Consider the following 56,694-nt stretch of genomic DNA (forward strand, 5'->3'; position numbering starts at 1 on the left):
TGAGCACCACGATTCAGCACCGTCACCACCGAGGCACGCATCGACGCATCCGCACGAGCATTCAACCCCGTCGTGGTCCGATACGTCCCCGCCACAGACGAGCCAGACGACCCAGAATCCGACCCAGTGGTGGAGCCGCTGTCCCCGGCTGACACGTTCGGCTGCGTGGGAGTGATGTGCGGGTGGGCGACCCAACCGCTGCGCCCGTTGACCTGTACGCGCACCATGCCGTTGCTCATGTCCCCAGGCACGGAGGTCATCTCGGTTCCGCGGGGAAGCTGGGCGATCATCTGCGCCCCGGAGCTCGCCGCAGCACGCAGCTGCGTGTCCTGCGCCGTGTAGTACGTGCAGGAACTCGGGGTCGTCAGGTTCAGCACACGCTGGGCGTTCCCCCGCAGGTCAACGCCGCGCTGAGCCAACCACGTGGTGGGATTGTGCGAGGTCCCGGTGAGCCAGGCGCCCTCCCAGATCTCCAAGTGGAGGTGGGGCGCCGTGGACGGGCCGGAGTTTCCGACGAGCGCGATGGTCTGGCCGGCGTTGACAGTCTGCCCGACCCGCACATGGGTGTTGGCATTCCACATGTGGTAGTAGGCGCTGTGGAACGTCTTGCCGTCGATCTGGTGCTGAAGCACCACGTAGCCGGAGTTGTAGCGGTTGCCGCTGAAGGTGCGCACCACCGTGCCCTGAGCCACGGCATAGATGGGACTCCCCTCCGACGCCCCGAGATCCTGTCCCAGGTGATTCGTGGAACCGCCCTGGATGGGGATGCACCGAGGCCCGTACTCCGAGGAGTACCGGTAGGAGCCGGATGCCAGCGGCATGCGGAAGTCAGTGGCGCTGCGGTTGGTGGTGAGGTCGACGCCGTCGAGCGCGCCGACCATCCCGGTGGCTGGCAGCGCAGCGCCGCCCCCGGGCACCGAAGGACTCAGAGGGGCCATCGGAGCGGCTGTCGCCACTCCGGTATGGAGGGGCAGTGTCAGGCCGACGGCAAGAGTGCCGACAATGGCCGTCGATATCTTCTTCGGCACAGCTTTTTCCTCACTAGACGTTCACGCAGAACCGTCCCCTTGAAGCTGTGAAGGCACCACGATCGCACTGCCGCCTCGCTCACGGAACTCCGCCCGGTGATGGGAGCACCGGGCGCCGTGGGCACGACGCATCAGCACGCCGTCCTTCGAAGTGAAGAGCCTTCGCTTCGCGGGCTGACATGCGACCTGGGGAAGTGACAGGCCCGAAAAGAACACGATGGGAAACGTCTCAGGCGGGCCCGCCGGAAGTCGGCACCACTGTACCCCGGCATACACGGCAGAAGGCAAGAGCTGATCAGGAAAGCTTCGACCCCAACTTCAACCATTCTGTGATGGCACTGTGGCCCAACAGTGACCTCACTCGGGGCCTCAGCGGGAACAGGGGATCGAGACGGGGCACTCACCGCCGACCACGCGTGGCTCTTGCGCGGCCCCTCTCCCGGCTCGCGGCGAAGACAACACTCTGGGAAGGGGCAGTTCTTCGTCGGGCAGACGAGAAGGGCAGCACGACGAATCGAGTGCCACTACCGCAGGACAATCGTCAGTGTCGTCGCACTGCCCTCTCGGTGATCCACTATTCCATTCTCCGAGCCACGGAGAGGAACCGGACAGCGGCCTCAGGTGACATCGTAATGAGAACGTGACCCACAACCGGCGGAGCGTGCCAGACTGATCACATGGACTTCGAGATTCTCCCCCGGAAGAGGCGCACAGCAGCAGCTGTCCTGCTGGCGGCCCCGTTGCTGCTGGCAGGCTGCGTGGCCGACGACCCGAACTCGGAGGAGACCGCAGACACCGCTCCCTCGCCCCAGGAGTCCGAGCCTGAGGACGCCGACGACGCCACCGGTGGTTCCGATGATGAGGCGGAGGAGGCGGCCGACCCTGAGGAGCAGGAGGAGGAGTCCGGAGCAGACGACGCCGAGGAAGAGATCGTCCGGGACGGCCTCCCCGACCCGGATACCGAGCTCGAGGCTGAACGTACCGAGGAGCTGGGCGCCTTCTTCTCCGAGGAGGAGGCGTGTATGACGGTGGGATCCACGGTAGACGGCCTGCGAGCCGACATGGAGGAAGGCCTGGAATCCCCGGAGGATGCCGACGGCGCCTACGCGGCGGTGGAGCAGACATACCTGTTGGTGCCGGAGGACCTGCGCGGCCCGCTGGAGACCATCGCCGGGTATCTGGAAGCGGATCACGGTGCCATCGACGCCCCCGCCGTGCTGGCCGAGCTGGAGCCCCTGGAGGACTGGATGCTGGAGACCTGCGACGGCCAGTATCACCAGCAGGACCTCCCCGAAGACCAGGGTGACGCCGACTCCGACCCCGAGACCGATCAGGAGACCGAGGGGTGACGGGCTGGCCTCTCAGAGATTCAGGAGATTCCCAGGAAACACCCATTGAGCGTTCAAGGTGGATTCGTATCGTAGGGAACACCTCTTCAAGGTGCGAGTGATTCGGCAGGCTCCGTGTCGGGCAGCAGCGTCCCCTCTACGCTCCCGACACGGGGCCTGCTTCTCTCTGCGGTCCTCTCCGATCCCGCCACCTGCGCCCAGGACGCTCGCTCACCGAGCTCGGCACCGTAGACTGGCCCCATGCCTGAGAACGCTCCGACATCTCCGGTCCGCGTGGACGCGTGGCTCTGGTCGGTGCGCATCTTCAAGACCCGCTCGGCGGCCACCACAGCCTGCCGGGCCGGTCATGTGAAGATCGACGGCGATCCGGTCAAGGCTTCACTGAAGATCTCCCCCGGAACCGTGGTGCGCGTCCGACGCCCTGGCCACGAGCTGGTCCTGGAGGTCGTGCACACCCCGTCAAAGCGCGTCGGCGCCCCTGTTGCCCAGAAGGCCTACCGCGACCACTCCGAGGAGCGCGTCCGCCCCCGCGACGTGGGCCTGCCCGTCCGCCCGCGCGGAGCCGGCCGCCCCACCAAACGAGAGCGCCGCCAGCTCGAACGACTACGCGGCCACTGAGCCGGCGTCGAGCGCTCCCCTGGGCGTACCTCGTCATCTGTGACCAGCCGGCCCCTGAGAGAATGGCCCTGCACATCACTGAGGTGGCGACCCGCCGGTCGCGACCCGCACCCTTCCGAAAGGCAGTTCTGATGACCCAGCCCCCCGACGTCGACCACACACGCTTCCCCCTGGACCTCGGTCCCGTCGACTCCCTCGAGGAGGGCGAAGTGATGCGGGTGGCCGCTGAGGACTCCGGTTGCGAGGCCGACATCGCCGTGGTGCACGCCGAGGACGGCGGTTTCTACGCCCTGGACGACGAATGCAGTCACGAGCAGGTCTCACTCTCCGACGGATTCGTGGAGGACGACACCCTGGAGTGCCCGATGCACGCGTCGGCCTTCTGCCTCCGCACCGGAGTCCCGGAGACCCCGCCGGCGATGACCCCGGTGAAGACCCACCTGGTCACCGTGGAGAACGGTCACATCATGCTTCACCCGGGCACTCCACGCCCCGAGGCGGAGCAGTCCTGACAGCCTGCGGACGAAATCCTGTGGGTGACGTCACTCCGCCGCCGTCACCCCTCGGCCTATCCAGCTGACCTGGGACGATCACACCGTCGAGGTGATCAGCACCCTCAGCTCACCAGCTGCTCACCGATTTTCAGGATACTCCCAGGAAATATCAGGGAAACCATCAAAGTAGGTCCCTAGAGTAACTATCACCTCATCAAGGTGCGAGTGATTCGAGAACCCCGAGCTGACCGCTCATATGCGTCCCCCTCACGCTGGTCAGCTCGGGGTTCTCTCACACCCGGAACCTCCGGCCCGCCGTCACGGCGTCGCGCGACGGATCATCGCGTAGCTGCCGGCCGCCAGCGCGACGATCGGCAGGACCAGCCATGCCGTCCAGCTCAGCGCGGTCTGCTGGCCCACCCACTGCCACACAGTGCCCCACGCCTCAGCCTGGGTGACCAGCATCGCCCCCACGGCAAGCACCGCCGCCAGGCCGACGAGGAGGATCCACAGTACGGTCACGCTGAACCGCTTGTAGAACATCACCGAGGCGAAGCCGAGCAGCATCAGCACCAAGGCGACCGAGGTGGCCAGCAGGGAGCCCACCCAGACGCTGTCTCCGACCAGGTAGGGCAGGGCGAAGTTGTAGAGATGGGCGCCATACCCGTCGGTCATCAGCTCGAGGGCGGCAGCCAGGCCGAAGGCGAGACCGAAGCCGACTGAGACGGCTAGGAAGGCCAGGAAGGTCCCGACGACGTAGACGCGCCGGCTGTAGCTCAGCGCCAGCGAGAACGGGAAGGTGTGCGTCCCGGAGTACGCCGCCATGAACAGCAGACACCACAGGGCGGCCTGCGCAGCCCCGGTGTAGATCGGCTCCTGCGCCGCAATGCGCTCCTCGGCGAGCGCGTCGACCCAGAACCCGATCCCCACGGCGATCACCCAGGAGGCCAGGAGCACCAGCGCGGGCACCCAGATGAGCGTCGGGACGATGAACTGCAGGCGGAAGGCCGCCGGGATCCGGGCGTAGCTGGAGCGCGACGTCGACACCTCCTCACGCGCGTCAGCGATGGGGGTTCGACCCCTGTCGCCACTCGCCTCCGCCTGCATCCTCTGCCCCGTGATCTCCAGACTCATCGCACGACCTCCTTCTGCTCCCGTTCGGTGAGCCGGACGACCAGCTGCTGCAGCGAGACCGGCACGACGTCGAGGTCCAGTTCGTCGAGCCGACGTCGCTCGCCACCGTCGAGCGCTCCCAGCACCGTGGTGCGGGCCATGCGCCCCATGGTCTCCTCGTACAGGATCTCTCGACTGGCGGCGATCTCCGCGACGGCCTCGGAGCGACCGACCAGCGTCACCGCCCGATCACGGAGGTCCTCGACCGGTTCGTCGAGGATGACCCTCCCCTGGTCGATGAGCACCACGTTCTCGATCAGATGGGCGATCTCGTCGATGAGATGGGAGGAGAGCACGATCGTGCGGGGATGCTGAGCGTAGTCCTCGAGCAGCCGGTCATAGAAGAGCTGGCGCGCCACGGCGTCGAGACCCATATACGGCTCGTCGAAGAAGGTCACCTCGGCCCGGCTGGCCAGCCCGATGATGACGCCGACCGCGGAGCGCTGCCCACGGGACATCTTCTTGATCCGCGTCTTCTCCGGAACCCTGAAGTCCTGGACCAGGCGGTCGCAGAGCTCCTGGTCCCAGTGCGGGAAGGACATCGCCGCCGCACGGAAGGCATGCTGAGCCCGGGCGTCGTCGAAGTACTGCTGCTCCTCGCGGACGAAGCAGATGCGCGGCAGGATCTGCTCGTTCTCATGAGGGACCTGACCGAAGACTCGGACCTCTCCGGCGGTGGGCCAGTCCTGCGCGGTGATCAGTGACATCAGGGTGGTCTTGCCGGCGCCGTTGCGGCCCAGCAGTCCGTGGATCGTGTCTCGGGCGAAGGTGACGGACACCTGATCCAGCGCCGTCGTGCTCCTGTAGCGTCTCGTGACCCCGCGGACTTCGATGGCGGTGCTCATGGACGCCTCCTCTCCTGTGTGGATGCCGATCGGCGATCCGCGCGACTGCGGATCATCTCGATGACGGCCTCAGTGGTCAGCCCGACGGCGCGGGCCTCGGTGAGCATCGGGGTGAGGTAGTGATCGGCGAACTGCTGGCGCCGCTCGGCTCGCAGCACCTCGAAGGCGCCCTCGGCGACGAACATGCCCAGCCCCCGGCGCTTGACGAGGATGCCCCGGTCCACCAGCAGGTTGATCCCCTTGGCGGCGGTCGCCGGGTTGATGCGATGGAACGCCGCGAGCTCGTTCGTCGACGGCGCGCGCTCACCTTCGGCGAGAGTGCCGTCGAGGACAGATGCCTCGATCTGCTCGGCGATCTGCACAAAGAGCGCGCGACCTTCTTCCACTGCCTCACCTTCCTTCGGGAGCGCACTCAGCCTAGTCGAGTTCACTACCTCTGTGGTTTATTACTTCACCAATGAACCATGATGGCTCGTGTCTCGTCAAGGGCGCCCGCCCCGTCCCACCCGGCGAATCGGCCCCCACCACCGGGAACGTGAGCCACGTCCTGGGCAGGGGGTCGGGGACTGCATAGGATGAGGCCATGAACGGTGACTCTGTGGAATGCTGGCTGACCGATATGGACGGCGTGCTCGTCCGTGAGCACGAGGCCCTCCCGGGGGCGGCCGAGCTGCTGGAGCAGTGGCGCCGCCAGGACCTCCCCTACCTGGTGCTGACCAACAACTCGATCTTCACCGCACGCGATCTCAGCGCCCGCCTGCGCCACTCCGGACTGGTGGTCCCCGAGGATCGGATCTGGACCTCCGCGCTGGCCACGTCCACATTCCTCGCCAACCAGATCTCCCCGGAGTCGAACGCCCAGGGCAGCTGCTATGTGGTCGGCGAGGCGGGCCTGACCACCGCCCTGCATGAGGCCGGGTTCATCATGACCGAGACCAATCCGGACTATGTGGTCGTCGGCGAGACACGGAACTACTCCTTCGAGGCGATCACCAAGGCGGTCCGGCTGATCAACGACGGCGCCCGGTTCATCGTCACCAACCCGGACGCCACCGGCCCCAGCTCAGAGGGCGTGCTGCCGGCCACCGGTGCGATCGCCTCCCTGATCACCAAGGCCACCGGGCGCGACCCCTACGTGGTCGGCAAGCCCAACCCGATGATGTTCCGCTCCGCCCTGAACCACCTGGGCGCCCACTCCATGCAGACAGCCATGATCGGTGACCGCATGGACACCGACATCGTCGCCGGCATGGAGGCCGGCATGCACACGATCCTGGTGCTCTCCGGGCTCTCCAGCCGGGCAGACGTCGCGGACTTCCCCTTCCGGCCGAACCGGATCATCGACGGAGTCTTCGAACTGCTGGACGAGCCCCTGTCCGGCGACGACGACGTCGACGTCCGCGGCTCCGCCTGAGCGGCCCCTGGTCACGACATCCAGTGGCCGAGAATCCCGTCATCTGACCTGTCGACACGGCGTGTCACCGGGGCGATGAGGTGATTCTCGGCCAGTCGCTGCGTGGGGGCGGGGCAGGGCCTCAGCGCCCGGCGTCGGCGGTCTCCTGGACCCGCGAGGAGTCCCGCTCCGCACCGTCGGCGGAACCGGCCGCGCCGCTCCACTCCTCGACCTCCAGCACCTGACGCTCCAAGGCGGAGCCCTCGACGTCGACATCGGGCAGGATCCGATCCAGCCACCTCGGCAGCCACCAGGCAGCAGGGCCGGCCAGGTGCAACAGGGCCGGCACCAGCACCAGCCGGACCACGAAGGCATCAAGCAGCACGCCCAGCGCCAGGGCGAGACCGATCGAGGTGACCATGGGGTCATCGGTGAAGATGAACCCGGCGAACACCGAGCCCATGATGAGCGCGGCGGCAGTGACCACCGAGCGACCGGCATGGAGTCCCTTGCGCACCGCCAGCCGGGCGGAGTCCCCGTGGGCGTAGGCCTCGCGCATTCCGGAGCCGGTGAAGAGCTGATAGTCCATAGCCAGCCCGAACAGGATCCCGACCATGATGATCGGCAGGAACGTCAGGATCGGCCCGGGCTCACTGATGCCGAACAGCTCCCCCAGCCAGCCCCATTGGAACACCGCGACGACGCCTCCGAGTCCGGCCGCGAAGGAGCCGACGAAGCCCAGCGTGGCCACCACCGGCAGCAGGATGGAGCGGAAGACCATGATCATCAGCAGCAGGGAGAGCCCCACGACGACCACCAGGTACAGCGGCAGGGCGTCGGCGATGGCCTCGGAGATGTCGATGTTGGCCGCCGTCATGCCGGCCACCGAGAGCTCCACGCCCTCGACGGCCTCCCCGCTCAGCGCCGCGGTGCCGCGCAGGTCGTGGACCAGCTGCTCCACGGACTCGGAGGCCGGCCCCTCCTCGGGGATGAGTTGGAGCACGGCGACGTCGTGATCCTCGTTGAGCGCCGCGGGGACCACGGCGGCGACATCGTCGCGGGCGTCGAGTGCCTGGGCGACCTCGATCTGCAGGTCCTGGGCCTCGGCCTCTCCGAGCCCGCCAGGGAGGTCGGCCACCAGCAGCAGCGGCCCGTTCTGGCCTGCGCCGAACGCCTCCTCGGTGGCCTGGTAGGCCTGATAGGAGGAGGAGTCAGCCGGCTCCGAACTGGCGTCCGGCAGGCCGAGACGCAGAGAGAACGTGGGGATGGCCAGCACCGAGAGTCCGATGATCGCCAGTCCGGCGAGCCCCAGGGCGCGTGGAGTCTTCATCGGCTCGGTGATGCGACGGGACCGACGCAGCCCGATGTAGCGGCGCTCCCGCCGGGCGAGGATGCGCCGGCCGGTCAGCGACAAGGTCGCCGGGGTCATGGTGACGGCCATGAGCACGGCGATGAACACGCAGGCCGCGGCGATGGAGCCCATCAGCCCCAGGAACCCGATGCCGGTGACGTTGAGCGCCAGCAGCGCGATGATCACCGTCGCCCCGGCGAAGACGACGGCGTTGCCGGCGGTGCCGTTGGCCAGCGCGATGGAGTCGCGCAGCGCCATGCCGTCCTTCATCTGGGTGCGGTGACGGTGGAGGATGAACAGGGCGTAGTCGATGCCGACGGCGAGCCCGAGCATGAGCCCGAGGATGGGAGTCACGCTCATCATGTCCACAATGCCGGACAGGGACATGGCCCCGGCCACTCCGATCCCGACGCCGACGAGGGCGTTGAGCAGCGGCAGTCCGGCTCCGATGAGGGTGCCGAGCATGACCAGCAGCACGACGGCGGCGATCATCAGCCCGATCGCCTCGGCCGTGCTGAACAGGTGGGGCATCTCGAAGGTCAACTCGCTGGAGGGCAGGATCTCGACGCCGTCGATCTGCGCCTCGGCCAGCGTATCCGAGACCAGCGTGAGGCTGTCGGCGCCGACCGCCTGCAGCTCCTCCGGAAAGGTGACGGTCAGGATGGCGACGTCGTCGTCCGCTGAGACGGTCTGTACGGCTTCGGTGAGCTCGAGCATCTGCTCGCCGCGCTCCAGTTCGGCCTCCCCGTCGGCGAGCTCGGCCTCCCCGTCGGCGAGCTCTTCGCGGGCGTCGTCCAGCTCGGCGCGGCTGTCGTCGAGCTCGGCCCGCTGAGCGTCAAGCTGGGCCTGCTGGGCGTCGAGCTCCCCTTGGACGGCCTCGTAGTAGCCGCTCTCCTGGGCCTCGGCGACGGCGACGTCCAGCTGCTCCTGGGCGTCGTCGAGCTGAGCCTGGCCGGCCTCAAGCTGCTCCTCGCCCGCCTCCAGCTCCTCCTGACCGGCGTCGAGCTCCTCCCGGCCGGCATCGAGCTCCTCCCGGGCGTCCTGGAGCTCGGCCTCACCGTCGGCGCGCTCGGCGGCGGCCACGAAAGGATCGGTGACGCTGTCCACCGGCTCGAGCGCCTCTAGCTCCTCGCTGAGCGCGGCGACCTCGTCGATCTGCCCGTCGGTGAAGGGTTCGCCGTCTACGGTCTGCAGCACGGCGGTCGCGCTGCCGCCGCCGACGTCGGGGATCTCCTCGGCGAGCCGGTCGGCCACCCGCGTGGTCTCCAGATCGGGCAGCGTGATCTGATCGGTCAGCTGCCCTCCGAAGGACAGGAAGGACGTCACGGCGATCGCCAGCACGGCGAACCAGGCGGCGATCACCGTCCTCGCTCGGCGGGCGGCGAAGTATCCGAGGCGGTGGAGGAGTCTGGCCATGGGCGGGGTTCCGTCTCCGTCGAGGGTGGTTGGCAGGACAGACGCGATGACGCGCTTCAGTTCCACGAGGAGTGAGAAGCGTCCCAGACGGCAGGCCTGGCGCGCCATTCCCAGCATAAACAGGACGCGGCGTCTCAGAAATTCCTCGCAGTGACATCAGGCCCTGCTGTGGGGAATCTCACAGCAGGGCGTCAGCGATGGTGCGCCTGATCAGCCGAGAGCGCCAGTGCCTGCCCAGAGGACTGTTCAGCGCGGGCTCTTCAGCGCCGACTCTTCAGCGCCGACTCTTCAGCGCGGGCTCTTCAGCGCAGGCGGGCGCCGTCGAGGACCGTGTCGACCAGGGCGTGCGCCCATCCCGTGTCCGGACGACCACTGGTGATCAGACGCAGCACCAGCGGCCCGGCGATGGCCGCGGCCGCCGCACTGGCGTCGAGCGTCATGCTCACCCGCCCCGCCTGCTGCTCCCGGCGCAGCCGATCCGCCACCGGGGAGTCCTCCCAGATGCGGGTGACCGCCTGCAGACCCTCCGCCGGCGCTCCTCCGGTGATCAGTGCCGAGATCAGACTGCGCGCCATGGACCGATGGCCCTCGGTGAAGGCCTCCTCGAGGGTCTGATCCACCCAGCGGCGCAGGTCGGAGCGCAGGTCGCCGGTGTCCGAAACCTCCGCGAAGTCGAGCTGCAGGTGTCCGGCCAGCACCGACTCCAGAACCACGGCGGCCTTATGCGGCCACCAGCGGTAGATCGTCTGCTTGCCCACCCCTGCCTCAGCAGCGATGCCTTCGACGGTGAGGTCGTCATATTCGAGGTCTCCGCAGGTCAGCAACCGGGCGGTGGCGGCGAGCACCGCCTGGTGCGCGGCGGCGCTGCGCGGTCGCCCGCGACGGTTCTCCGCAGTGGGGGCTTGCTCTGTCACGCCCGTCATCGTATCGGGTGCCCAGTAGACTGGGGTCCATGCCCGCCGACCCTTCGCGCCGACGCTCCGCCCGGGAGCCCGACCGGACCGTGCAGACCAGCCGCCTGTCCTGGTTCACCCTGATCGCCGGTGGTTGCATCGCCGCGACCGGCGCCTATTTCCTGTGGATCGGGCACAGCGCCACGTGGCTGTCCGTCCTCCAGGTCGGCGTGGGGGTCTGGATGATCGGCGACGGCGGGCACCACCTGCTGCGACGCCGTCGCCTCCTCGGCGGGGACGGCTGAGTCCTCTCCATGGCTGAGCCTCATCGCCTCGCCACCGAGGACCTTCCCCCGGTGCGGTGTCACCGGCTGGCGGCCCACCGACTTCCTGAGGACGCCGCGATCCTGCTCTTCGAGCGCCTGTCTGCCACCATGCCCACGGCTCCGGCGGCCTTGCTGGACTCCAGCGACCACGCCCGCACCACGGCCCCGGCGCGCAGCCGACGCAGCATCCTGGCCTTCTCCGCCGGACCACATGCTCTGGAGGTCCATCACCGCGACGGCATGACGGTGGAGCACCACCCGGACCATCCCGAGGTGCCGCGGCATCGCCTGCCCGGAGGATTCTTCGCCTGGCTGCGCGAGGCCTGGCCCCACACAGGGTCGCCTCCGGCCGACGAGACCCCGCACGACGACGTCCATCACCCGGGGCCCTTCCAGCTCGGGTGGGTCGGATGGCTCGGCTACGAGCTGCGCCGTGAGGTCGGCTCCCCGGACCATGGGCCGACCAAGACCGAGGCCGACCACCGCGGCGCCCCCGCCTCGACCGGAGCGGCCGGCTCGCCCGAGCACGATGACGCCCACCTCTTCCGTGCCACCCACGCAGTGGTGATCGACCATCTCAGCGACCATGTGGAGATCCAGTCCCTGGGTGAGGATCCGGCGTGGCAGGGGCTGGTCGGCCGGGCTCTGCAGGAGTGCACCGCGGGCCGTCCCGCAGACTCCGCCCCTACTGACGCCCCAGCCACCGATTCCCGCACCGATTCCCCCGCCGCCTCCCGCGCCGACGCCCCTCCGCCCCTCCAGGGCCTGCAGGTCCGGGACGGCCGGCAGGCGCATCTGGCCGCCATCGCCGAGGCGCAGCGGGAGATCTACGAGGGGAACACCTATGAGGTCTGCCTGACCACCGCGGTCACCGGCCGTGCGGCGGTCTCCGCCGTGGACCCGGTCGCCCTGTTCCGCCGGCTGCGGGCCGCCAACCGTGCTCCCTTCACCCAGCTGCTCCGCCTGGGCCCCATCGGCCGGGGCCCGACCCCGGCGGAAGACCGCGGACACGACGGGGCAGGTCCTCGGCGAGGCGTCGACATCGTCTCCACCTCCCCGGAGCGCTACCTGAGCATCGACGTCGCCGGCACCGTCCGCTCGGAGCCCATCAAGGGCACCAGGCCGCGCGGCGGCGACCCACGGACTGACCGAGCGCTGCGAGAGGATCTGGCCGCACACCCGAAGGACCGGGCGGAGAACGTGATGATCACCGACCTGGTGCGCAATGACCTCTCCATCCACGCAGTGCCCGGCACGCTGCGCACCGAACGACTGTGCGCAGTGGAGACCTATCCGACAGTCCACCAGATGGTCTCCACGGTCAGCGCCCGGATCAGCCCCGAGGTGCCGCGGGCCGACGTCGTCGCCGCCGCCTTCCCGCCGGGCTCCATGACGGGGGCGCCGAAGATCTCCACCATGGACATCCTCCATCGGCTGGAGACGGGACCGCGCGGCCCCTACTCCGGAGTGGCCGGGTACTTCAGCAGCACCGGAGCCGCGGACCTGTCCGTGCTGATCCGGACGCTGGTGATCTCCGCGCAGGGCGACGACGTCGCCGGCCTCCACCTGGGACTGGGCGGGGCGATCGTGGCCGACTCCGACCCGGAGGCCGAATGGGAGGAAGTGGTCACCAAGTCTGCGGGGGTGCTCGGTGCGCTGGGGGCGGAGTTCCCACACCCTGAACAGCCCTGACCGAGGAAGCTGACCGTGGGCCCCGGCCACGCCAGCTCCTCCACAGCCGAGTCAGTCCAGTCAGCCGAGGTCGAGGTCGAGTCGCTCGTCGATCTTCCTCGACTGTGCCTCGACGACCTCTTCGAAGGTGGCCGCGTCAATGTTGACCGCGCTGATCATCATGAGGTTGCTGCCGAGGTCACGGGTGGCGGAGAAACCCTCCATCTCGACGGAGTCGTCCTCGGCGCCCACTCCCATCTCCATGGTGAGCCCGCGGAAACCGCCTGCGGCGAAGGCCTCGAAATCGATGACGTCCGCGCCGTCCTCCAGTCGATGCCCCGCACAGGCGTCCAGCACGTCATCCCAGATCTGGGCGCTGTCGACCGGCTCCTGGTAGCTGAGCATCCACAGGTAGAGGCGCTCCTGGCCGCCCTCCACGTCACGGACCACCTGCCGGATCACCCCGTCCTGGGGTGCCTCACCGACCAGTCGCTCGTTGACGGAGTCCATCTGCCGGGCACATTCGTCCTCGCCGAAGGCGCGCACATAGGTGTCGCCGACGACCCCGATGTGCTCCTGGAAGTAGTCGGCCCCGGCCTCCTCCACGAGGGAGTCCGGGGCGAGCGGGAGCTCCTCCTCATCGAGCAGCAGTGCGGCGATCTCCTCCTCCTCCAGCGGCGGGACCGCGGAGGGGTCCCTTCCGGCGGAGGCGTCGCCCGCAGCGGTGGACTCTCCGGTGTCAGCGTCCTGCGCGTTCTCAGGGGCGACGCCGCCCTGGCCCGTCTCCCCAGGGTCGCCGGAGTCATCGGAGGAGACGGCGGCGAGGGTGTCCCGAGCGCCGGAATCCTCGGCAGACCCCGCTCCACAGCCGGTGAGCGCGAGCAGGCCGACCAGCGCACCGGCAGGCAGCGGTGATCGCCGGACGCCGGGGGTGACCCCGGACCGGACCGTGCGATCTCGGCTCATCGCCCCTCCATGGGTGGCCTCGTCGGATGGCATGTCGATGATCAGCGCAGGTGAGGCACTGGGCCAACTCACCGGGGCGCAGACAACCTCCGACAGTACCTCATCCGGCCAGAGACCGCGATGGCCTCATTGCAGCGCGGCGGTGAGCCGGAAGACGTTGTCCAGATAGCGCACATGCCAGGGACGCTGCCGCCACTGCTCCAGATGCAGCTCCGAGGAGATCGCCATGTAGTCGGCGAAGACCTCCTCCACCTCTCGGACCTTCTGCTCATCGACCACCATCAGAGTGACCTCCAGATTCAGCGAGAAGGATCGCATATCCATGTTGGAGGAGCCGATGACGATCACGTCGTCGTCGATGATCATGAACTTCGCATGGAGCACGTCCGGGTCCGGGTAGCGGAAGATCCGCACCCCGGCGGCGAGCAGCGCCTCGTAGTAGGACTGCTGGGCATGCTGGACAGTGAACTGGTCGGCCTTCTTGGAGACCAGCAGGATGACCTCCACATTGCGGTGGGCGGCATTGGTGACCGCATAGAGCAGAGAATCGTCGGGCACCAGGTACGGGGTGCAGATGACCAGACGCTCGGTGGCCTGGTAGATGAGATCGTTGAACAGCCGCAGGTTGTTCTCGTCCGGAAAGCCCGGCCCGGACGGCACCACCTGGGCCAGCGCGCCTCCCGCGGCCGCCTCGTCGGCCTCGGTGTCCACCAGCAGCTGCTCCCCCAGGTTCTCTCCGGTCTCGGCGTACCAGTCGGAGGCGAAGACGATGTCCAGGCCGGTGACCGCAGGGCCGGTGAGCACCGCGTTCAGCTCCACCCAACGGCGTCCCATCCGCGCCGCCGAGGGCCGCTGGTAGTGGGGCTCGATGAGGTTGGTGGAGCCGGTCAGTGCCTTCACCCCATCCACGACGACGATCTTGCGGTGATTGCGCAGATCCAGTCGGGAGAACCGGCGACGCAGCGGCCGGACCGGCAGCACCCGGTGCCATTCGATGCTGGAGCGCTTGAGCCGGCGTTTCAGCCGGGGGTAGCCCCGCACGCGCATGGTGCCGAGGTGGTCGTAGAGGAACCGCACCTGGACCCCTCGGCCGGCGGCCCGCTCCATGGCGTCCAGGACGGGACCGGCGTACCCGGGGTCGTCGCCGACGATGTAGAACAGCACGTGGACGTAGTCCTCCGCCTCGTCGATGGCGTCGACCATCCACTCGAAGGAGGCCCTGTAGTCGGAGATCAGCTCGATGCTGTTGCCCTCCTGGATGGGGAAGGCGCCGAGCTTGCGGTTCAGGGCCGCCGTGGCGCCGAGCTGCTCGTCCTTGTCCCGCAGCTGGTCAGAGAGGTCCATATGGCTGGTGGCCTCCAGCAGCGACTCGTTGATGCTGCGCTGACGCTCCTGCCGGCGGGCGGAGAGCTTGTTGCGGCCGATCAGCAGGAACAGCGGCAGGGCGATGATGGGGATGAAGAAGATCGCCAGCAGCCAGGCCATCGCCGTGTTGGGCCGCCGATTGTCCGGGATGATGCCCAGCACGGCCAGGCGCACGCCGACTTCGAGCACGAGGATGATCAGCAGGATCCACTCGGGGAGTCCCTCGATCCCCAGCCCGCTCAGTGGCCACAGCATCGTCCGCTCCGCCTGTCCGTCGTCGTCGCTCCGCCCTGATCAGGGCCGCATACGCCTCACCATCCTACGGTGTCAGGTGTTTCCCCGGCCCGGTGCGCGGCCTATGCTGAGGGGCATGGCTGAGCACTTCCACGAGGACTCCGTCGCCGCCGTCGCCGTGCGGATCGACGTCGAGCACCCTGACGGTCTGATCTTCGACCCGCACCAGCCGCAGCTGCGGGTCACCGATCTCGGTGCCGTACGCGGCGATGGCGTCTTCGAGACCATGTACGCGATCCAGGGACGGGTGCGCAAGATCGACGCCCACCTGGAACGACTGGCCCGCTCCGCGGCCATCCTGGACATCGGCATCCCGCCGGCGAAGAGCTGGCAGGCCGCCGTCGAGCTCGGCTTCGACGAGTACCGCACCCGCGGCTCGCTGCCGGAGGAGCTGACCATCAAACTGGTGGCCACCCGCGGCGTGGAGGGCGAACCCGCCTCCGACGACCCCGCCTTCGCCGGCACCTACTGGGCCCTGCTGAGCCCGGTGACCGAGGCGATGCGCGCCACCCGAGGCCAGCCCGTGACGGCCACCCTGCTGGACCGCGGCTACGACTCCACCGCCGCCGAGCGCGCCCCCTGGCTGCTGCTGGGAGCCAAATCGCTCAGCTACGCCGTGAACATGGCATCGCTGCGCTGGGCGAAGGAACACGGGTTCGACGACGTCATCTACACCACCTCCGACGGCCAGGTGCTCGAAGGACCGACCTCCACAGTGCTGATCGTCACGCACGGCCAGGATGGCGCCCGGCGGCTCATCACGCCGGTGCTGGAGACCGGCATCCTGCCCGGCACCACCCAAGGGGCGATCTTCGCCGCCGCCGAGAAGGCCGGGTGGAGCCTCGGCTACGGGCCGCTGATCCCGCAGGACCTGCTCGACGCCGACCACGTCTTCCTGGCCTCCTCAGTGCGGCTGGTCTCCCCGGTGGCCCGCCTCGACGACGCTGAGCTGGCTGTCGACGACGAGCTGACCGCGGAGCTGATCGACCTGCTGGCCGAGGACCTGCCGGTCAGCCACCCGCTGAACTGAACGCCGCCGCCGGTGCGGGTGCTCTCCGCTCCGGCACGGCCAGCCCCAGGTGGTCCCGCAGCGTGGTGCCGGTGTAGTCGGTGCGGAACCGTCCGCGGCGCTGCAGCTCCGGGACCACGTGGTCCACGAAGTCCTCGAGGCTGCCCGGCATGGCCGGCGGCATGAGGTTGAAGCCGTCCGCCGCCCCGTAGTCCACCCAACGTTCGATCTCGTCGGCGATCGACTCCGGCGTGCCCACCATGGTGCAGTGCCCTCCCCCGGCGGCCAGCCGGCCCAGCAGCTGCCGGACGGTGGGCCGCTCGGTGGCGATGATCCGCAGGATCGTGGCATACCGGCCCTGCGGCCCGGTGAACTCCTCCAGCGGGGGCAGCTCCGGGACGGGCGCGTCGAGCTCCCAGTCCGAGGTGTCCTGGCCGATGAACACGCTGAGCTGGCGCAGCGAGGCCTCCGTGGGCAGCAACGCGTCCAGTGCGGCCTGCTTGGCGCGTGCCTCGGCCATGGTGGAGCCCACATAGGTGACCAGCCCAGGCATGATCGCCGTGCCGTGGGGGTCGCGCCCTGCGGCGGCGAGCCGGCGTCGGACATCGGTGCTGTACTCCCGCGCGGCCTCGACGTCATAGGCGACCGCGTAGATCGCCTCCGCGTAGCGGGAGGCCAGGTCTCGGCCCTGCTCGGAGGCCCCGGCCTGGAAGAGCACCGGCCGACCCTGCGGCGGGCGCGGGACGTTCAGCGGCCCGGCCACCTGGAAGTGCTCGCCCTGATGGTCGATGGGGGCGATGAGGCCGCCGTCGGAGTAGCGTCCGTCCCGATCGTGGAGCAGGGACTCCCGCGGCCAGGAGTCCCAGAGCCGGGTGACGGCATCGATGAACTCCTCGGCCCGGGTGTAGCGCTGCGCGTGCGCCGGCATGGCTGGGTAGGAGTGGTTCTGCGCCTCGGCGTCGAACATGGAGGTCACCACGTTCCAACCGATGCGCCCACCGCTGATGTGGTCCAGGCTGGCCAGCAGCCGGGCCGCGTGGAACGGGGTCCAGAAGGTCGAGGACACGGTGCTGACCAGCCCGATCCGCTCGGTGTGCTGACTCATCGCCGACAGCAGCGTCAACGGCTCCAAGAACCAGGTGGGCCCGTCCTCGACGGCGCCGATGCCCAGCGAGTGGCCGTCGGCGAAGAACACGGCATCCAGCGTCCCGCGCTCGGCGAGGCGCGCCAGCTCGATGTAGTAGTCGACGTCGCCGAGCCGTTCCACCGCAGAGTCCGGCGCGCGCCAGGCGGCCTTGTGGTGCCCGACGCCGAAGAGGAACAGGTTCAGCTTGACCTGCGGTGCTTCGGTGGTGATCTGTCGCGCTCCCATGCTCAGCCCTTCACCAGCCCGCCGTCGACGATCAGATTCTGCCCCGTCACCCCGCGCGACCACGGGGAGGCGAAGAACAGGGCGGCGTCGGCCAGCTGCTCCGGGGTGGTCACTTTGCGCAGCGGGGTGCCGGCGGCGATGGCGTCGAAGACCTCCTCCGGGGTGGCGGCGGAGGCGTCGGTGGTGCGCAGCAACCCGCCGGAGACCATGTTGACGGTGATGCCGTCCGGTCCGAGGTCGTCGGCGAAGGTGCGCGTCAGCGAGAGCAGCGCCGCCTTGGCCGCGGTGTAGTCGTGGTACGGCACCACCGGGTGCTGGAAGAGGTTGGTGCCGATGGTGATGACCCGCCCCTGGCCGGCCTCGCGCATCCCGGGCAGGGCGGCCTGGATGACGTTCAGCGGGCCGGTCACCGAACCGGCGAACTGCGCCTCGAACTCCTCGGCGGTGATCGCATCGGCCTGAGGGCGGGCGTCGCCGGTGAAGGCGAAGTCCACCAGGGCGTTGTTCACCACGGTGGTCACCGGGCGACCGAAGTGCTCGGCGGCGGTGCTGATCAGCTGCCGGACCTGGTCGGCGTCGCGGATGTCGGCGCCGACGGCGAGCGCCTGCTCCGGGTGGGCGGCGGCGATCGCTGAAGCCGCGGCCTGCGAGGAGTGGTAGTTGACCACGACCCGGGCACCTTCGCGGAGGAAGGCTGCGGTGAGGGCCGCGCCCAGGCCGCGGGCGCCGCCGGTGACGACGACGACCTGCTCGGCCAGCGGCAGGGCGCCCTCGTGGGCCTCGGCCCTGGATTCCCGGGTGGGTGCGGCGTCGTGGAGTGCGGTGTCGGTGCTCATGCGTGCCTCTCGTCTCGAGGCGAAGGCAGCCCGCAGGCGATGCGCGAAGCACCCCGGTGATCCCACCAGGTGCGCCGCCGTGCGACGCGTGGCCGCGTATGCCGGACAATCCCTTCGCCAGTGCTAACTGGATCAGGTTCGACGGGTGTCATCTCAGCCGCAGAGTGCGGCACCCCGTGTCACGGTCACCATCTCAGCACATGGCGGGCGTCACAGCCAGTCGGTGAGGGACGGATGACCGCGGATCCCTGTCCGTGACGCCTTCATCCGACCGCTCCAGACGCAGGAATTCCGACCTGGCACTCGCGGCGCATCCCGTGAGCTTCCAGACACCACCGTCCGGCATCGTCAGGTCCGGCGCGCAACGTTCCTCCAAGTCTTCTCACTCGCCAATCCATGCTGCTCATGCCGACCCCGCGGCCGTTGCCCACTCCAGCGGATTCGCCGTCCGCCCCAGCACGGTTCGCCACCGTCAGATCCAGGGTCTCGCCGACCTCGAGCGTGATCCAACAATCGGGCTCGCCTGCATGAGAGGGAGCACCATGCCGCAGCACGTTGGTGACGGCCTCCTGAATCAGGCAACCGAGGTCGTGCTGGAGGACGAGCCCCACGTTCGCGGAATCCCCACGCACCAACAGCTGCGGATGATGCCCGCCCTCACGCAGTTCATCCAGGCGCAGCTCGAGGACCTCGTCCAACCCCATCTGGATACCGGCGTACTCATCTCCCGGAATCTCCTGCAGCACCGACACCACCTGATGCAGATCTGAGATCGCCGAGCCCGCGGCCTCCGAAATCGCCCGCAGGGCCGTCTCGTGGCCCTGAGGATTCTGGGCCAGTCCGGCCACTTCGCTGCGCATCCGGATCATCGTCAGCTCATGACCCAACGAGTCGTGGAGTTCATGGGCGAGCGCGCGTCTCTCGGCCTCCCTGGCCGCCTCGAGGGCCGCTTCAACAGCAACAGCACGTTCCTCAGCATCCTGCTGCCGCTCATAGGTCCGCCGGAGCAGACCCCCGACCACATAGGCGCCCCCGATGCACAGTGCCCACCACACCCACATTCCAAGGTCCGACCCACTTGACGCTCGGTCCCACACGGACAGCGTCACCCAGAACAAGGCCAGCACCAGATAGGCGCGCCGGCACCATGGCCGGGCGGAGACAGCCATGATCCCTCCGAAGGCGACCGCCAGGAGCGCCCCCTCCACGGGAGCCCCCATGAATCCGCTCATGGCCGCGCCTCCGAGTGCGACGACGGCACCGGCCTGCGGCGCGATCCACAGCGCGCAGAAACTCAATGCCCAGGCAATGTAGGCAATCAACGTACCCTGTGCCACTGGGGACTCCAGCACGAGGATCTGCAGCACCAGGGAGATGATCAGAGCCGACCCCACGGGAATCGTGACGGCCAGCAGTGCGTACCGTGGGAGCTTCTGCACCATGCTGGGAACTGGGGTTCGCACCATGTGGTCAGGCTATAGGATCGTTCCATGATTCAAGTGCTGGTGGTGGACGATCATCCCGCCATGCGCGACGCACTCAGCATCTACGTGCGATCTGCCTCCGACATGGAGCTGGTCGGCGGCCACGCCACTGGTCGGGCTGCTCTCCACCGCGTCCGGGACGACGCGCCCGACGTCGTCCTACTCGACCTCCACCTCCCGGACCACGACGGCGTCGAGATCACTCGGATCATCGTCGACACCTACCCACGCACGCGGGTGCTGGCACTGTCAGCGTTCACATCCCCAACGACTGTCGCTCATGCGATTCTCGCGGGCGCCACCGGGTACCTCAGCAAGGGCGCGACCGCACGGGAGATAGTGGCTGGCATACGCCGTGTCCACGCCGACAAGCCCATCTTGGACTCCGCTGTTGCCCCCCACCTGCTGGTCAGCCCGACAGCCTCTCCAGACGCTCTTCACCGAGCAGCAACGCAGATCCTCAGCCTGGTCCCAGAGATCCCGCCCCGGGAGCTGGAGACCTTGCAGCACCTCTCCACAGGTCTCAGCAATCATGAGATCGCGCAGGCCATGACGATCAGCGAAGCCGCAGTCAAAGGACATCTGAGCCGGCTGAATCGCAGACTCGACGCTCGAGACCGCGTGCAGCTGCTCATCCGTGCTACGCAGCTGGGTCTCGTCAGACCTCGGATGTAGCCAATGGTCACCAGTATCCGCTCTTCTACCGGGCGACGGTCGCAACTTCGTCGATCCTAGAGTGCAGCCCCTCACCTGGGGTTCTCAACTCATCCGGCCAAGAAGGGACGCATGAAGACTCTCGTATCGCTCGCTTCGATAGGCGCGCTGAGCGCAGGCATGTTCACACCTATGCAGGTGGACAACACGCCCCACACGCCGCCGCCATCGGGCTTCCCAGAGTCAGACAAATCTGGGGCACTGGATGTATGGGACTCACCGACTGGAGAGGCCAGGGTCTCACACACTCCAAATACCGAAAACTCCTCTGTCGAACCTTCTACCCCACAATCTCCTGGGGTGCAGGATGAGACCGAACTGGACGAACTATCCGCAAACGATAGACTCACTTTTACTGTCGTCGATACGGCCGCAGCTGAAGAGATTGGTTCCACGGCAGACACTGAGTTGCATCTCGCGTTGAACGACGGCCTCGGGTCCACTTTCAAGGTGACCAGTCACCCCGCAGGAATGGAGTTCAACTCTGTGGTCAGCGACTCCAACGAACCTACTGCACCTGCTTTGGACCTCGACATCACATCGGAGGCAGAGCTGACCGAGAACCCTGAAGGGCACCTTCTGGAAGCCGACGAAGGAACTGTCGCTGCGTTCACCAGCATCACAGCAAGTGACGCTTCGGGTGAAGAAATCGAGGCCTGGTACACCTGGGAAGACGGGATCCTCTACCAGGAATTCAACCATGATCAGGTCAGCGATTACCCGGTCTCAGTCTCCTCCGGATGGAGCTACTCCTACACGTACTCATACGGCAAGACGAAGTACCAGGCGTCCAGCCTGGTCCGCGGCTGCTTCAATTGCTATTTTCCTATTTCCGGCGCCCCTAGGAACTATCCCAGCAATGGTCAGCTCCTGCCGCTCCGCGTAGCCGTCATCGGAAACTTCGAATGCAGAATGGGAGTGACACAGCTGCCGGATGCGAACCATAGCTTCTTCTTCAACTTCCGAACCACAGCGAACCACCTGTATGGCACGGGCCATACAGTGAACTTCAGTTTCGGAGACCGCAGCGTCTTGACGGTCTACGCATCTACTCCGTCCTGGGCTGCCTGGACTCATCCTGGGGCGAGGTCTCAGTGGTCAACTTTCGCGTCGAACGTGCGAAACGGATAAAGAGGGACATGAAGCCATGGAACAGCCGAGCACACTTTCAATGATCACGTGGCGCAGCGCCGCCTACCCCGCCGCCTTCGTCAGTGCGATCGGTGCTTTGTGGGCACTCGTGAGCCTCCTGACGGAGCTCGGCGTCACCTGGGCGGGCTTCGCGGGGGCGATCGGCTGGGTGCCGGTGCTCATCACCGCTCCGACAGTCGTCGCGGCGGCCGCCGGGGCAGCGTCATCACTATTGCTGACTCCCGCCCTGCGGGCAGCGGCTCCCGGGGTCGCCGCGACTGGTGCGGCACTGATCTCCGCGACGGCGGCCGGACTGCTCGCCTGGTGGCTGATCGGCGAGCGCCTGCTGCCTGCCGCCCACGTCGCAGTCGCACTGGCGGTCTTCGCCGGAGTCGCCCTGGCATGGTCCACCCGTGCAGTGCGGCCTCCACGGCTCGAGGCCGCACTGGCCCGCGCCGTCGTCGTCTCCTTGAAGGTCACGATCATGCTCGCCGCGCTGGCCGCCGTCGTCGGGCTCCTGGCTGGGCCCGCACTGGAGATGACGCGGCTTCAGGCCGCCTGGATGGTGCCCTGGTTGGTGGCGAGCCTGAGCTTTCCGCTGGTGACGGTCGGGGCGGGTGTCTGCACCCTGGCCGCGGGCCGTCGCCACGTGGGATGGGCTTCTTGACCCCCTCCCCCTGATCTCTGTCCCCCTTTCGGGGACGTCACCCCGTGGTGAAGCGCGTCATCCGCCGCCGTCGTCTCTGGAGGGGGGGGGACAGGGATGGTTGCGGACCACCTCAGAGCCGGAAGACAGGGGCCGGAGCACAGGGCAGGAACCCTCAGCCCTGCGAAATCTCCCGGGCGTTGGACAGCACCGGCAGCTTCTCCCGGGCGGCGGCCACGACGTCGGCGTCGAGGTCGGCGACCAGCAGCTCCGGGGCCTCGCCGGCCTCGGCGAGCACCTCCCCGGTGGGCGAGACGATCATCGAGTGCCCCACCCCGGTGGGCGCCCCCTCCACCGCCTCGACCCCGGCCGCTGCGGGCAGGCCCTGACCGCACGCGATCATGTACTGGGTGGAGTCCAGCGCCCGGGCGCGGGCCAGCAGCCGCCACTGGTCCACCTTCCCGGGTCCGGCACCCCAGGACGCCGGCAGGATGGTGGCCAGCGCTCCTGCCCGGGCGTGGGCCGTGAACAGGTTCGGGAAACGGATGTCATAGCAGGTCGCCAGGCCAAGGAGCTCACCGTTGAGGGCGAACCGCGCCGGCTCCTCACCGGGGGCCACGGTCTTCGACTCCTGGAAACCGAACGCGTCATAGAGATGGATCTTGTCGTAGGTGGCCAGCACGCCTTCGCCGTCCACCGCCAGCAGCGTGTTGGTCACCCGCGCCCGACCCTGCTCCCCCGGCTCGGCCGGAGTGAACATGCCGGCGACGATCGCGATCCCGTGACGCAGGGCGATGTCATGCAGCTGAGCGCCCCAGGCGCCGTCCACGGGCTCGGCGACGGAGGTCAGCGTGTGCCCGAAGGCCCGCTGGACGGCCTCGGGGAAGACCACCAGCTCGGCGCCGGCCTCGGCCGCCCGGCCGGCCCACTCGTCCACGAGCTCCAGGTTCTGCCGCGGGTCCTCACCGGTGACGATCTGTGCTGCTGCGATACGCATGACACCAGCCTACGCGTCGATCCGGTGCCGACCCCGCCTCAGAGGACCTCATCGGCGAGACGCTGCAGGTCCTCCCCATGGGTGTGCCAGTCGGGGAGCTCCGCCTCCGGCATGTTGTCGCTGTCTGGCCGCATGCCCACCGCCCCGTCGAGCTGCTCCCACAGGATGTCCGCATGGCCGGCGTGCCGGGCGGTCTCGGCGATGAGACGGACCACCAGCCGCCCCAGGGTGGTGCGGCCGTTCTCACCCCACCAGGGCACCTGGGCAGGCGCGTCCAGGCCCAGGTCGGCGACGGCGTCGTCGGTGCTCCGTCACGCCGTCGAGCTTCCAGACCATCGCCTCGCGCAGCCCCTGCAGGCACCGCAGGAGCATCTCAGCCTCCGCCTCCACATCGCGCATAGAGGAACTGTAAGACGTGGGGCAGCCCCTCGACACCCCTGTCCGGCCGCACTCCGACGCCGCCGACACCCGGCGAGCTGCTGCCCGCCGGTCACCAGGCCGGTCACCAGGCCGGGTTCCAGTGCCCGGTCAGCACGGCGGCGCCCAGGGCGAGCCCTGCCAGCAGCGCACCACCCAGCACCACCGGGATGTCGACGACGCCGAAGCTCGCCGGCCGTGCCCAGGTCCGACCCGGAGCGGCGCCCGATCGACCGGAGGCCCCGGAGTCAGCCCCGAATCCGCGGGACTCCATAGTGACCGCCAGCCGGGTGGCCACCCGGATCGCCTGCACCAGCAGCCCGAAAGCCTGCGAGCAGGTGGCCCGCACCTTCCCCAGGGACCCGCCCTGAGTGCCCACACCACGCGCCCGCCGGGCCAGCCCGATGATGATCCAGTGCTCGGCGAGCAGCCCCAGCAGCCGCATCGCCGCCAACGCACCGAGCACGAACCGTGCCGGCAGCCGCAGCTGTTGGGCCAGGGCGTCGGCCAGATCCGTGGGGTCCGTGGTGGAGAAGATGATCACCGAAGGCAGCACCACCGCCAACGCGCGGGCACCCATGGCGATACCCAGTTCCACCGAGCCCTCGCTGACGGTGGTGAATCCCAGGTCCAGCAGCACCGCCCCGGACTCCTCAGCCGCGATGGCCGTCCCCCAGACGGCGACCACGGAGCCGGTCGCGAACGGCCAGATCCGCCTCAGGAACTGGCCCAGGCGCAGTCCGGCCAGCGGCAGCAGCAGGAAGCTGGCGACGATCACCACCGAGGAGCTCACCCAGTCCATGGTGGAGACCAGAGCGGCCGTCACCATCAGCACCGCCAGCAGCTTCGCCAGGGCGTTGGCCCCGCCGAGCCAGGACTCGGAGCGCACCCCGGTCAGCATCGGCGCCGCGGTGCCGCGCGGGGGAGAGCCCCGATGGTCCACGACACCGTCACCCGGAGCACCACCGGAGGTGTCGTCGCCTTGGACAGCCTGCGCGACACCGGCGGGCTGCCCGGCACCGGCGGACTGGTCGGCACCGGCCCGTCCCAACGCCAGCTGATCCGCCTGCAGCGCCCGCAGGAACGCCTCATCGTGGGTCACCGCGACCACGGTGCCGCCGTCGTCGAGATGCTCGCGCAGCAGCCGGATCAGGGCGGCGAAGGTGTGGGCGTCCTGCCCGAACGTCGGCTCATCCACCATGAGGACCTCCGGCCCGGCGGCGAGCACCGTGCCCACGGAGAGCCGACGCTTCTCCCCACCGGAGAGGGTGAACGGGTTGACCCCCGCCAGCTGCGTCAGACCCAGCCGCTCCAGCAGCCGGTCCACCCGCTGCTCAACCTCCTCCGGGGTGAACAGCGGGACATCCGCGCCGGGCTGCCGCGCCTGCCGGGCACCGAGTGCGAGCTCCTCGCGGACGGTGGGCCGGACGAACTGATGCTCCGGCTCCTGGAACACCATCCCGATGCGGGCAACCAGGTCCGCCGAGCGCCACTGGTGCGGGTCATCGACCAACGCCTCCCCTCGCGGGCCCTTGAGTCGGCCGGTGGCCGTGAGCTCACCAGCGTGGACCGGGATCAGTCCGGCCAGACTCAGCAGCAGGGTGGACTTGCCCGTCCCGTTGCGTCCGACGATTCCCAGCGCCCGCCCGGCAGGCAGGTCGACGTCGACCCCGTGCAGCACCGGCGTCGGGGCAGGACGGCGGGACCGGCGCCGCGGTCTCTCGCGGGAGACCGCGAGCCCTCGTCCCGACAGCAGGGTCCCGAACGCTGGACGCTGAGCATCTGCCTGCTTCCTCTCGGCGACGTCGACGCCTTCGGGGCCGCCCTCGGCCCCCTCAGTCGCCCATGTTCCGTCGGTTCCCCGGGCCGCGGCGCCGGCGTCCGGCAGCAGGTCCGGGACCGGGTCGTGCCCAGGCACCCAGAGCCCCAGCTCCACCAGGTCAGCCCGCAGGTCGGGGTCGTCGTGGATCCGCGCCGCGGGCACCCGGTGGCGGACCCCTCCGGCGGCGTCGAGCACGATCAGGGTGTCGACATGGTCCGCCCAGGTGGACAGCCGATGCTCCACCACCAGCAGCGTGGAGCCGTGCCGCGCAGAGGCCTCGACGACCGCATCGCGCACCCGGACCGTGCCCTCCGGGTCCAGGTTGGCGGTGGGCTCGTCGAGGAGCAGCAGCCCCGGGCGCATGGCGAGGATCCCGGCCAGCGCGAGCCGCTGCTTCTGCCCTCCGGAGAGCCGAGCGGTGGGGTGGTCCAGCAGCGCCTCGGCCTGCTCCGCCGAGCCGGCCAGGCCGGTCTCCACCAGCACCTGACGCGCCCGTTCCCAGATCTGGGCGGCAGGCACCCCGAGGTTCTCCGCGGCGAAGGCGACGTCGTCTCCCATCCGGGAGAGCACCACCTGCGACTCTGGATCCTGCTGCATCAGCCCCATGCGGCCGCGGGCCTGTGCGGGGGCGAGACCGTCGATCAGCAGCTCCCCGGAGGAGACGGCCTCGTCATCATGGAGCACTCCGGCCAGCCCGTGGAGCAGAGTGGACTTTCCCGCGCCGGAGGCGCCCACCAGCAGCACCTTCTCCCCCGGGTCCAGGTGGAGGTCGAGCCCGTCCACGGCCGGGGCCGGCCGGTCGGCGTGCTGGTAGCTCCAGCCGCGGACCTCGACGGCGGCGCCGGCGGGGCGGGCTGCGGGGCGGCCGGGCTGGCTCGCGCCCCGGGGCGAGGCCGCCGTCGGCTGCGCGTCCAGCTGGTGCTGCGCCATCGGCTCAATCCTCACGACGACGGCGCAGCACCGGTTCCTGATGCGCGCGGCGGGAGGCCAAGGGTCCCAGCACCGAGGTGGCCGCCAGCCCCCGGGTGCCCAACCAGGAGAGCAGCCCGGCGATGATTGCCCCGGAGAGGGTGAAGCAGCCGATGTGGATGAAGGTCTCCAGCGGCGCGTAGGCATACATGGGGATGATCCAGTGATAGGTGGCCCCACCGAAGAAGCCGGACAGCGCCCCGGCGAGCATCGCGACCTCCAGGGTGTAGCGCCGGTAGAGGAACGCCAGGAAGATCAGCTCCGCACCCAGTCCCTGCACGAAGCCCGAGGACAGCACGGTCAGCCCCCATTGGGAGCCCAGCAGGGCGGAGACGACGGCGGCGACCATCTCGCAGTAGATGGCGGCGCCGGGCTTGCGGATGATCAGCATCCCCAGCACGGCGGGGAAGAGCCACATGCCGTGGACCAGGGTCGCCGCCGGCGGATAGGCGGCGAAGAGTCCGCCGACGACGTGGTAGCTGAGGTTCCATCCCCAGAAGATGACCCCGGAGGCCACCGCCAAGGTGGAGGCGACGACGATGTCGGAGACCGACCAGCGGTGGCTCCGCGACTGGACACCGGGACGTGCCGGTGTCGTGGTGTGATGCGTGCTGCTCATGATGCTCCCTCGAGTGACGAGCGTGGACCACGAGCACGCAGGGAGGGAGCCGGCCCTGCCGCAGCAGACGGTGTCGGCGTGCAGGTCCGGCATCCGAGGACAGCTCGACTTCCTTCGCAGGCGTTGACCGGGCGGCATGCCGCTCCGGGTTGTCCTGATCAGGTTCGAGGGTCAGGGCGTTCAGCCCACTCTCAGCGCCGTCCCACTTCCCGCAGGCGGGACGAAGGCGGCGCTCCCCTGTCGTGTCTCGAATGACGTCTCCCACGGTAGCGCATCGCGCCGCCGTGCCGGTTAGGGTGGTGACCACAGGATCCCTGCGATGTCGGCTCCGGCCGGCCGCCGAGGACCGACCACATCCGAATCCTCAGGAGTGCCGATGGACAAGATCATGGACAAGCTGCTGACCACCGGGATCTCCCTGGCCGGCGGGTTCGCCGCCACCAAGGCCTTCGAGTTCGCCTGGCGGCAGGCCACCGGGGAGGAGACCCCGCACGGCAACGACGATGAGGACATCTCGCTGCAGAAGGCCCTCGTGTTCGCCGTCTCCTCGGCGGCGATCTCTGCCGGCGTCCAGGTGCTGTCCCAGCGCGGTGCCAAGGCCTCGGTGAAGAAGATCAAGGCCGCCTACGCCGACAAGGCCGAGGTCTGAGTCGGCGGGAAGTCTGACCTGGCGGGAACCCTGAGCCGACCGCCGGCCCGGCTCCCGCATCGAGGAGTCACTATCCGGCATGCTCGACGCGGATGACGCGCTTCACCACCGCCAGAATGTGCCGGAACGTGACTCCTCGACGTGTTGTGGGCGGTGACGGCACATGGCGGCCACAGCACACCCCCTCGCCCGGTCAGTCCGACTCGTCACGGACCTCTCGGCGTTCCCCGTGGCCCCGGGAGACCCGATCCACCGCACGGGCCAGCTCATCCTGCCCCAGCTGATCGGACCGAAAGTGCTTCGTCCGGTACCCGGCGCGTCCCACCACATGGGCGCTCGCCGGGGCCGTGAGGATCTGCAGCCCCCAGGCCAGCAGCACCAGCACCACACCGGTCCAGGTGCGCCAGGTGATCGCCGCGGCCAGCAGCAGGCTCAGCAGGCCGAGGACCTGCGGCTTCGTCGCCGCATGCATCCGCGAGTGCAGGTCCGGCAGCCGCACCAGGCCGATCCCGGCCGCCAGAGACATCAGCCCACCGATCACCAGCAGCACCGCGGCCACCGCGTCGAGCACCTGCTCGACCACCTCCGGATCCAGGACACCCATCATCGGTCTCCCTCCCCGGGCTCTTCAGGTCCCTCCGCCTCATCGGGCTCTTCCGGCTCCTCAGGCTCCTCAGGCTCCTCAGGCTCCTCAGGCTCCTCAGCCTCCTCGCGGCGGCGGCGGGGGGTGAAGCCGGAGCGGGTCAGCTCGCGGAACCAGGAGGTCGCCGGGTCCTCATCCTCCCCGTAGCCGCGGGGTGCGAACGTTCCTCCGTGCGGATCCACGGGGTCCATCCCGCCGAGCCGCGAGGGACTCGCCGCATACGGGGCCGCCCCCGTAGACGACGACGCGGCCCCTGCCCCACCGACGGCATCGCCACCTCCGCGATCGCCACCGGACTCACCGCCACCGGACTCACCGCCACCGGACTCACCGCCACCGGATCCGACCCCGGCAGCGCCCCTGCCGCCGAGGCCACCGGCAGCATCACCCGCAGCATCACCCGCAGCGACCCGGGGCAGCGGAGCCGTGAGGTCTCGGACCCCGGCGTCCTCCGGCCGGCGCACTGCCACATACCGGGCGATCGCCACCGCCCCCAGGAACCCGATCACCGCAGTGGCGACCACGAAGAGCATGAAATCCTGATGGTCACGCGCCACCATGTCGGTGATCAGCATGGAGGAGACGATGATCAGGATGACGTCCACGCTGATCACCCGGTCCAGCACCGAGGGCCCACGGAACACCCGGTAGACCGCACAGAGCACAGCGACGGCCAGCAGCGCCTGCGTGATCCAGTAGGCGGAGGTCAGCATCATCGCCCTCCCTCTTCCGGTGTCCGAGTCGTCCGAGGTGTCTGAGTCGTCTGGGATGTCCGAGACGTCTGAGGTGTCTGAGACGTCTGAGGTGTCTGAGACGTCTGGGCCGCGCCGCGTCCGCGGACCGGCTCCTCGCGCTCGGTCTTGGAGAACCCGCTGACCCGGCCGAGCCGATGTTCGGCCTTCACCACCGCCAGGTCCGACCGGTTTCCGCAGCTGCGGAGCACCAGCGCCTCCGTGCGCAGCGCGTCCTGCCGGATGCGTTCGGCGTCATGGTCATCGGTGACGTTGAGGCAGTGCAGGTACAGGGTCGCCGTGGTCCGGTCCACGTCGATCACCAGGGAGCCCGGCACCAGGGCCAGGGCATGGCCGGTCACGGTGACGATGAAGTCATCATGGCTGCGCAGCTGCACCGAGATGATCGAGTTGCGCACCCGCGGACCCCGGACCACCGCGATCCACGCCACCTGGAAGGATGCCGCCGTCATCTTCACCAGGAACCGGACCACGAAGACCAGCACCCACCACAGATTGACCCGCCCGGAGCCGCGCAGCGGCGGCAGATAGAACATCCGCACGATCGCCGTGCCCAGGGCGAGCCCGAAGATCAGCGTGCCCGGGGTGAAGTCCTGCCACAGCGCCATCCAGAGGAAACCGAGGAACGTGATCAGCGGCAGTTCGAGCGCCAACGGAGTCTTGGGCCGCCTCATCGGTCACCCCCGGCGTCGTCGTCGGCCTCCAGCGCGGCCTCATCCTCAGGCACGACACCGTCATCAGGTTCCAAGGAGGTGCGCACCGGGGCGAACTCGTCGGCGCCGCCGTCGCCGGTGTCCAGGTCCGGAATCTGCGCGGCCAGCTCCGCCAGCTCCGCCCGCACGCCGTCCACACGCTCCTCACCCAGCACAGCCTCCAAATACGGGGTGCGCTCATACATGTCCTGCGCCGCCGCCCGGGAGAAGGACATCAGCGGCCCGGCGAACACGGTGAACGCCAAAGACATCGCCACCAACAGGGCCGTGGGTGCGACCACTGACATCGGCAGCAGCCGTTTGTTCGCCGCCCGAGCGTGATCCAGCGTCTTCGACATCAGCAGCCGGTCCGGGGACTCCGCATCCTCGGCCTTCCGCCAGAACGCGCGCGCCCAGATCCGCGCCACCGCCAGCAGCGTCAGCAGCGAGGTCACCACGGAGCCGACCACCAGGGTCCAGGTGATCCAGGTGCCCTCCGCGATGCCGCCCTGGATCATCCCCAGCTTGCCGATGAACCCGGAGAACGGCGGGATTCCCGCCAGGTTCATCGCCGGGATGAAGAACAGCACCGCCAGCGCCGGAGAGATCTTCGCCAGCCCGCCCAGCCGGTCCACGTTCGCCGAGCCCCCGCGGCGCTCGATCAGCCCGGTGACCAGGAACAAGGTGGTCTGGATGGTGATGTGGTGGGCCACATAGAAGATCGTGGCGGACATACCTACGATCGAGACCAGAGACAGCCCGAACACCAGATAGCCGATATGGCTGATCAGCGTGAAGGACAGCATCCGTTTGATGTCGCCCTGGGCCAGCGCTCCCAGGATGCCCACGATCATCGTCAGCAGCGCGATGATCATCAGCGCGGTGTTGATCCGCTCCCCCGGGAACAGCAGGGTCTCGGTGCGGATCATCGCGTAGATGCCGACCTTCGTCAGCAGGCCCGCGAACACGGCCGTCACCGGGGCCGGCGCCGTCGGGTAGGAGTCCGGCAGCCAGAACGCCAGCGGGAAGACCGCCGCCTTGATGCCGAAGGCCACCAGCAGCATCACGTGCAGCAGCAACTGCATGTCCGAATCCAGGGCGCCCAGCTTCAGCGCCAGATCCGCCATGTTCACCGTGCCGGTGGCCGCATAGACCACCCCGATGGTGATCAGCAGCAGCATCGAGGAGATGATGGAGACGACCACATAGGTCACCCCCGCCCGGATCCTGGACTCCCCTCCCCCGAGGGTCAGCAGCACGTACGACGCCGTCAGGAAGATCTCGAAGCCCACGTACAGGTTGAACAGGTCACCGGCGAGGAACGCATTGGACACCCCGGCCACCAGGATCAGGTAGGTGGGGTAGAAGATGGAGACCGGGCCGGCGTCGTCTCCCTCCTCCGCCGCACCCTGCCCGACGGCGTAGAGCAGCACCGCCAGAGTGATGATCGAGGAGACCACCAGCATCAGGGCGGAGAACCGGTCGATGACCATCGAGATGCCGAACGGTGCCGGCCAGCCTGCCAGGTGCACCGCATGCGCCCCGCCGTCCCAGGTCTCGGCCAGCAGCGTCATCTCCAACAGCACGGTCAGCACCAGGGTGCCGACGGTGATGATTCGCTGGGTGGTCCGCTGACGGAAGAAGGCGAAGGCCAGACCCGCCCCGAAGAAGGGGATCAGCACCGCCAGGGGCAGCAGCTCCACGAAGGTCGTCTGCATCGCTCAGCGCCCCCTCTCACGGCCGACGGGGCCGCCGCCGTCGTCCTCAGGGGTGCGCGCCGAGATCTCCGGCAGGTCCTCGTCCCGGCCGGAGCGCGGGTTGAGCAGCCGCCTGGACTCCAGGTCCTCGACCAGGAACTCGGTGGTCTCGGTGGGCACCTCGGAGTCCTCCTCTGGGTCATAGACCGGTTGGGAGGCCACCCGGCGGTCCTCCTCGTCATCGGAGACCTCGTCCTGGCGGGCCAGCACCCAGGACCGGTAGATCAGCGCCAGCATGAGGCTGACCAGAGCGAAGGCGATCACGATCGCGGTGAGCAGCAGCGCCTGCGGCAGCGGGTCGAAGAAGTCCGCCCCGACGTCGCCGTCGACCACCAGCGGCGAGTCCCCCGCCCGGCCGCCGGACTGCAGCAGCAACAGGTTCACCCCGTTGGAGATCAGGATGATGCCCAGCAGCACACGGGTCAGCGAGCGCTCCAGCAGCAGGTAGATCCCGACGGCGAACATCACGCCCATCAGCACCAGCAGGGTCAGGTTCAACGTCATCGGGCCACCCCCATCGTGGTCTCGGAGTGGATCCCGTGCCCGTGGTGCGGGTCCCCGCGTTCGGCCGCACGGTTCTCCATCTCCGAGCGGACGTCGATCTCCGAGCCCAGGCTGCGCAGGATGTCCAGGATCAGGCCGACCACCACCAGGTAGACGCCGATGTCGAAGAGGATCGCCGAGGCGATGTGATGCTCCCCGAACACCCCCAGGTCCACATCCAGCACCGCGGACTGGAAGATGTGTCCACCGGCCAGCAGGGACACCAGCCCGGTGGCACAGGCCAGCACCAGCCCCCAGCCCATCAGGGCCGAGGCGCTGAACGGCACCGCAGCCTCCAGCTCATAGCGGCCCCCGGCCAGGTAGCGCAGGGTCAGCGCCAGCCCGGCCAGCAGCCCGCCGGCGAATCCCCCGCCGGGCAGATTGTGCCCGGCCAGCAGCAGGTAGACCGACAGCAGGATGATCGCGTGGAACATCAGCCGGGTGACTACCTCGAAGATGATCGAGCGGTGCTCGGGGGCCACCGTGCGGCCCGCCACCAGCCAGGCCTCTCGGGCCACGGTGGAGAAGCTGCGCGCCACCCGGATCTCCTGGGCCTGGCGCGGGGTCAGGTTGTCCTCGTTGAGGACCCGGCCCACTGAACCGGTGGGCACCTCGTGGAGGCTGCGCCGGCGCACGTCCCGGCGCTTGACGAAGATCAGCGAGGCCACCCCGGTGGCGGCGGCCGCGAGCACGGTGATCTCGCCGAAGGTGTCCCAGACGCGGATGTCCACCAGGGTGACGTTGACGATGTTGGCCCCCTGGCCGATCTCATAGGCCATCCAGGGGAACTCTGCGGAGATCGGCTCCGCCACCCGGGAGTCCATACCTACAGCCAGTGCGCCCATCATCGCCAGTCCGAACCCGATGCCCAGCACCACCCGGCCGGCCCGGAAGCGGGCGGGGTTCTGCGTCCAGATCCCTGCCGGCAGGGAGCGCAGCGCCAACACGAAGACCACCAGCACGATGGACTCCACCAGCAGCACCGTCAGTGCGAGATCCGGAGCACCCTGCAGGGCGAACAGCCCGGCGATCCCATAGCCGCACAGCGAGACCATCAGCACCGCCATGAAGCGCTTGGGCGCCCAGACCGCGCCGAACGCACCGGCGATGATGACCACCGCCAGCACCAGCTGCAGCGGCTCCTCGGCGACGATGACGCTCTGCGGCACCTGATGATCGGTGAACAGCAGCACGCCCGAGACCACCCCGGTGGCGACGGCAAGGATGATGAACAGGTACCAGGCCAACGAGCCGCGCTGGGTGACCGAGGTCAGCCAGACCGCGACGACGTCGACCAGCTTCACTGAAGAGCGGTAGCCACGCTCGGCGTCGAAGACCGCGGGGATGTGCCCCTGGATCCTGCGGACGCGGTCCCGCACGGCGAACAGCCCCAGCCCGGCTCCCCAGGCCAGCACTGAGAGCCCCAGCACCGGGGTCAGGCCGTGCCACAGGGCAAGATAGGTGCCGTGGGCCTCCGGGGCCACCGGGTGGAACAGCGCGACGAACGGGTCGATGAGCCGCTGCACCGGGGCCGGCCACACCGCCAGGACCACGGTGGCGGCGGCCAGCACCGCCGGGGCGGCGAGGAACACGGCACCGGCCGGCGCGTGGAAGGGCGTGGGCGCCGTCGTCGTGCCCTCCGGTGAGCGCTTGGTGGCGAAGGCGCCCCAGAGGAATCGCGCCGAGTAGGCCACTGTCAGCGCGGAGGCGACGACGACGCCGACCATCACCACCCAGCCCCAGCCCGGGTGGACCTCGGCGTAGTCGTAGAAGGACTCGAAGACGACCTCTTTGGCCACGAAACCGAACAGCGGCGGCAGCCCGGCCATGGAGGCCGCCGAGACCGCGGAGATCCAGAACAGGGGCCGCTGGGTGCGGCCCAGTCCGGAGAGCCGGGTGAGGTCACGGGTGCCGGTCTCGTGGTCGATGATGCCGACCACCATGAACAGCGCCGCCTTGAACAGCCCGTGGGCCAGCAGCATCGCCAGCCCGGCCAGGGCGGCGTCTTCGGTGCCCAGGCCGTTGATCATCACCAGGAAGCCCAGCTGGGAGACCGTGCCGTAGGCGAGCACCAGCTTGATGTCGGTCTGCTGCAGCGCCCGCCAGGCGCCCACCAGCATGGTGACCAGCCCGACGCCCAGCACCGTGGGCAGCCAGAAGGCGCTCTCATGGAAGCCCGGAGCCATCCGAGCCACCAGGTAGACTCCGGCCTTCACCATCGCGGCGGCGTGCAGATAGGCCGAGACCGGGGTGGGGGCGGCCATCGCAGCGGGCAGCCAGAAGTGGAACGGCACCAGGGCGGACTTGGAGAGCGCGCCGATGAGGATCAGCAGCAGCGCGATGTCCGCAGAGGCCCCCTGGAGCTCGCCGGCGGAGGCGAGGATCTCGGAGAGCCGGTAGCTGCCGGCGAGCTCACCCAGCCAGAGCAGCCCGACCAGCATGGCCAGGCCCCCGAAGGTGGTGACGATCAGCGCCTGGATCGCTGAGCGGCGGGCCAGGATGCGGTGCGCGGAATAACCGATCAGCAGGAACGACAGCACCGTGGTGAGCTCCCAGAAGATGAAGAGCATCACCAGATCGTCGCTGAGCACCAGGCCCAGCATGGCGGCGGCGAAGGCGAACAGCTGGCCGGCGAAGGGACCGGCGGAGGCCTCCGTGGAGCGGAAGTAGCGGGCACAGTAGAGCAGCACCAGCGCCCCGACGCCGAGGATCAGCAACGACATCACCAGGGTCAGCGCGTCGATCCGGAAGGCGATCTCCACGCCCAGCTCCGGGATCCACTCGATGATCTCCGACGGCGGCGCGTTCGGGGATCCGGAGGGTGCGGCCTGGTCTGCGCGCAGCACCTGGGGCAGGTGGCTCAGCACCCAGCCGAGCGCCAGCGCGCTGATCGCGGCCAGGACGAAGAAGGTGGACCGCCCGATCCGACGGAACAGCCAGGGCGCCACGAGGCTCACTGCGAACAGCACAGCGAGCATCAGCAGCATGGGCGTCCTTCCGCGTCGAGGACCAGGCGGTGCGGCGCGGGATGCTCCACGTCAGCCGCACTGAGGAGGAGTCGTCCCATGTTAACAGGCGCCGCGATCCCCGACACCGACGATGCCAAGGCGACTGGCTCAACCTCGTGTCGCATCGGCGAGCTTCCGCGCCGGGCCCAGTACTGTGACTCGTCCACCGGCGGCGAAGACCCCCACCCCCAGCAGACAGATGGCAGCTGCGGTGATCCATGTGCCACCCACCTCCGGGCTCCAGAGCATCCAGAACAGCGGGGAGTCGCGGCGCGCCGGTCCGAAGAAGGAGATCGCGACGACGCCAAGAACAGCGAGAGCCGGGGCGGTCCGTCGATCGATCAGCCCGAGCGCCAGCAGAGTCAGTCCGAAGAACATCAACCAGTTGCGGGCCCCGGCCCACAGGTGGTGCGAATCCATCAGCAGCGCTGCCCCCACGAACGCCACCAGGACAGTTAGGAGCACTCCGCAGAGCAGCAGGACCTCCAGTCCGACACGGGATCTGACCGCGCCCCTCTCGTGGACCGACCCCTCACGGCACCAGGGGATCAGAACGGCGGCAGCGATGACGCCGGGGAACAGGGTGGCCGCCGGCGCGGCCATACCTGCCAGCGGCGCGATGCTGGGCATCAGCAGGCCGGTGTCGGCCAGCCACAGGTTCGCCGCGCCCAGCACGACGACTCCCGTCAGCCACGGCCAACGGCGGGCGACGAGCAGCTCACGCACACGCGCCCCTCACAGCAGGTCTCCAGCTGATCACAGCAGATTCCCAGCCTTGTCGACGTCGCAGGTGGTCATGGACGCTCCTGCGCGCAGAATCCAGTGTCGCTGCTCGTCCGTCGGCTTGTCCGCCAGAGCGGTCAATGCGGCGGCAGCTTCTGGGAACAGATCGTCGGCGTGGAAGGATTCGTAGACCTGACGTGACCACCATGCCTCGGTCACAGCTTCCAGGAGGTACAGGTCCTGGAGCTGATCGTGCCGGATGCCTTCATCGCTGAAACAGGCCTCCTCCACATGGGGCAAGGCTCCGGCGACAACCGCAGCAGGAGCGTCCTGCTCGGTGACCCCGAACGGGATCAGACGAGCGGACTGTCGAGGTCCACCCTCAGCGCGCTCAGCCTCGGCGGCCATGGACCACCGATCCGGCAGCGGGAAACCCAGGGCCTCCTCCGCCTCCTCCGCCTCCTCCACAGCCGGCGGGAGGACGTCACGGACGGCGTCCCAATCCGTCTGCGCCTCAGGCCAGATGCAGTACTCCCGCTCCTCGATGAGCTCGCACTCCACGGGACCTCCTCGGGGTACTGACTGGTGGAACCCTGTGTCCCGAACGGCGACGAACGACCCACCCACGAGAACCCCGGCGAGCGCGACGCTGAGAGCCGCCTTCCGGGGAGACTCCCCCGTGAGGAAGAGTCCCGCTGTCAAGCTCAGGAGTCCGAGAGCCGTCAGCGCCGTTCCACCCAGGATGCGTGGATCCGGTGCGCTCCAGATGCCGCAGCAGTCGGTGAAGTTGATCATGTTCTCCACCCACGGGACGGTGGACCATGAGGCGGGGAAAGCCAACAGGTAGAAGCTTCCGCCCACCATGACCGGGGCGCTGAGCACCACGTGGAGCCTGGTGCCCAACCACAGACCCAGGCTGGCGAACGCCAGAGACGTGAGCAGCGCTGACACGAGGATGCTCAGCGTCGGCAGGAACAGCTCCCCCCTGGCGGAGCGCCGACAGGACCAATCCGATTCCGATGCCCGCACCGGCGACGACCACAATCGGCCATGCGACCTCAGCGGCCACCAGCAGCACCGGACGGCTGATGGTCGCTCGCCGCAGGACGGGCCGCAGGTGTCGGTGCCCGACCCACGCCGCATAGGCGGCGAGCACTGGAGCACTGAGAATCGTTCCCTGAGCCGCTCCCGTCGTCCATCCGGCGGCCCAGTCTCGTCCGAGACCGGGGAACTGCAGAACTGCCGCCACCGCGGATACCACGACCATCACAGTCGCCCACGTCGCACGTGACACCTGCCAACGCCGCCCCGGGCTCATACTGAATCCCCGTAGATGGCTCGATAGGCCTGCCCCGCCACCCGAGTGGCGCCGAACGACGTCGGCTCGTCCTCAGCGTCAGAACGCAGGGCCCAGAAACTCGCCAGGTCACCGTCGAAGACGACTGCGCCGCCCTGCAGCCCGACCACGCGCTCCGCCAGCCCATCCAAGTCTTCAAGGTGGTGGGTGGAGACCACCACTGTGTGATTCCTGTCGACCCTGTCCAACACGCTTCGGAACCTCATGCGCTGCTCCGGATCCAAGCCGGCGGTCGGCTCGTCGAGCAACATCACAGAAGGCGAGAACACCAACAGCTCGGCCAGCCCCAGGCGGCGCAGCTGTCCGCCCGACAGGGCGACGCTCCGCACATCACAGGACTCGCTGAGATCCACGACCCCCAACACGTCCGCTACTCGTCGGCGAGCGACAGAAGCTGGCAACCCATGCAACCATCCCGAGTACGCTACCTGCTCCTGCACAGTCAACCCAGACAGCGACCGTACATCCTGGCTCATATGCCCCACTGACAGGGCGCCCTCACACCTCGTCACCGATCCGGCCGAAGGTCTCACCTTCCCAGCCGCGACTTTCATGAGGGTTGATTTCCCAGAGCCGTTAGGGCCGATCAGCGCCGTCACCCCGTGATCGATGGAGAGATCCAGGGGACCCAGCACGACTCGGCGACGATAACTGACGGTATCCCTCGTAAAATCGAATGTACTCAATCAGTAAACCACACGCATATAGGATGATCTGACCTTGTCCGACGAACTAGTGGCGCCATTGATATGCGTCAGGCGCAGGGTGTAATTACCGGAATGATTAGAATAGCTAGAAGTCGAAGACCTTCCGCCAGAACAATAGAAAGTCCTGCTTCCCTCACTGACGCCCGGCAAGAGAGTGCGCTTGCGCTCAAGACTGAAAGTAAGGTTCACATCTCGTGTTGAAGCATGAAAACGACAGTCTCTCACCGTGACGCTTGTCGTACTACGATTCACATTAGGGTCGCTCCACTGGCGCGTTTCTACGCCTGTGAGCCACCCAGAGAAGTAGGAAGTCCATGATCCATCATTAGCGGCCTGAGCCGGAACAATGGACCCGGCGACCAATCCTGCCGAAACACCAAGATTCGCCAATGCGCGAGTCAACTTCTTCCCAATACCCCTCAAATACTCACACCATGAAAGTTTCCGCGAGAAACCATAGCTAAAGCGCTCGTAGCCCGCCAACTCGCACACAGCTGAACCCTGATCCACCGGTCGAGGTTGAACAGGGCTCCCTTGTTCTGAATTTCTCTTAAAAGCGGGGCGGCCCTGCTGTGGGCGTGTCAGGGTGTCCCGGCCATGCTCCGAGCTGTTCCACTGTGAGATTTGCCAGGTTCTCCTTATACCTGGTTCGCGGCTTTCGGGGCCTGATCGTCAAGGGCTTGATTCTGATTCAGGTGGATTGCCACTGGAGTGGGCGTAGAGGCGAGCAAACTCCTGCGCCCATTTCCATTCTTGGGGAAGGTGCAGCGTCAGTTTCCGGGCGTGGGAAGCGATCCGGGCGGGGATGTTGATCAGCTTCTGACGGATGCTCAGCGCACGGGCTTTGGTCAGGGCTCCTGCCGCTATGCTTCCAGCCGCACGTAGGAGGTTATGGCTGATCACTGCCAGCGTCAGCCAGGCGGCGTTGGCGTTGAAGACCCCGGAGGGCATGCGCGCCAGCGGCCCTGCTTTGAGCTCGGCATTGACTTGCTCAATGACAGCGTGCTGTCGGTGAGTCTTGTCGGCGGCCACAGTATCGAGGACCTCAGCGCTAATAGTGGTGAAGAATCCATGATGCCGGTAGGCATCGAAGAGAGGGTCCTGTCCTGCGGCAAGTTTAGCCTGGTTCAGCTCCGAGACTCTGCGGACGATCAGCCGTCCTGTGACCTGCTGCTGGTTCTTCTTCGAGGTGAAAGCGGTGAAGGGTACTTCCGCGACTTCAGCTGATGAGATCCATGACCCGGTGGCCTCGTCATAGATGGCCTGCGGGTATTCGATCCCCTGCCAAGCTTGCTCGGGGATCGCCCGTATCGCTTCTTGGATGGTTTTGTTCATCCGCACAGTGATCGAGAGGTCTGCGCCGTTGCGCTGAATCGTCTCAGCGATCCGAGCAGAGTAGTAGGCTGAGTCAGCGCGGACGACCACCCGGGCGTGATGACCGGGCACCCTGCTCACGGTGGCCAGGGCGTCACTGAGAGTCTTGGAAGCTCCTCGCGCGGAGTGGGCAGCTCCTTTGCGCAGGCGTTGGCCGATGATCACCGGCGGGGCCTGCGCGGTTGAGGCGGTGACCAGCAAAGCGTTGAGCCCACGTTTCCCGGAGTAGCCGAATCCTGCTCCTTGTTTCTTCGCAGAGTGGACCTCGATGACAGTGTCATCGATATCAACGAAGGCCATGCCCTCGGCTTCAGATATGGGTCGGCGTTGGGTCGGCAGCAGCGGGGCCTGTGATCCCAGGGCGGCCAACAGCCGTGATGAGAGTGCATCGAGTTGCCGTACGTGCCCGAAGGAAAACTCCCGCAGGAACGACCCGAGAGTTGAGGGGGCGTAGATCTTCTTGAAGAGTCCAGGCATGGCTCCATGACGCAGCGAGCCCATGTCGTCAATGGAATCGGCTCCGGCGGCCATACCAGCTACCAGAGAAGCGATCTTCGCCGGGGAGTTCGCGCCCTTGTCACCGGGCAGGCTCAGTCGTTGTGGGGCCAAGGTACTCAGCCCAGCGGCCTCTGCCAGACGCATCACAGGAAGCAGCCCGGCGGAGCCAATCAGGTTCGGGTCGTCGAAATCGTAGGCCAGAGCACCGGGTGCGTGGTTCAATAACACCGCTGGAGGCATCCTTTCTGCGCGGTCGGATGAAGGCTTCGAGAACCGTCATTCTGCCAGTTGCCCGGACGCCTGCAGCCCAGCAGCACGCAGATGTACGGCCCCAATCAAGGCTCTTCGGACTTCAGGTGGGGAGATACCCATCGAGGCCTCCTCCGATCAGCAACATCCGTAACCTGTAGTTCTCACGATTGCGGAATCCACGGGCGATCCGTCGGGCGAGCTCGATGAGTCCGTTGACCGCCTCGGTGCCGCCGTTGTTCGACCTGCCAGTGGTGAAGTAGGCCAAGAACTCGGCACGCCATTTCCGCAGGGTCCGGCCCAGCCGGGCGATCTCGCCGACCGGGCAGGAGGAGAAGGACTCCAGGGCCTTAACCGCGATCTGCCGCCCAGCTCGTAGGTCATGGTGCTGATAGGCCGCCCGGAGTTCTTGCGCACATTGGAAGGCGATGAAGACTTCCTCATGCCTCGGGTCAGCGGTGATGACCCGCTCGATCTTCCGGCACTGTGCCTGGCTGAGGTTCTCCATCCCGGTCTGCAGCAACCGCCGGATTCCATAGAGAGGGTCGCCCTTGCGGCCTCGGTGCCCCAGGGTGTCCTGCTGGACTCGGCGACGGACCTCATCGACAGCGGCGGTGCCGAGCTTGACCACATGGAAGGCATCGAGCACAGCGGTGGCCTCGTCGAGATGGGCGTCGATGGCATTCTTATACTCGGCAAACGGATCCAACGGGGCGACCTGAACACCTGCCCGGAACTCAGGACTGCGGGTGGCGAGCCAGTCGGCGTAGGCCTTGCCGGTGCGCCCTGGAACCAGGTCCAGCAGCCTGGCCTGCACCTGGCCCCGATCATCTCGAGTCAGGTCGACCATCCCGGTCAGTTCCTTCGGCCCGCGTCGACGCCGATCAACGTGGTGCCACACATGTTCATCGACACCGAGGGTGGAGACCCCGGTGTATCGGCGCTCATCGCCAGCAGCAGCCTGCAACAAGGGGCGGATCGCTCGCCAGGCGGTGTGCCAGTCGACTCCGAGCTGGCGGGCCAGTCCTTGGACGGAGAGATTCTCTCGGCGCATCAGCGTGATCCCGTAGGCGATGCACCGGCGGGTCAATAGCGCCCGCTCTGCCGCCACGACGGGGTTCTGTTCGGTGAAGACCCCGGTGGAGCAGTCAGGGTCGCCGCAGCGCCATCGTCGCTTGCGCCAGCGCAATCGGGCCGGGGCTCCGTAGACCGGGGCATCGATGAGCTCAATGGTCTTCCTTCCGGCGCTGGTAGCGATGACTCCGCAGTCCGGGCAGCCGGTACCAGATGGGGAAGATTCAACGGTGACGATCAACGCACCCGCCCGGGCTGAGCGATCGACATCGATGACGTGGAGGCCCTCGAGACCGACGAGGACGTCACAGTGGTGGCAGGAGGTGTGCTGGTCGGCTCGGCAGGCAGAGACAGGCCGGGTATTCTCGAACATCGGGGTCGGGGCTTCCTGGCTGTGTTTGCTTGGTCGCTACACATCTTCGGGGCCCCGGCCCCTCTTCGTTGCGCCCCTGAGCTACTCAGCGTGTCGTGCCTACCCCACCTGAACTCCGAAGAGCCCCAATCAAGGGCATAGGGGGTCTGGCGAAGAGTTGGACGGCCTTCAGCGGTTCATCGGAATTTAACGAGCCGTCGTGTTGACGCACAGTTCTCGTTCAGTGAAGGTGGAGTCACGTCCTCGCACAAAGTTGAGAGATACAAATTTGGAGTGATTCAGCGTGACGACCACCGCAAACCCGACGAATATTGATGCTTTCCCAGTGGTCCAGAACGAGGACACGGGGAAGGCGGTGAAGCGCTCCTTCCGGCCTCTGACCGCGGTGGCATCCATCGTCTGCGCCGGGGTGCTCGCATTCGCCTCAGTAGGGCCCGCTCATGCTTCGGGAACCGTTCAGGACGAGGAGGCCGCAGCTGAGGTTGCTCAGGCCAGCCAGGCTGAGATTGAAGAGCACATCGCGGAAGCTCAGGCAGCAGATCCTGCCGGGTTCGAAGAAAGAGTTGCTATCGCCCAAAGCTCTGCCACCCTGAATGCCGTGCTCAATGAGCTTCCCGGTGATCGGGCATACCTGGAGCAGCAGGCCCTGGCTGCCGCCATCGATGACACAGAAGCCCTCCAAGGCACCATCGACCTCTACGAGATGGGGGTCTTCATCCCATATCTCGACCACTCCGAAGAACTCCAGGTCACCGTGGACGAGGCCCAACTCGAAGAGCTGATCCAGAGCCAGGCCCCCAGCACCGGGGAAGGTGACGTCCAGGCCCGGGGTATCCAGATGCCTGAGTGTGCCGCAGCTTGGGGTACTGCCCTCGGATTCGTTGCGGCACGCTACCCCTCTTGCTACGCCGCAGGCTTGGTCAGCCGAGTCGCTGCTCTGACCTGCGTCGCCGTCAACTTCGCCGCAGACCAGATGATCGACTGGAACGCAGCCTGCGACTGATGAATAACCGAACAGCGCAGTACACAGCAGTTGTGCTCGCCACGCTGGTCGCCGGTGCCGCACTTACTCTATGGGGTGCTTACACTGGCGACCAGCGCACCGGCATGCTTATCATCGCACTGGCCGCAACAGTGGCATCTCTGGCGATCTATCTGCGAGTCAACGACATCCCTAATACGGAGGTCATCAAACCCCGGAGCTTCGGGATCTACATGGCAGCATTCGCCTGGACCAGGATCGGTCCGTGGTCACATCTTCATCTGCACGAGTACCTGTACTACGGGATCTGCCTGGTATTGACCCTCATAATCGGGCTCTTCCTACACAAAGGAATGGCGTCTGAGCAGGAGACCGCCGTGACCCGCGAGGCACCGACGGCGAGCTGACCGCTCGTTCACCTCTGAGGTGAAGCCTCCTTACAGACCTGCGTTCAAGAGAAAACAGAATGTCCCCACGTCAGAAGCCCCTGTTCTCGGCTGAGAACAGGGGCTTCTGATTCTCCCATCGGTGGATCAGGGCTGAAGCGATCTGCCAGATGATGCCATCCTCGCGCGCCTGCCTGTGACGATACGATGCGCCCATGACCTCATCAGTCGACGCGGCCCCGAGCTCCGCGGGCCAACCGCTGCACAAGCGGGTGATCGCGGTCTGGAGCATGTGGAGCTGGGGCAACGCCACCGTCAGCGCCGTGATGGTCACGTTCGTCTTCGGCACCTACATCGCCGACGCCGTCGGTCCCGGCGGACAGGGCACCCAGTACCTGACCACCGCCAACGCGATCGCCGGAGGCCTCATCGCGGTCACCGCCCCGGTGATCGGGCAGCGGGCCGACAAGGCCGGCCGCCGTCGACTCTGGCTGACCATCAACACGTTCATCGTGATCGCGCTGGTCGCCGCCTGCTTCTTCGTGAAGCCGGACCAGGCCTACCTGGTGCTGGGCGTGACGCTCATGGCCACCATGACCCTGTTCGACGAGTTCGCGAACCTGAACTACAACGCGATGATCACCGACATCGCCGGCCCCCAGAGGATGGGCCGGGTCTCCGGCATCGGCTGGGGTGCCGGCTACCTCGGCGGCATCGCGATCCTGTCCCTGGTCTACTTCGGACTCGTCGCCGGGGACCCACCCCACTGGTTCGGCCTCGGCGAGGAGGATGCCATCAACATCCGGATGGTCGCCGTCGTCGCCGCCGCCTGGTTCCTGCTGTGGGCACTGCCGCTGCTGTTCACCAAGGTCAAGACCGCCGACACCGAGACGATCGAGGAGAAGGTCTCCCTCGTCGAGTCCTACCGGCGGCTGTTCCGCGTGATCATCGGGCTCTGGAAGGAGGACCGCAACACCCTGTGGTTTCTGCTGGCCTCAGCGATCTACCGCGACGGACTCTCCGCCGTGTTCACCTACGGCGCCATCCTGGGGGTCACCGTCTTCGGCTTCACCACCGGAGACATCCTGCTCTTCGGCATCGCCGGCAACGTGGTCGCGGCGATCGGGGCGTTCATCGGCGGCTGGTTCGACGACCGGCTCGGCCCCCGCGCCGTCATCATGACCTGCGTGACCGGCCTCGTCGTCCTCGCCGGGACCATGTACTTCCTCGACGTGGACCGGGACTTCGGGGCCTTCGTCCTCGAGCCGACCACCGCATTCTGGATCCTCGGGCTGGGGCTGACGTTCTTCGTGGGACCCGCGCAGGCGTCGTCGCGCGCCTTCCTCGCACGGCTCGCCCCGCCCTCACGGGCCGCCGAGCTCTTCGGCCTCTACGCCACCGCCGGACGCAGCGTCAGCTTCCTGACCCCGGCGCTGATCTCGCTGATCCTGCTGATCTCTGCGGCCGAGGAGACCGACACCCAGGCCGGGGACAAGGCCATCATCCTGGGTGTGGTGACGATCCTGCTGATGGGCCTCGCCGCGATGCTGCTGGTGAAGAACCCCACCGGACCGGCGAAGATGCGCGAACACCGCGTCCGGAAGTGAGCGCACGTCCCCACTCGAGGGCAGAGGTCCGCCAGGGCAACACCTCAAGCCGTGGGCGGCAGCCCCCGAGACTCCCGGAAGCGTCTCCAGCGGCTCGGCCGAAACACGGGGGAACGCAGCGGCTCCGGCAGGGCGAACAGATCGCCGTCGGCCCCTCGAGCACCGCATTGCCACCCGGCACGAATCGGCCGTGGAAGGTGACGGGCTCCCCCTCCACCTCAGCCGGGCCCTGTCCTCGGAACCGTGAGATGAGCAGCGCGCGCCTGGTTCCCGGTTCGCAGAGCGACACTCGAGTCCACCAGACCCCGCCCGCTCCGGAAGGCATGTCCATCACGACCACACGCACCTCCAGCGGCACCCGCTCCCGCGCCGGAGGGGTCATGTCCCGCTCCAACCGACGGTTCGCCCTCTCCGTGAGCAGGATGGAGCGGAGCAGGCCCACCGCGCACACCGCCATCACGACGAGGGCGGCCACGGGGAACACGACGTTCCCCACGGTGCGGATCTCCACCACCACGAGCGCGCTCACCAGGGCGAGCAGCACCAGAGCTGCTCCGAAGACCCGGCGCTCACGCCGCCGCAGAGCCGGGATGTCCTGCATCGCCTTCCGCCGGACAGGATCCCGCGGATCGTCCGAGGACGAAGGGGCCTGCCTCAAGCCCGCCATGATGCTGCGCTCCGTGCCCTCAGCCGATGATGGTGCGGTGGAAGTTCTCATGCGACCGCGACGCCGTCGGGCCGCGCTGACCCTGATACCGCGACTGGTGCTTGCTGCTGCCGTATCCGTCGGTGGCCGGGGAGGTGAGCCGGAAGAAGCACAGCTGCCCGATCTTCGAGCCCGGCCACAGCTTGATCGGCAACGTCGCCATGTTGGAGAGCTCCAGGGTCACCTGACCGGAGAAGCCAGGGTCGATGAACCCGGCCGTGGAATGCGTCAACAGCCCCAGCCGGCCCAGCGAGGACTTCCCCTCGAGCCGGGCGGCGACGTCGTCGGGCAGGGTGACCTGCTCATAGGTGGCGCCCAGGACGAACTCACCCGGGTGCAGGACGAAGGGTTCCTCCGGGTCGACCTCCACCAGGCGGGTCAGGTCCTGCTGCTCCGCCGCGGGGTCGATGTGCGCGTACTTGTGGTTGTCGAAGAGCCGGAACATGCGCTCCAGGCGCACGTCGACGCTGGAGGGCTGGATCATGCTCTCGTCCAACGGATCCAGCTGGATCCTGCCGGCGTCGAGCTCTGCATGGATGTCACGGTCTGAAAGCAGCACGAAGCCAAGGTACCGCACCCGCCCGGGGTGATGACGCCGACGCAGCCGAGAATGCAGGCGTGCCCGGAGGCGCCGCTGGCCGCTCAGGACGCGGGACGGCGCCGGTACCACCTTGCATTCCGCGCCCGGACATGATCGCGTGGACGGATGAGCGAGACTCCTCAGAACCCCGAGACCCAGAATCCCGACGAGACGCCCGAGGGCGAGCAGCTGCCCGACCTGCGCGACACGCTGGTCGCCGGCAAGGACGGTGAAGCTCAGCCCAACGAGATCATCCGCGCCTTCCTCACCTCCACTGTGTACTTCCTGAGCGCCGAGGAGGTCACCCCGGAGACCGCCTCGGTGAACCCGCTGACCCTGCAGGACAACGAGGGCAACCCGCTGATCGCCCTGTTCTCCGGCACCGATGTGGTGCCGGCCGAGTACTCCGAGCACGCCCCGCACGCCGTGGACGCCCCCGGTGTGGCCGTGGTGCAGTCGCTCGCCGGTGCCGGCATCATCATCGATGCCGGTCAGGAGCACGGTTTCCAGATCTCCGCCGAGGGCGTGGACCGCATCCGTGAGGACTTCCTCCGCCCCGCCGAGGAGGAGTGAGCCGCACCGGCCCGCAGACCTGGTGAGGCCGCCGTCGTCGTCCGCCCCGGCAAGACGACGACGGCGGCCTCTTCTGTCATGCTCGCGTCACCAGACGTCCCTGTCCCCCTGGCCTGCGGCGGCAGGAGTAGAGTCGTCCGCGGAACCGGTCGGCCGGCACGAGGATGATCAGGGGGCGATATGGAGGCGGTCTTCTCCGGCTTCTCCATCATCTGGCTCATCATCGGTGTGGGCTTCGTCATTGGGAAGCTCGGGCTCCTGCCTCCGGAGGCCCGGGTGGTGCTCAGCCGGGTGGCGTTCTTCGTCGCCTCCCCCTGCCTGCTGTTCCTCACCGTCGCCGACGCCTCGCTGCGCGACGTCCTCGGCCCGCAGTTCGCCATCGCCGCTCTGGGAGCCTTCACCACGCTGCTGCTGTATCTGCTGCTGGCCCGGCTGCTGCTGAGGCGGCGGGCCGGCTCAGAGCAGATGATCGGCGGGATGAGCGCCTCGCTGGTGAACTCGGCGAACCTCGGGTTCCCGATCGCCGCCTACGTGCTGGGAGACGTGGCCTTCGCCGCCCCGATCATCATGTTCCAGCTGGCCCTCTACACCCCGGTGTACGTGACGGCGATGGACTGGCTGACCCGGGACCAGGGCACCACCACGAAGGTCCGTCCCGCGAGGGGCACCTCCACGCTGCGCAGCCTCGGGCAGTCAGCGGTGAACCCGATGATCCTCGGGGCCGGGCTGGGCCTGCTGTTCTCCTGGCAGGACTGGGTGCTGCCCGGTCCGATGCACGAGTCTGTGGAGCTCATCGCCGGGGCGTCCATCCCACTGATGCTGCTCTCCTTCGGCCTCTCCCTGGTGGGCAGCCGACCGCTGAACAAGAAGGCTGGCCGGCGGGCCGACGTCCTGCTGGCCTCCTCGTTGAAGCTTGTCGCCCACCCGGTGCTCGCCTGGCTCTTAGCCACGGTCGTGTTCGGCATGTCGGGGCACCAGGTGCTGGCCGCGGTGGTCATGGCCTCGCTGCCGACAGCCCAGAACGTGCTGGTCAGCGCGATCCGTTACGAGTCCGGGGAAATGATCGCCCGGGATACCGTCCTGGTGACCACGATCCTGGCGATTCCGGCGATGATCGCCGTCTCGCTGCTGCTCATGTGAGCCAGGAACGGGCCCCGCTGGAGCGTTCAGCGCCGTCCGCCCGTTCTGCACCCGGTGCGCCCCGACCCGCTCTCACCGCCCGTTCCACATCGGGGTGGTGAGATCGCACCATCAACGTGTGCGGTGTGTTCTCACACACTGGGTGTCGGTCCTCCGGCGGGTTCCCGGTTGCTAGGCTGTTGCCGACCTCGGGGGCGGCCCTGCCACCACCCGGAACGATGCGCGCGACGATGAGGAACCACCGACCATGAGTCACCAGGGACACGACGACGGCGCCCTCCCCGGCGAGCGGCCGGAGCGGCCCGACGGCCCCGGACGCACGGCACGGCATGCAGGCAGCGGTCCCTCCGCACCATCGCCGGGCTCCTCCGGCGACTCGGAGAGCTTCGGCGCGGTCCAGCGTGGTCATGGCGCCCCCGCAGGCGGCGTATCCCCTGACACAGTGCCGCACTCGGGCACGGCGTCGTCCCCCAGCACGCCGTCCCCCAGCACGCCGTCGTCCAGCACGCCGTCGTCCAGCACGCCGTCGTCCCCGCCACCGGCCGCTCCGCGTCCCGGTCCGGCCGGACCGATCCCGGGCCAGGGAGCTCCCGCCCCCAGGAACCCTGGTCGAGGAGGGGCACAGCAGGGCGGCCCAGGCCACCCCGGCCCCCAGCACGGCGGACCGTCTCCCTTTCCTCCCGGTCCCTTCGGCCCCGGCGCACACAGCCCGGGACCCCACGGCACAGGTCCGCACAACCCCCACGGTCCGGGCGGCGTCCACCAGGCCCCGCACCGCCACCCCCCGTATGGCCCACAGCCGGGTCCCGGCCAGCCCGGCTACCCCGGCCAGCCCGGCCAGCCCGCTCCGGCGGAGAAGCCGCGGAAGACCAACGTCGCCGCGTGGGCCGGCTGGGGCAGCGGACTGGTGCTGACATTGGTCGCCAGCGGAATCGGTATCTGGCAGGTGGACGAGCACGTCTACTCCACCGACGCAGTGGCCGAGAACTACTGGGAGTCACTGCAGGCCGGCGACGGCGCCACCGCGCTGGCGATGTTCTCCTCCGTGCCCGAGCTCGATGCCGCACTCCCGACGCCGCAGAGCCTCGCGCTCGCCGCCTCGGCCGAAGATGAGGCTGAGGGGGACCAGGCGCCGGACGCCGAAAACGCGGACGACTCCCCCACGGTCCCTGACGAGGACCGGCTTTCGCCCGGCGCCATGGACTCCGTGCTCCTCGACGACGATGCGCTCCGCCATTCCTCTGAGCAGGTGCAGAACCTGGCCATCACCGAGCGCCGCGACGGCGCCGACCTCTCCTTCACCGTGGACGGCGATCCGCACGAGGCCCATGTGCCGATGACCCGTACCGGCAGCATCTGGCTGTTCTTCGACGACTGGACGCTGAACTCCGAGGCGATGACCGAGGTGGAGCTCTCGGTCCCAGCCGCCGAGCTCGGCGGGATCGGCCAGGTGGAGGTCAACGAGCAGCCGGTCAACCTCCACGAGGACGCTGCCACTCTGGCCGCGTTCGTACCGACTGTCATCGATGTCGACATCGACAGCGAGTGGCTCTCCGGCGCGGGCCACGAGGTGGTCGTCGCTGACGGCGACCACCAGATCGAGATCGAGCTGGAAGCCTCGGAGACCGCCGCCCAGCTGATGCATGACGAGGTCGAGGAGTATCTGGACGGCTGCGCCGAGCAGGAGGTGCTGATGCCCAGCGGCTGCCCGATGGGGGTCACCACCCCCAACTCGGTGGACGCGGACACCATCTCCTGGGAGATGCCCGACCCGGCAGACATCACCCTGACCTTCGGCGACGACGGCTGGACGGTCACCGGGGCCTCCATGCTCCGTGCCACGGTGACTTTCGACTCTCTGGACCACTTCGACGGCGAGGAGCTCGAGGAGAGCCACGACGTCCGTTTCGGCCTGGACGTCCAGGTCGGCGCCAGCGGCGAGGACCTGGTGGTCTCCGTCATCGGCGACTGACCGCGCAGCTCAGCCCCGTTCAGCGAGGACCGGGTCCAGCGGGTCCAGATCCACTGTGCGTTCGTGCCATCGGTATCCCAGCTCGATCAGCCCGGACCCGAGGATCGCGGCGACGAACGCGACGGCCAGCAGCTCAGCGCTGGGCATGGCGAACAGGTGGTACTGCTGGGAGATCGGCACCAGCAGTGCCGCGGCCAGCAGCACGTACATCGAGGCGATGAGGATGATCCGCGGTGTGGTCAGCGGGCGCAGCGCCACGGTGAGCACCCACAGGCCCACGGCCGTCAGGCACAGCGTGGACGCCGTCTGCACCCCGGAGGCCGGTTCCTGGAGGTGCCGGCCGGCCGCACTGACGGCGATCACCGCCAGGCATATCCCCAGCGACGCGGGGATGGAGAACAGCACCGAACGACGCAGGAAGCCCGGACGGTACCGGCGCGTGTTCGGCAGCAGCGCCAGGAAGAACGCCGGGCAGCCGATCATCAGGAAGTCCACGGTGGAGAACTGGCGCGGCAAGAACGGGAACTGCCAGAACATCAGCCCGAAGAACAGTCCCAGGATGATCGCATAGGCCGTCTTGGTGAGGAACAGGTGCGCCACCCGTTCCGTGTTGGCGATGACTTTCCGTCCTTCGGCCAGCACCTTCGGCAGCCGGTCGAAGCGGCCGTCGAGCAGCACCATCCGGGAGACCGCCTTGGTGGCCGGTGCCCCGTTGCCCATGGCGATGCCCAGGTCGGCCTTCTTCATCGCCAGGGCGTCGTTGATCCCGTCGCCGGTCATCGCCACCACATGGCCGTCGGCCTGCAGCGCCTCCACCATCGTGCGCTTCTGCTCCGGGGAGACCCTCCCGAACACCGCGTGGGTGACCAGTGCGGCGCGCATCGCCTCCGGGTCGTCGGTGAGCTGGGAGGCGTCGACGCCGTCACCGACCACCGGCATACCGACCTCCCGCGCCACGGCGGAGACCGTGCGGGGGCTGTCTCCGGAGATCACCTTCAGGGCCACGTGCTGTTCGCCGAAGTACTCCAGGGTGGTTCGGGCGTCCGCCCGGACGTTCTCCTTGAACGTCAGCAGAGCCACCGGCTCCAGCTCATCGGGGAGTCGATGCCCGCGGCCCAGCGGTCCGCTCGCGCCGTCGCGGATCGGTCCTTCCAAGGGCGCGCGGGCCAGGATCATCGTGCGCAGCCCGCTGGCCGCCGTGGTGTCAGTGTGGTCGAGCAGCCGGTCCACCTCCACCGAGGGCACCACATGCGGCGACTGCAGGATGTCCGGGGCGCCGAGGACCCAGTGTCCGGCGAGCTCGCCCGCGTCGTCGGCGAAGGTCACCGCAGACCAGCGACGGGCCGAGGAGAACTGCACCTGGTAGGCGGCGTGGTGCCGGGGCAGCGCGGAGAACGGCTCGCGCAGCGCCGCCGCGGTGGGGTTGGCGTACTGGTCCGCGCCGAACCAGGCCAGCACCTGCTGCCACGGCTCGGTGCCTGCCATCGCCGTCGACGAGGGATCCCGGTGCGGAGCGAGGGGCATCCCGCGCGCGTCCAGGGGCACCGCCCCGTGGAAGGCGATGGTCCCGTCGGTCAGCGTGCCGGTCTTGTCCAGGCAGACGACGTCGACCCGGGCGAGGATCTCCACCGCCGGCTGCTCCTGGATGAGGACCTTGTCCTGGGCCAGCTTCAGCGCCGCCACGGCGAACGCGATCGTGGTCATCAGCGCCAGGCCCTGCGGGATCATCGCCGTCACCGAGGAGACGGCGGTGACCATGGCCTCACGCCATTCGCCGGTGCGCCAGGCCCGGCTCCAGCCCCCGAAGGCCTGCATCTGCCCGTTGACCACGACGGCGGTGATCGGCAGAAGCACCAGGGACAGCCAGAAGGCGACCTTCTCCAGGGCACGGCGCAGCTCCGAATTGATCTTCTGGTACCGCTTGGCCTCGGTGGCGAGCTTGATCGCGTGGGCGTCGTCGCCGACGGCGGTGACCACGAACCGTCCGGTGCCGGCCAGCACCGCCGTGCCGGAGAGCACGATGTCATCGCGGCGCTTGGGCACCGGATCCGACTCGCCGGTGAGCATGGACTCGTCCACGTCCAGCCCGGAGGAGGCGATCACCACCCCGTCGGCGGGGACCTGGTCGCCGCGGCGCAGCTCCACTACGTCGTCGAGGACGATCTGCTCCCGGTGGATCTCCACGATGAGCCGGTCCCGCAGCACCCGGATGCTGTCCTGGTGCAGCAGGGCGATCGCATCGAGCTTGCGCTTCGCCGAGTACTCCTGCACCAGGCCGATGATCACGTTCGCGACGGCGGCGACGGCGAAGAGCAGGTCCAGCCAGCGGCCCAGGATGATGATCACCAGTGCGCACACCCCGATGATCAGGTTGAACAGCGTCATCAGGTGGGTGCGCAGGATCTCCGCGAGAGAACGGGAGGTGGTGTGCGGCTGGACGTTGGCCAGCTTCAGCCGCTGCCGCTCGGCCACCTGCATGGAGCTCAGCCCCTGGGCCTCCAGGACGGCAGGCTCGACGGGGGACCTCAGCGCCGCACGCTCGCGGACGTCGGTCTTCTCAGCGGCCACGTGCTCCGTCCTTGTCGAGATCATGCGGGAGATCATCCGAGAGATCAGGCGCGGTGACGCCCCGCCCCATTCTAGGTGTACTGAGTCAGGACATCAGGGGCGGCACGGGTGTCTGCCCTCAGCCCGCAGGAGGAGACGCTGGGCACATGGAGCCGGCCGCCGTCGTCGTGCCCGTACGCACTCGACGGCGGCCGTCAGCTGGCCGGGAAGCCGGTCAGGAACCGGGTCAGCAACCGAGTCAGCAGCCCGGGTCAGCACCCCGGGGCCGGCCGGACGCTCACCGGACTCCCCAGGTGTAGGTCTGCTTGCGCAGGTTCAGGTACATGAAGGTCTCTGTGCCGACCACTGCGTCGATCGCACGGATCCGCTGGGAGATGATCTCGAGCAGATGGTCGTCGTCCTCGCAGACCACCTCCACCAGCAGGTCGAAGCCCCCGGCGGTGATCACCACATAGTCGACCTCGTCGTAGGACTCGAGCTCCTCAGCCACCGGTTCGAGCTCCCCTGCGACCTTGATGCCGATCATCGCCTGGCGGGGGAATCCCAGTTCCAACGGGTTCGTCACCGCCACGATCTGCATCACGCCGAGGTCCTGCAGACGGTGGACGCGGTGGCGCACGGCGGCCTCCGAGAGCCCCACGGCCTTGGCGATCGAGGCGAAGGAGCGGCGGCCGTCCTGCTGGAGCAGCTCGATGATGGCCTTGTTGACCTCATCGATCTCGGCCGTGCGGTGGTTCTTGTTCTTCACCATGAGCTCCAGCCTTTCACAGCACCCGTCACAGTGCCCGTCACAGTGCGGCCAGCTTCTTGCCCCGCCAGTACCGCCAGACCTGGACCCCCACGACCAGGGCGATCGCCCCGAGGAACATGGCCGAACCCAGCACGTTCACCTCGGCGGGGATGCCGCGCCGAGCGGCGACGTAGGCGTACTGCGGGAAGGTGGTGAACGCCCCGGAGTTGAAGTTCGCCACGATGAAGTCGTCGAAGCTGATCGCGAAGCTCAGCAGCGCCGCCGCAGCGATCCCGGGGATCAGCAGCGGGAAGGTCACCCGCCAGAACGCGGTGCGTCCGGAGGCGTAGAGGTCCGCGGCAGCCTCCTCCAGGGCCGGATCCAGAGTGGCGATGCGTGCTCGGATGGCCACCACCACGAAGGAGATGCAGAACATGATGTGCGACAGGATCGTGGTGCCCATCCCCAGCTGCACGCCCAGGTTGAGGAACTGGGAGAGCAGCGAGGCACCGAGGACGACCTCCGGGGTCGCCAGCGGCAGGAAGATCAGCATGTTCGCCGAGCCGGCGAATCGGAAGCGGTAGCGCTCCAGCCCGAAGGCGATCATCGTGCCCAGCACAGTGGCCACCGTGGTGGCGACGACCGCGACGATCAGGGAGTTGGCGAAGGCCTCGCACAGCTGCGAGGGCCGGCAGGGGTCCTGCCAGTTGGCCAGCGTGAAGCCGCGCCAGGTCAGGTTCGTGCGCCCGGCGTCGTTGAAGGAGAACACGAAGATGTAGGCGATCGGGACCAGCAGGTAGACGAAGGCCAACCCGCCGATCACCGGCACGAACCAGCGGCTGAGGTCGAACCGACGTCGGGCGCGCGGGGTGCTCGTCGTCTCGACGTCGTCGGTCACCCCGCCGGTCACCCCGCCGGCGCCCGCTCTGGGGGCGGTGCCCGAACCCTCCGTGGTGTTCGAGGTCTGCACGGTGCTCATACGATCTCCTTCGTCCCGAACCGGCGCACGTACAGGGTGACGAGGATCAGGATGATCGCCATCAGCACCGCCGCGAGCGCCGCGGCCGAGGGGTAGTCCGCGGCATGGAAGAACCGTGAATCGATGATCTGGCCGACTGTGGTGGTGTCCACGTTGTTGCCGAGCATCACGGCGTTCACGTAGTCGCCGGAGGCCGGGATGAAGGTCAGGATGGTTCCGGCCATCACCCCGGGGGTGGACAGCGGCAGCGTCACCCGCAGGAAGGTCTGGAAACCGCCCGCGTAGAGGTCTCCTCCGGCCTCGATCAGCCGGGTGTCCAGACGCTCCAGGTTGGCGTAGATCGGCAGCGTCATCAGCGGCAGGTACAGGTAGGTCATGCCGGCGACGACGGCGAGCGCGGTCGCGGTGAGTCGGCCGTCCTCCGGCAGGATGGCGATCGCCTTCAGGAAGCCGACCACCCATCCCTCATCGGAGAGGATGAACCGCCAGGACTGCACGCGCAGGATGAAGCTGGAGAAGAAGGGCGCGATGATCACCACCAGCAGCAGCCCCTGGAGCAGGTGTCGGCCGCGCAGCCTGACCGCCACCAGATAGGCCATCGGGTAGCCGATGCACAGCGCCGCGAGGGTGGCGATGAGTGCGAAGGCGAAGGACCGGATGAAGGTGTCCCCGTAGGTGGTCATCACCTCGGCGTAGGTGGCGATGTTGAACCCGGGCACGAACTCTCCGGCGGTCGCACCCTCGGGCTGGGTGTACAGGGACATCGCCAGCATGGAGAACACCGGCACCACGAAGAAGATCAGGATGAACGCGGAGCCGGGGATGACCAGCAGCATCCCGAGACGTCCGCGGGATCGCCAGGTGCGCTGCTCCTCCGCGGACTGCTCGGGGATCGTCGGCGGGTCGACGTGCTCCTGAGGCGTGGTGAGCTCTTCGGCGGGCTGCAGGCTCATCGCAGCTCCCCGACGCCGGCACCGGTGTCGGAGCCGCCGGCCAGCCCGAAGAGGTTGCGGTCGTCCCACCACAGGTCGACCTCGGTTCCGGCGCTGATCACCTCGGTGTGGAGGTTCTGGGAGAACACGGTCAGGGTGCCGGCTGCGGGCAGCTCCACCTCGTACTCGGTGGAGACGCCGGTGTAGGCCGCGGAGCTGACACGCCCGCCGGTCACACGGGTCCAGTCGGCGCGGTCACCGGGCGGCCGCTCACCTGTCCGGGAGATGAGGATCTTCTCGGGGCGGATTCCGACGACGATCGTCCCCGCATGCTGCACGGCCCTCTCAGCGGCCAGCGTGCAGGAGGTCTCGCCGAAGCGGATGGTCAGCTTCCCCGGTGCGGACGGCGCATCGCCGAGCACCTCCGCCTCGAAGAGGTTGGACTTGCCCAGGAAGTTCGCCACGAAGGCGGTCCGCGGCAGGTCGTAGAGCTCCCCGGGCGGGCCGATCTGCTCGATGCGGCCCGCGTTCATCACGGCCACGGTGTCGGCCATGGTGAGGGCCTCCTCCTGGTCGTGGGTGACGTGGATGAAGGTGATCCCGATTTCTTCCTGGATATGTTTCAGCTCGGTCTGCATCTGGCGCCGCAGCTTCATGTCCAGAGCTCCGAGCGGTTCGTCCAGGAGCAGCACATGCGGCTCGTTGACGATGGCTCGGGCCAAGGCGACTCGCTGCTGCTGGCCTCCGGAGAGCTGGGCGGGGCGTCGTTGGGCCAGGTGGCCCAGCTCCACCAGGTCGAGGATCGTCCCGGCCCGGCCGAGGGCGTCGGGGACCTTGCGACGCTTGAGCCCGAAGGCGACGTTCTCCAGGACGCTGAGGTGGGGGAACAGCGCGTAGCTCTGGAAGACGGTGTTGACCTCCCGCTGGTGGGCTTTGCTGCCGGTGACGTCCTCCTCACCGATGAGGACCCGGCCTTCGGTGGGGTGTTCCAGTCCGGCGATCATCCGCAGGGTGGTGGACTTGCCGCATCCGCTGGGGCCCAGCAGCGCGAAGAAGCTGCCGGCGGGCACGTGCAGGTCGAGGTCGTCGACGGCGGTGTACCCGCTGAACCGTTTGGTGATCCCGCGGAGAGCGAGGTCTCGTCCGGTGCCTGCCGTATCGGTGACAATCATCAGTTCCCGATCACCGCCTGGAACCGGTCGGTGAACTCGGCCTCCTCCTCGGCGTCCATGCTGCGGATGGTGTGCAGGTCCGCCTGCATCTCCTCAGTCGGGAAGATCATCGGATCATCGGCCAGCTCGGGGTCGATGTCCTCCATGGCTTCCTGGGCGCCCTGGACGGGGCAGACGTAGTTGACGTAGGCGGCCACTTCGGCGGCGACCTCGGGCTGCAGGTAGTAGTCCATCAGCCGCTCGGCGTTGGTCTTGTGCTCGGCGCCGTTGGGGATGAGCAGGTTGTCTGACCACAGGGCGCCGCCGGCCTCGGGGAGGCCGAACTCCCAGCGGTCGCCCTCTTCGAGGTTCAGCTGGGTGATGTCGCCGGACCACGCCATCACGGCCAGGGCGTCTCCGGAGACCAGGTCCTCCATGTAGGCGTTGCCTCGGACCTGACGGATCTGGCCGCTGGAGATGCCTTCCTCCAGCACCTCGAGTGCGGCGTCGAAGTCGTCGGAGTCGAAGGCGGTGATGTCGGTGCCCTGCTCCAGCATGAGCAGCGCCAGGGTGTCCCGCCATTCGTCGAGGACCACTACGCGTCCGCGCAGGTCCGGGTTCGTCAGCAGGTCGGTGACCGTGCGCACCCCGTTCGGGACGGCCTCCTTGTTCCAGGCGAGTCCGGTCATCCCGGACTGCCAGGTGACCGAATGGGTGCGGCCGGGGTCGAAGCCGACGTCGCGCAGGCCGGGAAGCAGATTGTCCAGGTTCGGGATGTTGCCGTGGTCGAG

The 56,694-nt window shown here is 68.0% G+C and carries 51 protein-coding genes and 1 riboswitch (1 of these 52 only partly in view); of the genes, 17 read left to right on the top strand and 34 right to left on the bottom strand.

Going from position 1 to position 56,694, the window contains the following annotated elements; all coding sequences use genetic code 11:
- A partial coding sequence (locus tag ACYVKI_RS13615; protein ID WP_460690904.1) for a peptidoglycan DD-metalloendopeptidase family protein occupies window positions 1-938 on the bottom strand: 938 nt, incomplete at its 3' end.
- A gap of 767 nt (window positions 939-1,705) precedes the next feature.
- Between ACYVKI_RS13615 and ACYVKI_RS13620 the strand changes: the two genes are divergently transcribed.
- The 3 genes from ACYVKI_RS13620 (at window position 1,706) to ACYVKI_RS13630 (ending at window position 3,507) form a co-directional block, all read left to right on the top strand.
- Window positions 1,706-2,377, top strand: coding sequence for a hypothetical protein (locus ACYVKI_RS13620; protein WP_460690905.1), 672 nt, complete (start codon window positions 1,706-1,708; stop codon window positions 2,375-2,377).
- A 240-nt stretch (window positions 2,378-2,617) separates the two neighbouring features.
- Complete coding sequence (locus tag ACYVKI_RS13625; protein ID WP_460690906.1) at window positions 2,618-2,995, top strand: RNA-binding S4 domain-containing protein; 378 nt, start codon at window positions 2,618-2,620, stop codon at window positions 2,993-2,995.
- Window positions 2,996-3,126: 131 nt separating this feature from the next.
- Complete coding sequence (locus ACYVKI_RS13630; RefSeq protein WP_460690907.1) at window positions 3,127-3,507, top strand: bifunctional 3-phenylpropionate/cinnamic acid dioxygenase ferredoxin subunit; 381 nt, start codon at window positions 3,127-3,129, stop codon at window positions 3,505-3,507.
- 300 nt (window positions 3,508-3,807) lie between these two features.
- On the opposite strand, the gene ACYVKI_RS13635 is transcribed toward ACYVKI_RS13630, so the two are convergent.
- The 3 genes from ACYVKI_RS13635 to ACYVKI_RS13645 are packed head-to-tail and all read right to left on the bottom strand — an operon-like array spanning window position 3,808 to window position 5,893.
- Window positions 3,808-4,623 (bottom strand): hypothetical protein, encoded by an 816-nt coding sequence (locus tag ACYVKI_RS13635; RefSeq protein ID WP_460690908.1) that lies wholly within the window; start codon window positions 4,621-4,623, stop codon window positions 3,808-3,810.
- The gene (locus tag ACYVKI_RS13640) at window positions 4,620-5,507 is read right to left on the bottom strand and encodes an ABC transporter ATP-binding protein (RefSeq protein ID WP_460690909.1); all 888 of its coding nucleotides are present in this window, start codon (window positions 5,505-5,507) and stop codon (window positions 4,620-4,622) included. Before ACYVKI_RS13640 ends, ACYVKI_RS13635 begins: the two co-directional genes overlap by 4 nt.
- Entirely contained in the window at window positions 5,504-5,893 is a 390-nt protein-coding gene (locus ACYVKI_RS13645; RefSeq protein ID WP_460690910.1) for a GntR family transcriptional regulator, read from the bottom strand. The genes ACYVKI_RS13640 and ACYVKI_RS13645 overlap by 4 nt, the downstream gene beginning before the upstream one ends.
- Before the next feature lie 197 nt (window positions 5,894-6,090).
- Between ACYVKI_RS13645 and ACYVKI_RS13650 the strand changes: the two genes are divergently transcribed.
- Window positions 6,091-6,921: an HAD-IIA family hydrolase gene (locus ACYVKI_RS13650; RefSeq protein WP_460690911.1), complete on the top strand. Its 831-nt coding sequence runs from the start codon at window positions 6,091-6,093 to the stop codon at window positions 6,919-6,921.
- Between the two features lie 121 nt (window positions 6,922-7,042).
- Here the strand turns inward: ACYVKI_RS13650 and ACYVKI_RS13655 are convergent, their stop codons facing one another.
- Window positions 7,043-9,667 (bottom strand): MMPL family transporter, encoded by a 2,625-nt coding sequence (locus ACYVKI_RS13655; RefSeq protein WP_460690912.1) that lies wholly within the window; start codon window positions 9,665-9,667, stop codon window positions 7,043-7,045.
- A gap of 302 nt (window positions 9,668-9,969) precedes the next feature.
- Window positions 9,970-10,581, bottom strand: coding sequence for a TetR/AcrR family transcriptional regulator (locus ACYVKI_RS13660; protein WP_460690913.1), 612 nt, complete (start codon window positions 10,579-10,581; stop codon window positions 9,970-9,972).
- Between the two features lie 38 nt (window positions 10,582-10,619).
- On the opposite strand from ACYVKI_RS13660, the gene ACYVKI_RS13665 reads away from it, so the two are divergent.
- Both ACYVKI_RS13665 and ACYVKI_RS13670 read left to right on the top strand, forming a co-directional pair.
- A complete protein-coding gene (locus ACYVKI_RS13665) occupies window positions 10,620-10,865 on the top strand; it encodes a hypothetical protein (RefSeq protein ID WP_460690914.1) in 246 nt (81 codons plus the stop codon).
- A 9-nt stretch (window positions 10,866-10,874) separates the two neighbouring features.
- Entirely contained in the window at window positions 10,875-12,578 is a 1,704-nt protein-coding gene (locus ACYVKI_RS13670) for an anthranilate synthase component I family protein (RefSeq protein ID WP_460690915.1), read from the top strand.
- Between the two features lie 60 nt (window positions 12,579-12,638).
- Here the strand turns inward: ACYVKI_RS13670 and ACYVKI_RS13675 are convergent, their stop codons facing one another.
- Together ACYVKI_RS13675 and cls are read right to left on the bottom strand one after the other, a co-directional pair.
- Entirely contained in the window at window positions 12,639-13,523 is an 885-nt protein-coding gene (locus tag ACYVKI_RS13675; protein WP_460690916.1) for a hypothetical protein, read from the bottom strand.
- A 126-nt stretch (window positions 13,524-13,649) separates the two neighbouring features.
- A complete protein-coding gene (gene cls / locus ACYVKI_RS13680) occupies window positions 13,650-15,143 on the bottom strand; it encodes a cardiolipin synthase (RefSeq protein ID WP_460690917.1) in 1,494 nt (497 codons plus the stop codon).
- A gap of 115 nt (window positions 15,144-15,258) precedes the next feature.
- On the opposite strand from cls, the gene ACYVKI_RS13685 reads away from it, so the two are divergent.
- The gene (locus tag ACYVKI_RS13685) at window positions 15,259-16,212 is read left to right on the top strand and encodes an aminodeoxychorismate lyase (protein ID WP_460690918.1); all 954 of its coding nucleotides are present in this window, start codon (window positions 15,259-15,261) and stop codon (window positions 16,210-16,212) included.
- On the opposite strand, the gene ACYVKI_RS13690 is transcribed toward ACYVKI_RS13685, so the two are convergent.
- The 3 genes from ACYVKI_RS13690 to ACYVKI_RS13700 all read right to left on the bottom strand — a co-directional run bounded on the left by ACYVKI_RS13690 (window position 16,193) and on the right by ACYVKI_RS13700 (window position 19,865).
- Window positions 16,193-17,563: an LLM class flavin-dependent oxidoreductase gene (locus ACYVKI_RS13690; protein WP_460690919.1), complete on the bottom strand. Its 1,371-nt coding sequence runs from the start codon at window positions 17,561-17,563 to the stop codon at window positions 16,193-16,195. The two genes, ACYVKI_RS13685 and ACYVKI_RS13690, sit on opposite strands and share 20 nt — an antisense overlap.
- 2 nt (window positions 17,564-17,565) lie before the next feature.
- Complete coding sequence (locus ACYVKI_RS13695) at window positions 17,566-18,399, bottom strand: 3-oxoacyl-ACP reductase (RefSeq protein ID WP_460690920.1); 834 nt, start codon at window positions 18,397-18,399, stop codon at window positions 17,566-17,568.
- Between the two features lie 91 nt (window positions 18,400-18,490).
- Window positions 18,491-18,586: riboswitch (TPP riboswitch) on the bottom strand.
- Between the two features lie 76 nt (window positions 18,587-18,662).
- Window positions 18,663-19,865, bottom strand: coding sequence for a histidine kinase (locus ACYVKI_RS13700; protein ID WP_460690921.1), 1,203 nt, complete (start codon window positions 19,863-19,865; stop codon window positions 18,663-18,665).
- Between the two features lie 24 nt (window positions 19,866-19,889).
- Here ACYVKI_RS13700 and ACYVKI_RS13705 point away from each other — a divergent pair, with 24 nt between their 5' ends.
- The 3 genes from ACYVKI_RS13705 (at window position 19,890) to ACYVKI_RS13715 (ending at window position 22,395) form a co-directional block, all read left to right on the top strand.
- The gene (locus tag ACYVKI_RS13705) at window positions 19,890-20,558 is read left to right on the top strand and encodes a response regulator transcription factor (RefSeq protein ID WP_460690922.1); all 669 of its coding nucleotides are present in this window, start codon (window positions 19,890-19,892) and stop codon (window positions 20,556-20,558) included.
- 111 nt (window positions 20,559-20,669) lie between these two features.
- Entirely contained in the window at window positions 20,670-21,728 is a 1,059-nt protein-coding gene (locus ACYVKI_RS13710; protein ID WP_460690923.1) for a hypothetical protein, read from the top strand.
- A gap of 16 nt (window positions 21,729-21,744) precedes the next feature.
- On the top strand, window positions 21,745-22,395 hold the full coding sequence (locus ACYVKI_RS13715; protein ID WP_460690924.1) for a hypothetical protein: 651 nt from the start codon (window positions 21,745-21,747) through the stop codon (window positions 22,393-22,395).
- Window positions 22,396-22,549: 154 nt separating this feature from the next.
- On the opposite strand, the gene ACYVKI_RS13720 is transcribed toward ACYVKI_RS13715, so the two are convergent.
- From ACYVKI_RS13720 to ACYVKI_RS13740, 5 genes are all read right to left on the bottom strand, one after another.
- The gene (locus ACYVKI_RS13720; protein ID WP_460690925.1) at window positions 22,550-23,371 is read right to left on the bottom strand and encodes a carbon-nitrogen hydrolase family protein; all 822 of its coding nucleotides are present in this window, start codon (window positions 23,369-23,371) and stop codon (window positions 22,550-22,552) included.
- 38 nt (window positions 23,372-23,409) lie between these two features.
- A complete protein-coding gene (locus ACYVKI_RS13725; protein WP_460690926.1) occupies window positions 23,410-23,631 on the bottom strand; it encodes a mycothiol transferase in 222 nt (73 codons plus the stop codon).
- Complete coding sequence (locus ACYVKI_RS13730) at window positions 23,615-23,770, bottom strand: hypothetical protein (protein WP_460690927.1); 156 nt, start codon at window positions 23,768-23,770, stop codon at window positions 23,615-23,617. Before ACYVKI_RS13730 ends, ACYVKI_RS13725 begins: the two co-directional genes overlap by 17 nt.
- Before the next feature lie 103 nt (window positions 23,771-23,873).
- Complete coding sequence (locus ACYVKI_RS13735) at window positions 23,874-26,540, bottom strand: ATP-binding cassette domain-containing protein (protein ID WP_460690928.1); 2,667 nt, start codon at window positions 26,538-26,540, stop codon at window positions 23,874-23,876.
- A gap of 4 nt (window positions 26,541-26,544) precedes the next feature.
- Window positions 26,545-27,198 carry an ECF transporter S component gene (locus ACYVKI_RS13740; RefSeq protein ID WP_460690929.1) on the bottom strand — a complete coding sequence of 218 codons (654 nt, stop codon included), beginning with the start codon at window positions 27,196-27,198 and terminating at the stop codon, window positions 26,545-26,547.
- Window positions 27,199-27,574: 376 nt separating this feature from the next.
- Between ACYVKI_RS13740 and ACYVKI_RS13745 the strand changes: the two genes are divergently transcribed.
- Window positions 27,575-27,847, top strand: coding sequence for a DUF4235 domain-containing protein (locus ACYVKI_RS13745; RefSeq protein ID WP_460690930.1), 273 nt, complete (start codon window positions 27,575-27,577; stop codon window positions 27,845-27,847).
- A 193-nt stretch (window positions 27,848-28,040) separates the two neighbouring features.
- On the opposite strand, the gene mnhG is transcribed toward ACYVKI_RS13745, so the two are convergent.
- The 11 genes from mnhG to ACYVKI_RS13800 all read right to left on the bottom strand — a co-directional run bounded on the left by mnhG (window position 28,041) and on the right by ACYVKI_RS13800 (window position 41,597).
- Window positions 28,041-28,454: a monovalent cation/H(+) antiporter subunit G gene (gene mnhG / locus ACYVKI_RS13750; RefSeq protein ID WP_460690931.1), complete on the bottom strand. Its 414-nt coding sequence runs from the start codon at window positions 28,452-28,454 to the stop codon at window positions 28,041-28,043.
- Complete coding sequence (locus ACYVKI_RS13755; RefSeq protein WP_460690932.1) at window positions 28,451-29,206, bottom strand: monovalent cation/H+ antiporter complex subunit F; 756 nt, start codon at window positions 29,204-29,206, stop codon at window positions 28,451-28,453. Before ACYVKI_RS13755 ends, mnhG begins: the two co-directional genes overlap by 4 nt.
- Window positions 29,203-29,916, bottom strand: coding sequence for a Na+/H+ antiporter subunit E (locus ACYVKI_RS13760; RefSeq protein ID WP_460690933.1), 714 nt, complete (start codon window positions 29,914-29,916; stop codon window positions 29,203-29,205). The genes ACYVKI_RS13755 and ACYVKI_RS13760 overlap by 4 nt, the downstream gene beginning before the upstream one ends.
- Window positions 29,913-31,652 carry a Na+/H+ antiporter subunit D gene (locus ACYVKI_RS13765; RefSeq protein ID WP_460690934.1) on the bottom strand — a complete coding sequence of 580 codons (1,740 nt, stop codon included), beginning with the start codon at window positions 31,650-31,652 and terminating at the stop codon, window positions 29,913-29,915. Before ACYVKI_RS13765 ends, ACYVKI_RS13760 begins: the two co-directional genes overlap by 4 nt.
- A 3-nt stretch (window positions 31,653-31,655) precedes the next feature.
- Entirely contained in the window at window positions 31,656-32,195 is a 540-nt protein-coding gene (locus ACYVKI_RS13770) for a Na(+)/H(+) antiporter subunit C (RefSeq protein ID WP_460690935.1), read from the bottom strand.
- Window positions 32,192-35,221, bottom strand: coding sequence for a Na+/H+ antiporter subunit A (locus ACYVKI_RS13775; protein ID WP_460690936.1), 3,030 nt, complete (start codon window positions 35,219-35,221; stop codon window positions 32,192-32,194). The genes ACYVKI_RS13770 and ACYVKI_RS13775 overlap by 4 nt, the downstream gene beginning before the upstream one ends.
- A 129-nt stretch (window positions 35,222-35,350) precedes the next feature.
- A complete protein-coding gene (locus tag ACYVKI_RS13780; protein ID WP_460690937.1) occupies window positions 35,351-35,968 on the bottom strand; it encodes a hypothetical protein in 618 nt (205 codons plus the stop codon).
- Between the two features lie 30 nt (window positions 35,969-35,998).
- The gene (locus tag ACYVKI_RS13785; protein ID WP_460690938.1) at window positions 35,999-36,916 is read right to left on the bottom strand and encodes a DUF7224 domain-containing protein; all 918 of its coding nucleotides are present in this window, start codon (window positions 36,914-36,916) and stop codon (window positions 35,999-36,001) included.
- A 363-nt stretch (window positions 36,917-37,279) separates the two neighbouring features.
- Window positions 37,280-37,957 carry an ATP-binding cassette domain-containing protein gene (locus ACYVKI_RS13790; protein ID WP_460690939.1) on the bottom strand — a complete coding sequence of 226 codons (678 nt, stop codon included), beginning with the start codon at window positions 37,955-37,957 and terminating at the stop codon, window positions 37,280-37,282.
- A 744-nt stretch (window positions 37,958-38,701) separates the two neighbouring features.
- On the bottom strand, window positions 38,702-40,129 hold the full coding sequence (locus tag ACYVKI_RS13795) for an IS1380 family transposase (protein WP_460690940.1): 1,428 nt from the start codon (window positions 40,127-40,129) through the stop codon (window positions 38,702-38,704).
- Between the two features lie 124 nt (window positions 40,130-40,253).
- Entirely contained in the window at window positions 40,254-41,597 is a 1,344-nt protein-coding gene (locus ACYVKI_RS13800; protein WP_460690941.1) for an ISL3 family transposase, read from the bottom strand.
- 283 nt (window positions 41,598-41,880) lie between these two features.
- Here ACYVKI_RS13800 and ACYVKI_RS13805 point away from each other — a divergent pair, with 283 nt between their 5' ends.
- The 3 genes from ACYVKI_RS13805 (at window position 41,881) to ACYVKI_RS13815 (ending at window position 44,572) form a co-directional block, all read left to right on the top strand.
- Window positions 41,881-42,600, top strand: coding sequence for a hypothetical protein (locus tag ACYVKI_RS13805; RefSeq protein ID WP_460690942.1), 720 nt, complete (start codon window positions 41,881-41,883; stop codon window positions 42,598-42,600).
- A complete protein-coding gene (locus tag ACYVKI_RS13810) occupies window positions 42,600-42,986 on the top strand; it encodes a hypothetical protein (protein ID WP_460690943.1) in 387 nt (128 codons plus the stop codon). Before ACYVKI_RS13805 ends, ACYVKI_RS13810 begins: the two co-directional genes overlap by 1 nt.
- A 194-nt stretch (window positions 42,987-43,180) precedes the next feature.
- Window positions 43,181-44,572: an MFS transporter gene (locus ACYVKI_RS13815; protein ID WP_460690944.1), complete on the top strand. Its 1,392-nt coding sequence runs from the start codon at window positions 43,181-43,183 to the stop codon at window positions 44,570-44,572.
- Window positions 44,573-45,258: 686 nt separating this feature from the next.
- Here the strand turns inward: ACYVKI_RS13815 and dcd are convergent.
- A complete protein-coding gene (gene dcd, locus ACYVKI_RS13820) occupies window positions 45,259-45,837 on the bottom strand; it encodes a dCTP deaminase (RefSeq protein WP_460690945.1) in 579 nt (192 codons plus the stop codon).
- A 147-nt stretch (window positions 45,838-45,984) separates the two neighbouring features.
- On the opposite strand from dcd, the gene ACYVKI_RS13825 reads away from it, so the two are divergent.
- The 3 genes from ACYVKI_RS13825 (at window position 45,985) to ACYVKI_RS13835 (ending at window position 49,543) form a co-directional block, all read left to right on the top strand.
- On the top strand, window positions 45,985-46,431 hold the full coding sequence (locus ACYVKI_RS13825; RefSeq protein ID WP_460690946.1) for an SseB family protein: 447 nt from the start codon (window positions 45,985-45,987) through the stop codon (window positions 46,429-46,431).
- A 180-nt stretch (window positions 46,432-46,611) separates the two neighbouring features.
- A complete protein-coding gene (locus ACYVKI_RS13830) occupies window positions 46,612-47,571 on the top strand; it encodes an AEC family transporter (protein WP_460690947.1) in 960 nt (319 codons plus the stop codon).
- Between the two features lie 907 nt (window positions 47,572-48,478).
- On the top strand, window positions 48,479-49,543 hold the full coding sequence (locus tag ACYVKI_RS13835; protein WP_460690948.1) for a hypothetical protein: 1,065 nt from the start codon (window positions 48,479-48,481) through the stop codon (window positions 49,541-49,543).
- A 9-nt stretch (window positions 49,544-49,552) separates the two neighbouring features.
- On the opposite strand, the gene ACYVKI_RS13840 is transcribed toward ACYVKI_RS13835, so the two are convergent.
- From ACYVKI_RS13840 to ACYVKI_RS13865, 6 genes are all read right to left on the bottom strand, one after another.
- Window positions 49,553-52,111: an HAD-IC family P-type ATPase gene (locus ACYVKI_RS13840; RefSeq protein ID WP_460690949.1), complete on the bottom strand. Its 2,559-nt coding sequence runs from the start codon at window positions 52,109-52,111 to the stop codon at window positions 49,553-49,555.
- 277 nt (window positions 52,112-52,388) lie between these two features.
- A complete protein-coding gene (locus ACYVKI_RS13845; protein WP_460690950.1) occupies window positions 52,389-52,862 on the bottom strand; it encodes an Lrp/AsnC family transcriptional regulator in 474 nt (157 codons plus the stop codon).
- Window positions 52,863-52,899: 37 nt separating this feature from the next.
- Complete coding sequence (locus ACYVKI_RS13850; protein ID WP_460690951.1) at window positions 52,900-53,820, bottom strand: ABC transporter permease; 921 nt, start codon at window positions 53,818-53,820, stop codon at window positions 52,900-52,902.
- Window positions 53,817-54,773, bottom strand: a complete 957-nt coding sequence (locus ACYVKI_RS13855; RefSeq protein ID WP_460690952.1) for an ABC transporter permease — start codon at window positions 54,771-54,773, stop codon at window positions 53,817-53,819. Before ACYVKI_RS13855 ends, ACYVKI_RS13850 begins: the two co-directional genes overlap by 4 nt.
- Complete coding sequence (locus tag ACYVKI_RS13860; protein WP_460690953.1) at window positions 54,770-55,924, bottom strand: ABC transporter ATP-binding protein; 1,155 nt, start codon at window positions 55,922-55,924, stop codon at window positions 54,770-54,772. The genes ACYVKI_RS13855 and ACYVKI_RS13860 overlap by 4 nt, the downstream gene beginning before the upstream one ends.
- Window positions 55,924-56,694: the 3' portion of an ABC transporter substrate-binding protein gene (locus tag ACYVKI_RS13865; RefSeq protein WP_460690954.1), read on the bottom strand. The gene runs 456 nt beyond the window's last position; only the last 771 of its 1,227 coding nucleotides appear in the window; the start codon falls outside the window, past its right edge; the stop codon is at window positions 55,924-55,926. Before ACYVKI_RS13865 ends, ACYVKI_RS13860 begins: the two co-directional genes overlap by 1 nt.

Source organism: Nesterenkonia suensis (genome assembly GCF_054782935.1).

Excerpts from the sequence above, each read along its gene's own strand:
- ACYVKI_RS13620 (WP_460690905.1), top strand. The coding sequence starts at position 1,706 with ATGGACTTCGAGATTCTCCCCCGGAAGAGGCGCACAGCAGCAGCTGTC.
- ACYVKI_RS13625 (WP_460690906.1), top strand. The coding sequence starts at position 2,618 with ATGCCTGAGAACGCTCCGACATCTCCGGTCCGCGTGGACGCGTGGCTC.
- ACYVKI_RS13630 (WP_460690907.1), top strand. The coding sequence starts at position 3,127 with ATGACCCAGCCCCCCGACGTCGACCACACACGCTTCCCCCTGGACCTC.
- ACYVKI_RS13635 (WP_460690908.1), bottom strand. The coding sequence starts at position 4,623 with ATGAGTCTGGAGATCACGGGGCAGAGGATGCAGGCGGAGGCGAGTGGC.
- ACYVKI_RS13640 (WP_460690909.1), bottom strand. The coding sequence starts at position 5,507 with ATGAGCACCGCCATCGAAGTCCGCGGGGTCACGAGACGCTACAGGAGC.
- ACYVKI_RS13650 (WP_460690911.1), top strand. The coding sequence starts at position 6,091 with ATGAACGGTGACTCTGTGGAATGCTGGCTGACCGATATGGACGGCGTG.
- ACYVKI_RS13655 (WP_460690912.1), bottom strand. The coding sequence starts at position 9,667 with ATGGCCAGACTCCTCCACCGCCTCGGATACTTCGCCGCCCGCCGAGCG.
- ACYVKI_RS13665 (WP_460690914.1), top strand. The coding sequence starts at position 10,620 with ATGCCCGCCGACCCTTCGCGCCGACGCTCCGCCCGGGAGCCCGACCGG.
- ACYVKI_RS13670 (WP_460690915.1), top strand. The coding sequence starts at position 10,875 with ATGGCTGAGCCTCATCGCCTCGCCACCGAGGACCTTCCCCCGGTGCGG.
- ACYVKI_RS13675 (WP_460690916.1), bottom strand. The coding sequence starts at position 13,523 with ATGAGCCGAGATCGCACGGTCCGGTCCGGGGTCACCCCCGGCGTCCGG.
- cls (WP_460690917.1), bottom strand. The coding sequence starts at position 15,143 with ATGCTGTGGCCACTGAGCGGGCTGGGGATCGAGGGACTCCCCGAGTGG.
- ACYVKI_RS13685 (WP_460690918.1), top strand. The coding sequence starts at position 15,259 with ATGGCTGAGCACTTCCACGAGGACTCCGTCGCCGCCGTCGCCGTGCGG.
- ACYVKI_RS13690 (WP_460690919.1), bottom strand. The coding sequence starts at position 17,563 with ATGGGAGCGCGACAGATCACCACCGAAGCACCGCAGGTCAAGCTGAAC.
- ACYVKI_RS13695 (WP_460690920.1), bottom strand. The coding sequence starts at position 18,399 with ATGAGCACCGACACCGCACTCCACGACGCCGCACCCACCCGGGAATCC.
- ACYVKI_RS13700 (WP_460690921.1), bottom strand. The coding sequence starts at position 19,865 with ATGGTGCGAACCCCAGTTCCCAGCATGGTGCAGAAGCTCCCACGGTAC.
- ACYVKI_RS13705 (WP_460690922.1), top strand. The coding sequence starts at position 19,890 with ATGATTCAAGTGCTGGTGGTGGACGATCATCCCGCCATGCGCGACGCA.
- ACYVKI_RS13710 (WP_460690923.1), top strand. The coding sequence starts at position 20,670 with ATGAAGACTCTCGTATCGCTCGCTTCGATAGGCGCGCTGAGCGCAGGC.
- ACYVKI_RS13715 (WP_460690924.1), top strand. The coding sequence starts at position 21,745 with ATGGAACAGCCGAGCACACTTTCAATGATCACGTGGCGCAGCGCCGCC.
- ACYVKI_RS13720 (WP_460690925.1), bottom strand. The coding sequence starts at position 23,371 with ATGCGTATCGCAGCAGCACAGATCGTCACCGGTGAGGACCCGCGGCAG.
- ACYVKI_RS13730 (WP_460690927.1), bottom strand. The coding sequence starts at position 23,770 with ATGCGCGATGTGGAGGCGGAGGCTGAGATGCTCCTGCGGTGCCTGCAG.
- ACYVKI_RS13735 (WP_460690928.1), bottom strand. The coding sequence starts at position 26,540 with ATGGCGCAGCACCAGCTGGACGCGCAGCCGACGGCGGCCTCGCCCCGG.
- ACYVKI_RS13740 (WP_460690929.1), bottom strand. The coding sequence starts at position 27,198 with ATGAGCAGCACGCATCACACCACGACACCGGCACGTCCCGGTGTCCAG.
- ACYVKI_RS13745 (WP_460690930.1), top strand. The coding sequence starts at position 27,575 with ATGGACAAGATCATGGACAAGCTGCTGACCACCGGGATCTCCCTGGCC.
- mnhG (WP_460690931.1), bottom strand. The coding sequence starts at position 28,454 with ATGATGGGTGTCCTGGATCCGGAGGTGGTCGAGCAGGTGCTCGACGCG.
- ACYVKI_RS13755 (WP_460690932.1), bottom strand. The coding sequence starts at position 29,206 with ATGATGCTGACCTCCGCCTACTGGATCACGCAGGCGCTGCTGGCCGTC.
- ACYVKI_RS13760 (WP_460690933.1), bottom strand. The coding sequence starts at position 29,916 with ATGAGGCGGCCCAAGACTCCGTTGGCGCTCGAACTGCCGCTGATCACG.
- ACYVKI_RS13765 (WP_460690934.1), bottom strand. The coding sequence starts at position 31,652 with ATGCAGACGACCTTCGTGGAGCTGCTGCCCCTGGCGGTGCTGATCCCC.
- ACYVKI_RS13770 (WP_460690935.1), bottom strand. The coding sequence starts at position 32,195 with ATGACGTTGAACCTGACCCTGCTGGTGCTGATGGGCGTGATGTTCGCC.
- ACYVKI_RS13775 (WP_460690936.1), bottom strand. The coding sequence starts at position 35,221 with ATGCTGCTGATGCTCGCTGTGCTGTTCGCAGTGAGCCTCGTGGCGCCC.
- ACYVKI_RS13800 (WP_460690941.1), bottom strand. The coding sequence starts at position 41,597 with ATGTTCGAGAATACCCGGCCTGTCTCTGCCTGCCGAGCCGACCAGCAC.
- ACYVKI_RS13810 (WP_460690943.1), top strand. The coding sequence starts at position 42,600 with ATGAATAACCGAACAGCGCAGTACACAGCAGTTGTGCTCGCCACGCTG.
- ACYVKI_RS13815 (WP_460690944.1), top strand. The coding sequence starts at position 43,181 with ATGACCTCATCAGTCGACGCGGCCCCGAGCTCCGCGGGCCAACCGCTG.
- ACYVKI_RS13825 (WP_460690946.1), top strand. The coding sequence starts at position 45,985 with ATGAGCGAGACTCCTCAGAACCCCGAGACCCAGAATCCCGACGAGACG.
- ACYVKI_RS13830 (WP_460690947.1), top strand. The coding sequence starts at position 46,612 with ATGGAGGCGGTCTTCTCCGGCTTCTCCATCATCTGGCTCATCATCGGT.
- ACYVKI_RS13845 (WP_460690950.1), bottom strand. The coding sequence starts at position 52,862 with ATGGTGAAGAACAAGAACCACCGCACGGCCGAGATCGATGAGGTCAAC.
- ACYVKI_RS13850 (WP_460690951.1), bottom strand. The coding sequence starts at position 53,820 with ATGAGCACCGTGCAGACCTCGAACACCACGGAGGGTTCGGGCACCGCC.
- ACYVKI_RS13855 (WP_460690952.1), bottom strand. The coding sequence starts at position 54,773 with ATGAGCCTGCAGCCCGCCGAAGAGCTCACCACGCCTCAGGAGCACGTC.
- ACYVKI_RS13860 (WP_460690953.1), bottom strand. The coding sequence starts at position 55,924 with ATGATTGTCACCGATACGGCAGGCACCGGACGAGACCTCGCTCTCCGC.